Source organism: Streptomyces sp. NPDC002276 (assembly GCF_053891435.1).
Genome location: NZ_JBSFCQ010000003.1, coordinates 173015 through 230685, shown reverse-complemented (window position 1 = coordinate 230685; position 57671 = coordinate 173015). Strand labels below are relative to the sequence as shown.

Genomic DNA, 57671 nt, shown 5'->3' with positions numbered 1-57671 from the left:
CTCAACTACCGCCGCCTGGTGGGCGATCGCCGCTGGGCCCCGACCACACCCTTCGCGGACGTCACCTCCTGCTTCCCGGGCCCGGTCGCCGCCCTGCGCACCCTCAAGTCCGATGTGATCACCGGCCTCGACGCCGACACGGAGGCCGCGCTGATCGCGGCGGAGGAGCAGCGCTGGCGCACGGGCGGCACGCATGCGCTGGTCCAGGTTCGGGTGTAGTCAGGTCGGGCACTGACGTTTCTGTCGGACGTTGTCGTCGCACGAGGGGAGTATGACCGAGATGCGTATCGGAGTGGCACCGCACCGCCTGTGGCCCGACCGGGACGAGGAGGTGGACGCGGTCCTTCAAGTCGCCGTCAGAGCCGAGGAGTTGGGGTTCGACCATGTCTTCGCGAGCGGCCACGCGGTGGCCGGTGCGACAGGCGTGACCCCGGACCCGCTGATCCTGCTGTCGGCCGTGGCCGGGGCGACACGACGGATCGGGCTGGTCACCAGCGTGCTGGTTCTGCCGCTCTACAACCCGCTGATCCTGGCCCACCAGTCCGCCACCCTCGACCGTCTCTCAAAGGGCCGCTTCACGCTCGGCGTCGGCACCGGCTGGGACGCCGAGGAGTACGCGGCCGTCGGCGTCCCGTTCGCGGGGCGGGGCCGCCGGACCGACGAACAGCTCGCCGTCGTACGGCAGTTGTGGCGCGGCGAGGGCCCGGCGCGGCTCGGGGTGCTGCCCCGCACCGAGGGCGGACCCGGGGTGTGGATCGGTGGACAGAGCGACGCGGCACTGCGCCGGGCGCTGCGCTTCGGCGACGCCTGGCACGGCTCCGGGGTCGACGCCGAGGGGCTCACCGAGGTGCGGGCGCGGCTCGACGCGCTCGGCGGGGAAGCGGGACGCGATCCCGGTGAACTCGCCCTGACAGCAGGGCTGTTCCTCGTACCGCCCGGGTTCGCGCCCGCAGTGAAGGTACCGGGACGCCCGCTGGGCGGATCCGACGCGAGCGCCGAGAGTGTCCGGGACGAACTGGGCCGGCTGGCCGACGCCGGGCTGGTCTCCGCGTCCCTGTGGCTGCCGGTGTCCACGGAGGCCCTGCCGGACGCGCTCGCGTGGGTCGGCGAGGAAGTCGTCCCGCACCTGTCCGGACAGTCCTAGCCCAGCCGTACGTCCTGCCACACCATCCGGTGGTCCGAGGTGACGACCGTGGTGCCGTCGCCGACCAGGCGGTACAGCGGGTCGTCGGAGGTCGGCCAGAACACGCCGTTGCGGCCCGGGACCAGGCCCTTGGACGGCAGGACGTGGTCCACCCGCAGATTGCCGGGGGCCGTGTCGCTGAAGTCGCCCGTGTCGTAGGCCGGGTTGCCGATCTGGCCGACGTTCGCGCCGCCCTGGAGCTTCGCCGCCTCGACCCCGCCCGCGCTGGCGGGCGGCTTCGCGGGCAGGTTGATCGCCGGGTGGTCGAGGAACTGCCGTACGGCGTGGTCGTAGCTGTCGCCGTCGTACGGATCCGCGTTCTGGTCGCCCGCGATCACGAACCGCGCGCCGGGCCGCAGCCCGCCCCGGACGCCCTGGTCGTCGTAGAGATAGGCACTGCGCGCGTGACCGCCGATGTAGTCCGCCCACAGCCGGATCTCGTCGTGGTTGCGGCGGCCGTTGCGGTCCTCCGGGCCGTCGAAGGTGGGCGGCGTCGGATGCGAGACCAGGAAGTGCACGGTCTCGTGACCGAGGCGGACCGGCACATCCCAGTGGCTCTTCGAGGAGAGCCGCAAGATCGCGCGGGCCGCGTCGCTGTAGTAGCCCGGCGGGATCACGTTGCCCGGCATGTCCTTCCAGAGGAAATGCTGGAAGGTGCGCACCGCGCGGGTGTCGATCGGGAACTTGGAGAGGACGACCATGCCGTACTGCCCCGGGAAGAAGCCGTAGCCGAACGAGTCCTGCCCGTAGGCGTCCGAACCCGGCGTCGTCACCACGCCGTTCTTGCCGTCGAGGTCGACGCCCGAGGGGACGCCCGTGTTCACCGGGCCGGTGAAGTGGTGCGGGAAGTGGATCGGGCGGGCGCCGTTGTGGCCCCGGGACAGGTAGTTGCCGAGGAACAGCCGGACCGCCGCGCCGCCCTCGACATAGTCGAACTCGTTGATCAGCAGGATGTCCGGGTTCACCCGCTGGATCGTCTCGGCGACATTGCGCGCCTGGGCGTTGTCGGGCGTCGACAGGTCGGTGACCAGCGCACCCTGCGTGGCACGGTTCAGCGAGGCGTTGAACGTGGCGAACCGCACGGTCCGCCCGGACCCGTACCGCCCGGACGCCGACGCGGGGAAAGCGGCGGTACCGGCCAGCGCGGCTCCGGCCAGGGACGCGAGCGCGGTGCGGCGGGAGAAAGGGCTGGAGTGGTTCATCGGGACTCCGGTGAGGGAGGGGACACGTGAACCCCCGTAGTCTGCGCGCGTAGAAGTGAACGCCACAAGATGCGGGCGAAACTCATGGGTTCACCCTCGATTCACGCGATGGTGTGATCATGTCCCCTGCCCGGGATGGCCGTTGAGGGGCGCGGGTAGGGCCCGGCCATGACCCAGCCGTTCGAACTCCCGCACTTCTACATGCCGTATCCCGCGCGCCTCAACCCGCATCTGGACGAGGCCCGCGCCCACTCCTCCGCGTGGGCACGCGAGATGGGCATGCTGGAGGGCTCCGGGATCTGGGAGCAGGCCGACCTCGACGCGCACGACTACGGCCTGCTCTGCGCCTACACCCACCCCGACTGCGACGGGCCCGCCCTGTCGCTGATCACCGACTGGTACGTGTGGGTGTTCTTCTTCGACGACCACTTCCTGGAGATCTTCAAACGCAGCCAGGACCGCGCCGGCGGCAAGGCCTACCTGGACCGGCTCCCGCTCTTCATGCCGCTGGACCTCACAACTCCCGTACCGGAGCCGGAGAATCCGGTCGAGGCGGGGCTCGCCGACCTGTGGGCGCGCACGGTGCCGTCGATGTCCGTCGACTGGCGCCGCCGCTTCGCCGTCGCCACCGAGCACCTCCTCAACGAGTCCCTGTGGGAGCTGTCCAACATCAACGAGGGGCGCATCGCCAACCCCGTCGAGTACATCGAGATGCGCCGCAAGGTGGGTGGCGCGCCCTGGTCGGCGGGGCTCGTGGAGTACGCGACCGCCGAAGTGCCCGTGTCCGTCGCCGGATCGAGGCCGCTGCGGGTGCTGATGGAGACCTTCTCCGACGGCGTCCATCTGCGCAACGACCTCTTCTCCTACCAGCGGGAGGTCGAGGAGGAGGGGGAGAACAGCAACGGCGTGCTCGTCCTGGAGACCTTCTTCGGCTGCACCACCCAGGAGGCCGCCGACACCGTCAACGACGTCCTCACCTCCCGGCTCCACCAGTTCGAGCACACCGCGTTCACCGAAGTGCCCGCCGTGGCCCTGGAGAACGGACTCACCCCGGACGAGGTCCGCGCGGTCGCCGCCTACACCCAGGGGTTGCAGGACTGGCAGTCCGGCGGCCACGAGTGGCATCTGCGCTCCAGCCGCTACATGAACGAAGGCGCCCTCGACAACTCGTCGTTGAACGGGCCGACCGGCCTCGGCACCTCCGCCGCCGACATCGGCGCCCTGCTCGCCTCGGCCGGCGCCGAACGGCTGCGCGCCTACACCCACATCCCCTTCCAGAAGGTCGGGCCCTCCCAACTCCCCGACTTCTACATGCCGTTCCAGGTCGAACTCAGCCCGCACCTCGACGGCGCCCGGCACCGCCTCGTCGACTGGACGCACTCCGTCGGCATGCTGGAGGAGGGCGTCTGGGACGAGGAGAAACTCGCCGCCGCCGACCTCCCGCTCTGCGCGGCCGGCATCGACCCGGACGCCACCGAGGAGGCCCTCGACCTCAGCTCGCGCTGGCTCGCCTGGGGCACCTACGGCGACGACTACTACCCCCTCGTCTACGGCGTCCGCGGCGACCTCGCCGCCGCCCGCGTCACCACCGCCCGCCTCTCCGACTGCATGCCCGTCGAGGGACCGGCGACCCTGATCCCCGTCAACGGCATGGAACGCGGACTCATCGACCTCTGGGCCCTCACCACCGCCGAGATGCCCGTGGACGACCGGCACACCCTGAAGGACTCGATCAACACGATGACCGAGAGCTGGGTCTGGGAGCTGTCCAACCAGATCCAGCACCGCATCCCCGACCCGGTCGACTACCTGGAGATGCGCCGCGCCACCTTCGGCTCCGACCTCACCCTCAGCATGTGCCGCATGGGCCACGGCCCGAAGGTCCCGCCCGAGGTCTACCGCACCGGCCCGGTCCGCGCCCTGGAGAACGCGGCCATCGACTACGGCTGTCTCATCAACGACGTCTTTTCCTACCAGAAGGAGATCGAGTACGAGGGTGAGGTCCACAACGCCATCCTTGTCGTCCAGAACTTCTTCGGCATCGACTACCCGACCGCGCTCGGCGTCGTCCACGACCTGATGACCCAGCGCATGCGCCAGTTCGAGCACGTCGCCGCGAACGAACTGCCCGTCGTCTACGACGACTTCGACCTCTCGGACGAGGCACGCGAGATCATGCGGGGCTATGTGACCGACCTCCAGCACTGGATGGCGGGCATCCTGAACTGGCACCGCGAGGTCGACCGCTACAAGTCCACCTATCTGGCCCGCCGTTCACACGGCTTCCTCCCGGACCGGGTACCGGCGATGCCCTTCAGCTGAGGTCCCGGACCCGCTCGGTCACTTCCTCGGCGAGCTTCCGTACGGCCGTGGCAGCGGCGTCCGAGAGCTCGCCGAGTATCGCGTCGGCGGCGGCCAGGGTCGCGCGGGCCTCTTCCGGGAGGTCCGCGTCGGCCAGAACTCGGGTCAGGGTGTAGTGCTCCCTAGCAATGAACCAGCCGAGGTTGACGCCCTGCCAGTGCCTCAGGGAGCCGTCGGCCGGAGTGGCCAGGATGTCTCGGAGGGCTGCCAACGTCCGCTCCGCCCCGGTGAGTTCACCCGTCTCACGCTCCAGACGTGCCTGTGTCAGCAAGGCCGAGACGCGGTCCCACGCCGTCTGCTGGAAGGCGGCGTAGAGGCGCTGGGCGCGCAGCGCCTGGACGCGGTCGCCCAACTGCTCGAACTCGTAGGCCAGTCCGTGCAGGGGAGACGGGTTCAGCGCCTTAGGCGCGCCCGGTCGCCGCAGCAGGCTCTGGTCCATCTCGATCTCGTCCAGCCGACGGATCAGGGCGACACGGGCCAACTCGGTCAGCCCCTGGTCGGCCGCCAACTCGGTCCAGGTGGACGGGGGTTCGTCCGCGGGATCCGTACCGAAGAGCGACTCGTCCAGCTCCCGGGCCCACTCCTGGAAGGCTGCTCCGTCCGCGCCCGGCCTCGGAATCTCGCTCAGCCCGCACGCGGTGTCGAAGTCCGTCTCCCGCACCTCGTCCAGCAACGGCAGGTCCTCGATGTGCCCGCGCAGCCCCACCAGCACGGCGGCGAGCCGCAGTTCGTCCGTCATCGACGACTCCGTCTCGCGCCGCAGCAGGTGCCGCAGCAGCTCCAGATCGCCGTCCGCGCGGTCGAACTGCGCGGCCCGCAGGGCGAGTCGACGCCGTACGGGATCCTCGGCCACCGTGTCCCACACCGTACGGTCGCCCGCGCGCAGCGCCGCCAGATCCGCCCGCCCCTGGGCGAGCACCGGCTCCCACAGCGGGGGGCGCGGATGCCGGTCGAGGAGCGCGTAGGCGCCGCCCTCCTCCTCGTTCAGGAGCAGGAAGTCGGGCTCCGTGCGCAGCAGGGCCGCGTGCAGCATGCCGATCAGCTCGACCGGGGAACGCTCGGACAGGCCCAGAGCGGCGCGGAGTTCGGGCCGCGCCTCGTCGAGACCGTAGTCCTCGCGGAACTCGTCCTCAGTCTCCGTGACTGCCGCGAGGATCTTCTCCGGGCCGTCGGACGGGGACAGGTCCAGATGGTCGCGCCAGCCCGGCAGACCGATCACGAGCTCCAGCGCCTCGTCGACACTGGAGCCGATGATCCCGGCCGAGCCCTCCGAGTCGGCGTACAGCACGGAACCGTCCGCGCACACGAAGTACGTACCGCCCGCGCCGTCACCGGCCACCGGCCGCAGCGGGGCGCCCGAGGCCAGCCGGACCTCCTCGACGTGGTCCGTCCGGTCCAGGTCGAAGTCGAAGGGGAACGCGGCCAGTTCGGCCAGATGGGCGTGCTGTCGGAGCAGCCGCAGGGCGTGATCGGTCATGTCACAGAACGTAACAGGCGGCACTGACAATGAGCCCGGGCCACGGGGGAGAGGCACCACGCGCGCGCGTGCCGCGCGCAGGACCGGCTTCCCGCCCCTGACCCTCGGTCAGTCTCACTCGTTCGTGGCATGTCGGGCGCCGGTGCGCCGGGTAGAGCATCTGCCGGAGGCGATCCATGGAACAGACCGCGTTGCGTCCCAAACCGATGCCCGGCCAGGAGCCCGGCGACGGCACCAAGCCCGGCACCACCCGGCGCCCGCACGCCGCGCGGCGCCGCGGCCGACGGCTCATCACCCTGCTGTTCAGCGTGTTCGTCGGGACCGTCCTGGTGCTCTCGGGGATCGGGCTCGGCACGGTCGGCGCCACGGTGATCGGCATGAGCAAACTCGCCGACATGCAGCGCCAGGCCGCCCGGCAACCGGCGCGGACGGCCACCCCGGGCACCCCGGCCAGCCGGTCCGCGTCCGCCGGGAGCCCGATGTCGCCGCCCGTGTCGCCCACGTCCGCCGCATCGGCCACCGCGACGCTCGGCGTGGAGGCCGTGGACGCCGAGCAGACCGGCGCCCTGATCGTCGGCGTCCACCTGCCCGGCCCCGGGTACACGGCGGGCCTGGTCCGCGGTGACGTACTGCTCACGTTCGGCGGTGCCCGGATCGACTCGGCGCCCGACCTCGCGCATGCCGTGGCCCGCGCCCACCCGGGGAAGGAGGTCACCGTCACGGTGCGCCACCGCAGCGGCGGCTTCCAGCAGTTCACCGTGGTCCCCGGCTTCGTCGTCTGACGCGCGGCGAGCCACGGAGCGCGCGGACCGGAAGCGCGTCGTTCCCGCCGATCGGCTCGCGTGGGCCTCCGGGTGCGGGCAGGATGCTGCCCGTAGCCACCTTTCGCCCGTTCCCGGAGGCCTGAATGACCGGTAGCACGTCCGCGCCCTTCACCGCCGCCGACTACCGGGCCCGCATGGACCGCGCCGCGCGGGCCGCCGCCGACGCCGGTCTCGGGGGGCTGCTGGTCGCTCCGGGCCCGGACCTGGTGTGGCTCACCGGTTACGCGCCCACCGCGATCACCGAACGGCTCACCGTCCTCGTCCTGGCCCCCGGACGCTCCCCGGTCCTCGTCGTCCCCACCCTGGAGGCCCCCGACGCCGCCAAGGCCCCCGGAGCCGACGCCCTCACCCTGCGTGACTGGACCGACGGCAAGGACCCCTACGCGGCCACCGCCGCGCTGCTCGACGCGACCGGCCGCTTCGGCATCAGCGACAACGCCTGGGCGATGCATCTGCTGGCACTCCAAAGGACGCTGCCCGACACCACCTACGCCTCCCTCACCGACGCGCTGCCGATGCTGCGCGCGGTGAAGGACGCGGCGGAACTGCGGCTCATGGCAGCCGCCGGAGCGGCTGCGGACGCAACGTACGAGGAGATCCGGAAGGTTCCCTTCGCCGGCCGCCGCGAGTCCGACGTCGGTGCCGATCTGGCCGATCTGCTGCGGCAGTTCGGGCACTCCCAGGTCGACTTCACGATCGTCGCCTCGGGCCCCAACGGCGCCAACCCGCACCACGAGGTGGGCGACCGCGTCATCCAGCGGGGCGACATGATCGTCCTCGACTTCGGCGGCCTCAGGGACGGCTACGGCTCCGACACCTCGCGCACGGTCCACGTCGGCGAACCCGACGACGAGGAACAGCGCGTCCACGACCTCGTCCGCGAGGCCCAGGAGGCCGGCTTCCGCGCGGTGCGTCCCGGAGTCGCCTGCCAGGAGGTCGACCGGGCCGCCCGCGCGGTCATCGACGACGCCGGGTACGGCCCGTACTTCATCCACCGCACCGGCCACGGCATCGGCGTCACCACGCACGAGCCGCCGTACATGATCGAGGGCGAGGAACAGCCCCTCGTGCCCGGGATGTGCTTCTCCGTGGAGCCCGGGATCTATCTGCCCGGCCGCTTCGGGGTGCGCATCGAGGACATCGTCACGGTGACCGAGGACGGCGGTCGACGGCTCAACAACACGGCCCGCGAAATGGCCCTGGTGGACTGACGACGACCAGGAGCCCCGACACCCCGAACGGCGACGGCGCGACCATGACCCAGGCACCGACACCCACCGCGGACACCGTCCGACAACTGGTCCGTTCCCTGCTCAAGGACAGTGCGGCCGACAGCACCGGACCCGAGGTACGGCCCGTCGCCGAGGGCGGCGAGCACTCCACGTGGTGGGTCGGCACCCGCCATGTACTGCGCCTCGCCCCCGACCGCGAGGCCACCCTGCGGCAGCGCCGCGAACTGCGTCTGCGCGACCTCGTACGGCCGTACCTGCCCGTCGCCGTTCCGACGAGCGTGGCGCACGGCGAGTGGGCGCCCGGGCTCGGCTACACGCTGGACACGAAGGTGCCCGGCCGGTCCGGGGAGGACCAGGACGTTTCCGCCGTCGGCGAGGCCGACCTGGCCGGGCTGCTCACCGGGCTGCGCGAGGTGCCCGTCCGGCAGGCCGACGCGCTCGGCGTCCCGCGCACAGCCCCGCGCTCCCTGGAGGCCCTGCGCCGCGCCGCCGAGCGGGCGGCCGAACGGCTGGCCGCCGCCGACGAGTTCGACGCCGCACGACTCCACCAGCTCACCCAGCCCGGCGCGGTCCAGCTCGCCGCGCAGTCCGCCACCGCGGTCCTCGTCCACCACGACCTCAAGGGCGAGCACCTCGTGGTGAGCGCCGACGGCCGGGTGCGCGGTGTCCTGGACTGGACCGACGTGGCGCTCGGCGACCCCGCGGAGGACATCGCGGGGCTCGCGCTAGCGGTCGGCGCCCCCGCCGCCGTGCGCGCCGCCACCCTCGCCGGCTACGGCGCCCGCCCCTGCCTGCGCGGCCTCTGGCTCGCCCGCTGCGACACGGTCGTCCGCCTCGCCGACCACCTCAAGAGCCGCGACAGCGGTCCTCTCCCCCTCCTGAGAGCCCAACTGCTGCGCACCTGGGAGGCGATCCTGCTGGAGCGGGTGACGGAACTGCGGGACGGGGACGGGGAGTTGTAGCGCGCAAACGTCTGCGTAAGCGTGTGCGTAAACGCTTGCGCAAGCCTTTGCGTAAACGTATGCGCAAGCGTTTACGCCTGTGCCAGCACCACGCACGACTCCCCGGGCAGCCGCAGCAATCCGTCCGGCCCCGGCACCTCCACCGGGTCCCACGCGGCCAGGATCTCCGCCGGGCGGGTGCCCAGGGGGATCGCGGCCGGTTCCTTGCCGAGGTTCACGGCGACGCGTACGTCCCCGCGTCGGAGGGCGAGCCAGCCGGCGTCCTCGTCGTAGGCCACCTTGGTGTCGGAGAGGTCGGGATCGGTGAGGTCGGGCTGCTCGTGCCGGAGGGCGATGAGGCGGCGGTACCAGGCCAGCACGCGCGCGTGGGGCTCGCGCTCCGGTTCCGACCAGTCCAGGCAGGAGCGGTCGCGGGTCGCCGGGTCCTGCGGGTCGGGCACGTCCTCCTCGGCCCAGCCGTGGGCCGCGAACTCCCGCCGCCTGCCCCGCCGTACGGCGTCCGCGAGGTCCGGGTCGGTGTGGTCGGTGAAGAACTGCCAGGGCGTGCCCGCCGCCCATTCCTCGCCCATGAACAGCATCGGCGTGAAGGGCCCGGTGAGCGTCAGCGCCGCCGCGCAGGCCAGCAGGCCGGGGGAGAGGGAGGCCGAAAGGCGGTCCCCCTGGGCGCGGTTGCCGATCTGGTCGTGGGTCTGGCTGTAGCCGAGCAGCCGGTGGGCGGCCACGCGCGTGCGGTCCAGGGGGCGGCCGTGGTGCCGGTTGCGGAAGCTCGAATAGGTGCCGTCGTGGAAGTAGCCGCCTGTCAGGGTCTTGGCGACCGCCGTGAGCGGGGCCCGCGCGAAGTCCGCGTAGTAGCCCTGCGATTCACCGGTCAGCGCGGTGTGCAGGGAGTGGTGGAAGTCGTCGTTCCACTGCGCGTGCAGCCCGAGACCGCCCTCCGCGCGGGGGGTGACCACACGAGGGTCGTTCAGGTCGGACTCCGCGACCAGGAAGAGCGGCCGGCCCGTCTCGGCGGCCAACGCGTCGACGGCGGCGGACAGTTCCTCCAGGAAGTGGCACGCGCGCGTGTCCCACAGCGCGTGCACCGCGTCCAGCCGCAGCCCGTCGATCCGGTAGTCCCGCAGCCACGCCAGCGCGCTGCCCAGGAGGAAGGCGCGCACCTCGTCCGAGCCGGGCGCGTCCAGGTTCACGGCGCTGCCCCACGGGGTCTGGTGGGTGTCCGTGAAGTACGGGCCGAACGCGGGCAGGTAATTCCCGGACGGGCCAAGGTGGTTGTGCACCACGTCGAGCACCACGCCCAGACCGAGTTCATGGGCCCGGTCGACGAACCGCTTCAGCCCCTCGGGGCCGCCGTAGGGCTCGTGCACGGCCCACAGGGAGACACCCTCGTAACCCCAGCCGTGCCGGCCGGGGAACGGACACAGGGGCATCAACTCGACGTGGGTGACGCCCAGTTCGGCGAGGTGGCCGAGCCGGTCGGCCGCCGCTTCCAGGGTGCCCTCGGGCGTGTACGTGCCGACGTGCAACTCGTAGAGCACCGCACCCGGCAGCGGGCGTCCCGGCCAGTCGGCGGTACGCCACGCGTACCGCTCGTGCTCGACGACGGCGCTCGGGCCGTCCGGGCCGTCCGGCTGGCGGCGCGAGCGCGGGTCGGGCAGCGGCGGGCCGTCGTCGACCGCGAACCCGTACCGGGTGCCGTCACTCGCCTCCGCCTCGCCGCTCCACCACCCCACGCGGTCGGGATCGCGTTCCAACGCGCGCGTGGCGCCCTCCCGATGGAGCGTCACACGGTCTGCCTCTGGTGCCCACACCTCGAACTGCACGGACGGTTCCCCTTCGTCTGCTCACCGGGATGTAGCCCGTCCATCGTGCTTCAAACGAGATCAATCCGCTTTTGAATCCACCCCTTTGGCGCAGGTGTCGTCATCTTCGCGCGCGTGCGGGCCGTTTCCGCGTCTTCTGGACACCCGGGGTTCACTGCCCGACAATCACGAACGTGACGTCGTCCTTCGAGTTCCACACGTACCCCGCGCGGCTGTCCGACGTGGAGCGCGACAAGGCGCTCAAGGTCCTCCATGACGGCGTCGCCATGGGACGGCTCTCGCACGACACGTTCATCCGGCGCATGGAGTTGGCGCTCGCCGCCCGCCGGTCCGAGGAACTCGTCGCGCTCACCGCCGACCTGCCCACCGAAAGCCGCCTGTCGCGCGCCCTGTTCGGCACCGTGGAGGCCGTCTCCGGGTTCACCGTACGGCTGCGCAGGGCCTGGCAGGCCGAACGGCTCCCCAAGCTGCTGCTGCCCCACCCGGGCAACAGCCACCCGCTGCGCATCGGCCGCGACCCCGCCAACGGGCTGCGGCTGACCCACGAGACGGTGTCCCGGGTGCACGCCGAACTCAGCCGCCAGGGTGGCATGTGGGTGCTGCGCGACCTCGGTTCGACCAACGGCACCACGGTCAACGGCCGTCGGGTGATCGGCGCCGCCGTCGTCCGCGAGGGCGATCAGATCGGCTTCGGACGGATGGCGTTCCGGCTCGCCGTGAACTGAGCCGGACCGACTCCGGACCGAGCCCGGATCGACTCGGGACCGACTCCGGACCGAGCCCGAACTCAGCCCCACCTCACCTCTGGCCTGGGCTTTACCCCATGTGGCGATCTCGGGTGCGAGTGAAATCCCTTTGCGTACGGCGGTGTTGACGTACCCCTCAGGCCGTGACTGACTGTGCGTACACCATGCACATCAGGTGAACCGACGGCACCACTCTTGTGGAGGTGTGCCCTGCCACCACTCCTCCGCTACCCGTCCGTGGACGAGCTGGGGGCCCAGGCCGCCGCGCTCGTCGCCCGCCGCCCCCGGGACGCCCGGCTGCGCCGAGTCGGGACCTCCCGCGCCGGTACGCCCCTGTGGCTGCTCTCCGTGGGCCACGGCAGCCGCCAGGCCCTCGTGGTCGCCGGACCGCACGCCAACGAGCCCGTGGGCGGCGCGACGGTGCTGCGCCTGGCCGAACGGGTCCTGGCCGATCCGCGGTTGAGCGAGGGCGCCGACGCCACCTGGAACCTGCTGCTGTCCCTCGACCCCGACGGTTCGCGCCGCAACGAGGGCTGGCTGTCCGGTCCCTACAGCCTCGGCCGGTACTTCCGGAACTTCTTCCGGCCCGGCTTCCTGGAACAGCCCGAGTGGCTGCCGGACGGCGCGGCCGGGGCCCGACTCCCGGAAACCCGCGCCCTGTTGGAGGTCCAGGACGAACTGCGGCCCTTCCTCCAGTGCTCCCTGCACGGCGTCGACGTCGGCGGCGGCTTCGTCGAGCTGACCCGCGACCTCCCGGGCCTCGCCCAACGCGTCGCGCACACCGCGGCCCGTCTCGGCATCCCGCGCGAACTCGGGCCGTACGACACCCTGTACTGGCCCAGCATCGGCCCCGCCGTCTACCGCATCCCGCCACCGCGCCGGGGCGATCTGGCCGCCGCCATCACCGAGGCCGCCGTCGAGTCGACCTGGTTCCACCCGCACCGGCACGGCACGGTCACCGCGGTCGTGGAGGCGCCGATGTGGGGCGTGTCCGGCGTCGAGGACGGCACCCCGCCCGCCGACGCGGACGCGGTCCTGCGCACCGTGAGCCACACCCTGCGCCACGACACCCGCATCCTGGAGCAACTCCTCGCGCGGCTACGGCCGTTCGTACAGGGCGGGGTGGGTGCGACGGACGTGGGGACGCTCTCCCGGGCCGGCGGGCCGGTGCCGCTGACCGTCGTCCGGCCGGGAACCGGCGCGGTGGGACCGCCGACGGCGGACGCGGCCGACAGCCGCCCCCGGCACGACGTCGGTCGTCCCGCTCCCGCGCCGACGGCCACGCCCGGCCTGCTGCCCCGAACCCTTCTCGTGCCCGACGCCGCACGGCTGCTCGCGCCGGTCGACGACTACTTGCTGGTGTGCCCGGGGCTCGCCGACGCGTGGGATCCCGATGTCGACACCAGTGCCGCGCGCCCGCTGCCGCCGCTCAACACCGCGCATCTCGCGGCCCTGCGCATCGCGGGCCGACGCCTCGCCCTGCGCACGGCGGGGCTGCTGTACCAGCTCGTCGTCGCCTCCGGGAGCGACCCGGCCGGTGTGCTGCCGGAGCTGGACCGGCTGATCGACGAGTGGTGCGCCGACTACCGGGACGGCTTCGGGGCGCGCTGGATCTCCGTCGCACGCCAGGTCGAGTACCAGTCGCGCGTGGTGCTCAGCGCGTTCGAACTGGCCCGCCGGTACACGCCCGTTCGCTCCCGTTCGGGTGAGCCGGGCTGGGGTGCGGAGAGCGCGGTGCCGATGCATCGGGAATGACCCACACCTCCACAGCGACCGCCCTCCGGGGCGCCCTGCTGGCCGCGGCCGTACTCCTCGCCGCGGGCCAGGCACCCGCCCAGGCGGCACCCCGGCACGGCCTTCAGGGCGACTGGCTCCACCTCACCGTCACCCGTGGCGACAGCCGCTCCAGTGACACGCGCGGGACCCTGCTCCTGTGCGACCCGCCCCAGGGCCACGCCCACGCGACCGAGGCCTGCGCCGAACTGGCCGCGGCGGACGGTGACATCGACGCCATCCCGGCCAGCAGCGTGTTCTGCCCGATGATCTACGCCCCGGTGACCGCCCACGCGCGCGGGGAGTGGAAAGGGCGTCCGGTCGACTACACGAGGACCTTCTCGAACGGGTGCGTCCTGGCGGCGCGGACCGGAGACGTCTTCGCGCTCGACGGCTGACCGGCGCGGGCGGGGTCAGGCCGAGTGCCGGGCACGCGCGCGTGGCGCCTCGCCGACCCCGTCCGCCTGCTCGCGCGCGTACAGCGCCGCCGCCACAACCGTGCGGGACTGGTGCTCCACCTGGTGCTCCAGGGGCACCCAGCGGGCGCGGAAGCGCTCCGCGAAGGCGTCGCTCCAGTTCGCGACGAGGTGTTCCAGCAGGGGCGCCGCGCGGTCGTCGGTCTCCCGCAGCACCCGCAACAGCATCGCCGCCGCCCGTAGCGGCAGCCGGCGCCCGAACGCGTCCACGCTGCCGATGTACGCCATCGTCGTGTCGGCCGGCGAGGTGTGCGTCCAGTCCGCGGCCAGACCGGGCACCAGTTCCAGCGCCCACTTGGCGGCCCGCAGCAGCGGCCCGTCGACGCCCTGGAGCCGCGGTAGCGCCTCGGCGAGCACCCGCTCCACCTCCCGTCCGTCCCGCAGCAGCCGGCGCGCCAGCCGCCGTAACGCCGCCGCGGGGGCGGGATGCGGTGCCGGGTCGTCCACCAGGTCGCTGGCCCACATCGGGACCTCCACGACCGCCGTCAGGCCGCCGTAGCGGTGCGCGTGGTACCAGGTGCTGTGCCGGGCGTCGTCCGGCATGCTCGGGTAGGCGGCGTCCGAACCGGGCGCCGGCATCACATGCACCCCGGGCCCCGAGGCGGGCCAGCCCGCCGCGTCCGAGGCGCCCGTCTCCACCGGGATGTGCAGCTCCGCCGCCGACTTGGCGAACGGTTCGGCGAGTCCCGGTATGTCCTTCGTCAACTGCACCCAGCTGCCGCCCAGATCGGTGCCGTGCAGGGTCACCTGGAGATAGGGCCGCAGCTCGTCGATCACCCGGGTCAAGGCCCGGGTCTCGGGCGGCAGCCGATCGGGCGGCAGCACGGAGGGCGACCACTCGGGCTGCTCCGGACCCGCCGGGCGGAAGAACCCGAGGTGGTAGTCGAAGAGGCTGCGCGGCGCCGGGGTGACGTGCAGGCTCGCCCCGTCCGGGTCCGCGCAGAGCAGGAAGTGCCAGGAGGTGTCCGACCTCAACTCCCGTTCGCGGATCACCCGTTCGGCGAGCGCGAGGAGGGTGGAGCCGCCGGTCGGCTCGTTGGCGTGGGCGCCCGCGACCACCAGGACGGCGCGCCGGGCGTGCCCCACGGACAGCAGATGAAGCGGTCTGCCCGCGCGGGAGACACCTACTTGGCGCAGGGTGCACAGGGCCGGCCGGTGAGCGGCCAACGCCCGCGCGGACGACACCAGTTCGGCCACACTGGGGTATCGCAACTCCGGCAGGAGACTCACCCCCGACTACTCCGCCCCGGCTTCGCAACCGCAGTACTTCATGGCCTCTGTGAACTGTCAAGAAGACCGCGGGGGAGGCTCCAGGGGGCGCCCAGGGGCATTTACCGGCAGCCGGTAGGCGCGTTGGTGCCAGCAGGGGGCCGGGGATTTCCAGAGGGTTTCCCGGGACCCGCGCTCACCCTCGGTGACGTCGTCGTCGTGCACACGCGCGTGCCCCCGCATCACGAACACCGCCCTCCCGGCCCGCCACCGCACGCCCGCCGCCCGACCCGCGCCCCGGGTCCGTACGCGGGTGCGAGCCGGTGGCCGGGGACCCGCCGCACGCCGCGGGCCCCGGGCGTATCCGCTTCACTCGAACGGTCGTACGGGAGCTGCGGTCCGCGCGGTGCGATGGTCGGCTGGGGGGCAGCCGCGTGCGCGCAGGACGCGGACGACCGGCCGCGCGCCCCCTCGACGGCGCGGGGCGCGACTGCGACCACGGGAGCGGACGGCGGTGCTGTGTCTCACGGACGTGACCGTCCCCCGCACCGCGGGCGCCCCGGCCCGCCCACCGGGCCCGCCGAGCCTGCGGACGGCCGTACAGGACCCGTATCCGCTCTACCGCACCCTCCGCACGCACTATCCGCTGGTGTACGACGAGCCGTTCGGAGCCTGGCTCCTCAGCCGCTACGACGATGTCCGCGCGGCCCTCGCCGACCCCAGGCTCGTCGCCGTGGCCGAGCATCCGGCCGCACCTGAAACGGGACGGCTCCTGGACCGGGCGTTGCGCGGGCCCGCGCTGGCCGCCCTGACCGCCGCCGTCGAACGCAGCGCCCATGTCCTCGCCCGGCGCCTCACCGCGCGCGAGGACGCCGATCTGGTGGCCGAGTTCTGCGACTGGCTGCCCACCGCCACGGCCGTGGCCGCGCTCGGGCTGCCGTACGAGGAGACCGCGCGGGTGCACCGCTGGTGCCGCACGGGACTCGGCCGCTCCGGGGGCGGCCGCCCCGAACTGGGCGCCTTCCTGCGGCCGTTGACGGCCCGGCGCCGCGCCCATCCGGGCGGTGACCTGCTGTCCGTGCTGTGCACCGCGCGGAGCGACGGCGGACCGCTGTCGGACGACACCGTCACCGGGCTCGTGGGCACGCTGCTCGGCGCGTCCGGCGCGAGCACCGCGCGGGCGCTCGCGTCGTTCCTCGCCAACCTCCTCGACCATCCACACCAGTTGGCCGTGCTCCGCGCCCGCCCCGACCTCGTGCCGGGCGCCTGGGCGGAGTCCCTGCGCCGCGATCCGCCGCTGCACATCGTGCTGCGCAGGGCCGTCGCACCCGTCGGCGCGATACCCGCCGGAGCCACCGTCGCCTGTCTGCTCGGCGCCGCGGGCCGCGACCCGGAACGCTTCACCGACCCGGACCGCTACGACGCCTTCCGCACCGACCCCGGACCGCTCGCCCACGGCACCGGCCCCGACGCCCTGCTGGCCGCTCTCACGGCCGAACACGGCCTACGGGCCCTCCTGTCCGCCCTGCCGGGTCTGCGCCGCGCACCGGGCGCCCGGCACCGGCCCGACGACCTGGTCCGCCGCTCACCCCGGACCCTCCGGGTGCACACCTAGTCCGAGACCTCCAGCAGCACCACCGGCGACAGCTCGAAAAGCTCCGCCACGCGCGCGTGCCCCGTGAACCGCCGCTCCGGAGCGAGCACATCGGCCCACCACCCCGGCGGCAGCGGGAGCACCGTGTCACGCCAGCCGCCCGCCTCCGCGAGCCGCGACGACAGCCGGGTCACCGCCGTCACCGCGGCCCCCGAGCGGGCGAACGCCACACAGTGCGCCGCCGCCGGACCCTCCGCCGCCAGCGAGGCGTACGTCGCCGCGTCACCGAAGGCCTCCGGACGACGGGACCGCAGCCGCAGCGCGGCGGCCGTCACCGCCCCCTTGGCGCCCGCCTCCAGGGGCGGGAACGGCACCGGCCGCCGGTTGTCGGGGTCGACCAGGGCCAGGTACTCGGCCTCGGTGCCCTGATACAGGTCCGGCACGCCCGGCATCGTCAGCTGGAGCAGCGCGGCGCCGAGCACGTTCGCCCGGACGTGCGGCTCCAGCGCCGCGCGGAAGGCGGCCACACGCTCACCGGGCGGCCCGCACGGGCCCGCCGCGACGAACGCCGCCACCGCCTCCTCGTACGACGGCTGCTGCTCCGTCCAGCTCGTGTGCAGACCCGCCTCCCGCACATGCTTCAACAGGGCCCCCTGGACCCGCTCCGCGTCCGCCGGGCCGAGACCGAACACCGTCTGCCAGGCCGCCCACGCCAGTTGAGCGTCCGGCACCCCCTCGCCGGTACGGGTCACCTCGGTCAGCACGTCCGCCCAGCGCTCCGGCACCTCGGTGAGCACGGCCAGCGCGGCCCGTACGTCCGCGCTGCGCTTGGTGTCGTGGGTCGACAGCACCGTGCCCGCCACCGGCCAGTCGCGCTGCACGCGCGCGCAGTACGCGTGGAAGTCCTCCGGGGACACCGCCGGGCTGCCCGGGTTCCCGCCCACCTCGGTCGCCGACAGCAGCGGCACATAGCGGTAGAACGCCGTGTCCTCCACGGACTTGGCCCGCAGCGCGGACGCCGTCTGCGCGAACCGGACCCGGAACTCGACCTCCTCGGGCCCGTCCCCGTACCGCCCCAGCAGCAGATCCCGTACGACGTCGACGGCGCCCGCCTCCTCCGCGACGGCGAACGCCTGCCGGGCCTCGGCGGCGGCCTCCTCGGTGACGACGGCCGCGGTTTCCCCCGAGGTGTACGGCCGGTAGACCTCCATGCGCACCAGGAGCTCCACCAGCGCGGTCCGCAGCGCCCAAGGGGCCCGGTCGCGCAGCGCGGGCTCCGGGGACGCGGCGCACAGCCGGCTCACGACCCGGGTCAGCCGGTCCGTCTCGGCGTCCAGCTCGTGCGTGAGCACCTTGTACGCCGCCCGCCGCACCGTCGCCTCCCAGCGCCCGCCACGGTCCGGCTGCGGGGCCGCGAACCTCCGGTACTGGCCCAGGAGTTCCCCCGCCCCCGCCGGGTCCGTGAACAGCCCGTCGACGTGCCTGAGGGCGTCGTAGCCGGTGGTGCCCGCGACGGGCCAGGACGCCGGCAGCCGCTCCCCGTCCGCGAGGATCTTCTCCACGACCGTCCAGCGGCCCCCGGTCGCCTCGTGCAGCCGCCGGAGGTAGCCGTCGGGGTCGGCGAGGCCGTCGGGGTGGTCGACGCGCAGCCCGTCCACGACACCCTCGCGCAGCAGCTGAAGGATCTTGCCGTGCGTGGCGTCGAAAACCTCCGGGTCCTCCACGCGGACCCCGATCAGCTCCGAAATGCTGAAGAAACGCCGGTAGTTGAGCTCGGTGCGGGCCAGCCGCCACCACCCGAGGCGGTACCACTGAGCGTCCAGGAGCCGCGGCAACGGCAGCTCCCCGGTGCCCGCACGCAACGGGAACACATGGTCGTAGTAGCGCAGGACGTCACCGTCGACCTCCAGGTGATCGATCTCCGAGCCGACCGGACCGCCCAGCACCGGCAGCAGCAACCGCCCGCCCTGCGCCTCCCAGTCGATGTCGAACCACCGCGCGTACGGCGACTTGGGGCCCTCCCTGAGCACCTCCCACAGGGCGTGGTTGTGACGCGGGGCCATCGCCATGTGGTTCGGCACGATGTCCATGACCAGACCGAGACCGTGCTCCCGCGCGGTGCGCGCGAGGGCCCGCAGCCCGTCCTCACCGCCGAGTTCGTCCCGCACGCGCGCGTGGTCCACGACGTCGTAGCCGTGCGTCGAGCCCGGGACGGACTCCAGGACGGGGGAGAGGTGCAGGTGCGAGACGCCGAGCGACGCCAGGTACGGCACAGCGGCCGCGGCCGCCGCGAACGGGAACTCGGGCTGTAGTTGCAGCCGGTAGGTGGCCGTGGGCACTGCCGGGTCGGGTCGTTCAGGTGTCATGCAGACCTGTGTACCCGCCCGGCCGCCCTTCGTGTCATCGACCCCGGCATCCGGTCCACCGACCAGGTGCCCTCCTAGGTGGGGCGTTGCAGGACCGTCATGCTGCGGTCCACCAGGGTCAGCCGGTCCCCGGCCTTCACCTTCGCGCCCGTGCCCGCCGGCACGCCCTCCGCGCGGCCCGTGTCCACGATCACCTCCCACTGGCGGCCGTGGTTGACCGGCACCACGAAGTCCAGCGTCTGGGGAGAGGCGTTGAACATCATCAGGAAGGAGTCGTCGCCGATGCGCTCCCCGCGCTGCCCCGGCTCCGAGATGGCGTTGCCGTTCAGGAACACCGACAGCGCGGACGCCTGCGCCGAGTCCCAGTCCCGCTGGGCCATCTCCTTGCCCTCCGGGGTGAACCAGGCGATGTCCGACAGCTCGTCGTGGGTGCCCTCCACGGGCCGCCCGTGGAAGAAGCGCCGGCGCCGGAACACGGGGTGCTCCTTGCGCAGCCACACCAACGCGCGCGTGAAGGCCAGCAACTCGGACGACTCGGCGCCCTCCTCGGGCCAGTTCACCCAGGCCAGCTCGCTGTCCTGGCAGTACGCGTTGTTGTTGCCCCTCTGGGTGCGCGCGAACTCATCCCCGTGGCTGACCATCGGTACACCCTGGGACAGCATCAGCGTGGCGACGAAGTTGCGCATCTGGCGGGCGCGCAGCTCCAGCACGGCCGGGTCGTCGGTGTCGCCCTCGGCACCGCAGTTCCACGACCGGTTGTGGCTCTCGCCGTCGCGGTTGTCCTCGCCGTTGGCCTGGTTGCGCTTGTCGTTGTACGACACCAGGTCGTTGAGCGTGAACCCGTCGTGGCAGGTCACGAAGTTGATGGAGGCCAGGGGGCGACGGCCGTCGTCCTGGTAGAGGTCGGAGGAGCCGGTCAGCCGGGACGCGAACTCCGCTAGCGCGCGCCCCTCGCCCCGCCACAGGTCCCGCACGGTGTCGCGGTACTTGCCGTTCCACTCGGTCCACAGCGGCGGGAAGTTGCCCACCTGGTAGCCGCCCTCGCCGACGTCCCAGGGCTCCGCGATCAGCTTCACCTGGGACACCACCGGGTCCTGCTGCACGAGGTCGAAGAACGACGACAGCCGGTCCACTTCGTGGAACTGCCGTGCCAGGGTGGCCGCGAGGTCGAAGCGGAAGCCGTCGACGTGCATCTCGGTGACCCAGTAGCGCAGCGAGTCCATGATCAGCTGGAGCACGTGCGGGGACCGCATGAGCAGCGAGTTGCCCGTCCCCGTGGTGTCCATGTAGTAGCGGGGATCGTCGGCCAGCCGGTAGTACGAGGGGTTGTCGAGGCCCCTGAAGGACAGCGTCGGCCCCAGGTGGTTGCCCTCGGCGGTGTGGTTGTAGACGACGTCCAGGATGACCTCGATACCGGCCTCGTGCAGCGCCCGTACCGCCGACTTGAACTCCAGGACCTGCTGGCCGCGGTCGCCCCAGGAGGCGTACGCGTTGTGCGGGGCGAAGAAACCGATCGTGTTGTAGCCCCAGTAGTTGTTCAGCCCCATGTCGACCAGCCGGTGGTCGTTCACGAACTGGTGCACCGGCATCAGCTCCAGGGCGGTCACCCCCAGTTCCACCAGGTGCTCGATCACCGCCGGATGCGCGAGCGCCGCGTACGTGCCGCGCAGCTCGTCCGGCAGCCCCGGGTGCAGCATCGTCAGACCCTTGACGTGAGCCTCGTAGAGCACCGTCTCGTGGTAGCCGTGCCGGGGCAGCCGGTCGTCGCCCCAGTCGAAGTACGGGTTGACCACGACCGACGACATCGTGTGCGGGGCCGAGTCCAGGTCGTTGCGCTTGTCGGGGGCGTCGAAGTGGTAGCCGTACACCTCCTCGCCCCAGGCGATCGATCCGCTGACCGCCTTCGCGTACGGGTCGAGCAGCAGCTTCGCGGAGTTGCACCGCTGGCCGCGCTCGGGGGCGTACGGGCCGTGCGCGCGGAAGCCGTAGCGCTGTCCGGGCATGACACCCGGCACGTACGCGTGCCGCACGAACGCGTCGCTCTCCCGCAGTTCCACCGCCGTCTCCGAGCCGTCGTCGTGCAGCAGACACAGCTCTACTCGGTCCGCGGCCTCGGTGAAGACCGCGAAGTTGGTGCCGGCGCCGTCGTACGTGGCACCGAGTGGATACGCCTCTCCAGGCCAGACCTGCATGGTCACGACTCTTTCAGCCGGGCCCCGCCACCGGGGCGCCTTGCCCCTGAGTCTCCCCGAAAGTGAGGGAACCACCTATGACTTACATCCCTCTTACCAAATGACCAGTGCGTACGACGTATGCCGTACGCCGAACCAAGTGGGACAGACACCACTCCCAGAGGTCCGGGGATGGACCCAGGGGGAGTAGGGGGAAATGTGCGAAGGACAGTGCACCGCCACCTGGGCAAAGTGGTGGCGGGTACGGCCATAGCGGTGGCCGGGACCGCCGTGATGGTCGCCGTCACCCTGCCGGGCACGGCGGGGGCCAACGAGTCGGGGGGCACCGGAAAGGCCGCCGGGTCCGCCCAGCAGCAGGCCGGGGACGTGCTGGGCGCGGCACCCGGTGTGGTGCAACAGGCCCCGGCCGAGGGCGAGAAGGGCAAGGGCCGCGACCCGCTCACCGACGACGAGACCAAGCGCGTCGAGCAGCTCGCGGTGAATCAGCAGTTCCTCAACTCCAGTGAGAACGTGGACGGGAAGCGCGGACCGCAGCGCCTCGACGTCCAACTCGCCGACCCGAACCCCGACGAGCTGGACAACCCGAACGCGCCGCGCCGCGCGGACGTGACGTTCTACGACTACAAGGACGACACGGTCGTCACCAAGACCGTCAACCTCGACACCGGCAAGGTCGAACAGACCGGCACCCAGCACGGAGTGCAGCCGCCGGCGAGCCACGCCGAGGACGTCGAGGCGGCCGAACTGCTGCTCGCGGACCCGCTGGGCGCGGGCCTGAAGGCCGACTACAAGGACGCCACAGGCAACGAACTCACCTCGCCCGACCAGCTGTTGCTGACCGCCATGATCTACAAGGCCACTCCTGGACGGCAGTCCGGCGTCCTCGACCAGTGCGGCGACCACCGCTGCGTGCGGCTGTTCCCGAAGGTCAAGAACGGGCCGTGGATCGACGCCCGTGACTTCGTCATCGACCTGAGCGCCCGCAAGGTCGGCAAGCTCACCGGCTGAACCGGTCGCACCGACCCGCGCGGGTCGCGCCCTCTCCTTCGTTCACTGTCCCAACTTGCTTCTCCTGTAAGGGAGTCACTTCTTCATGCGCGTCAACAGAATCAGCCGTGCCCGCAGTCGGGGGGCCGTGGCCCTCACGGTGGCCGCCCTGGCCGCCGGCGCCACCGCGGGCGCGGGCCCGGCCGTCGCCCAGCCGAAGGCCGCCCCGAGCGCCGCCGCACCCGGCTGCAGCGCCGCCTACACCATCGAGCAGAAGCTCTCCACCGGCACCACCTGGCGGATGTGCTGGCACTACGAGCGCGAGGCCGGTCTCGTCCTGGAGAACATCTCCTACCAGCCGCCCGGCGAGGCCGCCCCCATCAAGGTGCTCGCCGACGCGAAGCTCGCGCAGATCCACGTCCCGTACGACGACGGCAAGAACGAGTACAGCGACCTCACGCAGTACGGCTTCGGCACCGGCCTGATGAACATGCAGCCCGGCGAGTGTCCCGGCGGCACCATCAAGACCGTCAAGGTCCCCGACGCCATCGACCCGGACCACCCGAACGTCAAGGGCCTCTGCACGACGACCCGTTCGCGCGGCCACGCCTTCCGCATGCAGGGCGACAGCGCCAACAAGGTCTTCCAGACCCAGGGCAAGGACTTCCTCGTCTACACGGTCAACCAGGTCGGCTGGTACGAGTACATCACCGAGTGGCGCTTCCAGGACGACGGCACCATCAACATGAACGTCGGTGCCACCGGCAGCCTTTCGCCCTACGACTACGACGCGGGCGACGGCCGCGGCTGGCCGCTCGGCAAGGGCGCCACGGCGTACGCGACGAGCCACCAGCACGACGTCTTCTGGAAGTTGGACTTCGCGCTCGACGGTTCCTCCAAGGGCCGCGTCGAGCAGTACGACTCCGCGGTCACCACGCACGGCGCCAACACCCCCACGAACAAGACCACGTTGACCAAGGTCACCAAGGAACTCGCGGGCGACGCCAAGAACATGCGCTGGTGGCGCATCGTCAGCGCGACCGGCAAGAACAAGGACAACCACGCCCGGTCCTACGAGATAGTCCCCGGCCCCACCACCAAGTACCCGGGCCGCAGCTTCACCCAGCACGACGTGTACTTCACCCAGTACAACAAGTGCGAGCAGTTCGCCAGCGACAACCTGCCCAACTGCGGTGCTGGGCACCCGAAGCAGGTCGACAAGTGGGTCAACGGCCAGACGCTCACACAGCCCGTGGTCTGGGTGAACGTCGGCTTCCACCACATCGCCCGCGACGAGGACCAGCAGCCGATGCCGGTCCACTGGCAGGGATTCTCGATCGCCCCGCGCGACGTCACTGCCATGAATCCGCTCACTCCCGCCGCCCTCGCCGACCAGAACGGCAATGTGAACGGCGGAAGTTGAGAAACGACCCTGTCCATCCGGCTGCACCGCCGACCGGTCCCGGAGTACCCTTCCTTGATCGTTGAGACTGGGGAGAGCTCGGGGGAGCGGAAGGCGGTGCACGGGTGGGCTCGGGAGGGCTGGAGTTGCCCCCTGGTGACGAGGGTCACGAGGGGAACTCCGCAGAAGTCCCGCCCGGCGCGGTGTCCCTGGCACGTCCGATGGACGCGGCTGGTTCCATTGGGCCGGAGTTGGACTGGGACGCCGACGCCTGGCGCGAGGTGCGTACGCGCGCCCAGCGAGCCGGCCGCGCCTACATCTGGTTGAACCTGGTCGAACAGCGGCTGCGCGCCGTCGTAGCGGCCGTCCTGCGTCCCATCTACGAACCCGTCCACGGCGACGAATGGGTCGTCGCCGCGGCCGGTCCGGCCGGCCAGGAGTGGGTGCAGCGCGCGGTCGCCGTCCGCGAAGTAAGCCGCCGCAAGGGCTACTTGCTCGACCCGGCCGACGACAACGTCCTCAGCTTCCTGACCCTGCCGCAGCTGCGCGAGCTGATGGTGCAGCACTGGCCGTGCTTCGAGCCGTACTTCGACGAGCGCCGCGACGTCGAACTCGCCCTGGACGAACTGGAGGTGACCCGCAACGTCGTCTCCCGCAACCGCGCCCTGTCCGAGGCCGTCCTCAACCAGGCCGAGCGGGCCTCCGCGAAACTCCTGGAGACCCTCGGCGCCGGCAGCGACGTACCCTCCGCCCGCCGACTGCCCGTCGACGCGGTCGAGGAACTGATCGGCGACCGCTTCGCCGACGTGGTCGCCGTCCACTCCGACCGGGTGCGGCTGATGCGCCAGTTCCCGGCCGAGGACATCTTCGGCGGCGCCCGCCGCGTCGACGCCATCGGCATCGGCCTCAACCTCCTCGTGCAGAACTTCTCCGGCCGACGACTGATCCGCCTCGCCGAGTCGGGCTGCCGGGTACGGCTGCTGTTCCTCAACCCGGCCTCCAGCGCGGTGAAGCGGCGCGAGCGTGAACTCGGCATAAAACGGGGCGAGTTGAGCCGCGCCGTCGAGATGAACATCCTGCACATGCGACGGGTGCGGTCCCGGCTGCGCGACCCGGGCGCCTTCGAGATCCAGGTCTTCGACGAGACGCCCCGCTTCACGGCATACCTCGTCGACGGCGACGGCACGGACGGCATAGCCGTCGTGCAGTCCTATCTGCGCCGCAGCCGCGGCATGGAGGCGCCGGTGCTGGTGCTGCGAAACGGAAGCCGACTCGTCAAGACGGACGAAATAGACGACAGCGGTCTTTTCCCCACCTATCGCGATGAGTTCGAGCAGATGTGGGCGGATTCGCGACCGGTGTCCTGACCTGTCCGAGGCCGGTCCGGCGGTAAGCGGAACGCGGTCCTCGGATTGTCAGTGGCTCATGCGAAGGTGGAGACCACTGGGGGAAAGCACCACCGAGAAGGGGGGCCGTCATGGCCTGGCACCAGGAGCTGCTCATCGGCTTCGACCTGGAGACGACCGGCACGGAGCCGCGCGAGGCGCGCATCGTCACCGGCGCGGTCATAGAGGTCAGGGGCGGACGGCCCGCGGGCCGTCGGGAGTGGCTGGCGGATCCCGGCGTGGAGATCCCGGCCGACGCCGTCGCCGTGCACGGCATCACGAACGAACGGGCCACCGCCGAGGGCCGCCCGGCCGACGAGGTCGCCGAGTCGATCGCCGACGTCCTCACCACATACTGGAAGACGGGCGTCCCCGTCGTCGCCTACAACGCGGCCTTCGACCTCACCCTGCTCTCCGCCGAGCTGCGCCGACACGGACTCCCGTCCCTGCGCGACCGCCTCGGCGGCACCGACCCCGCCCCGGTCATCGACCCGTACACGATCGACCGCTCCGTCGACCGCTACCGCCGCGGCAAGCGCAACCTCGAAGCGGTCTGCCAGGAGTACGGCGTGGTCCTCGACACCGCCCACGACGCCTCGGCCGACGCCCTCGCCGCCGCCCGCCTGGCCGGAGCGATAGCCGACCGCCACCCCAAGGTCGCGGCCCTGGGCCCCGCCGAGCTCCACCGCCGCCAGATCGAGTGGTACGCCGAATGGGCCGCCGACTTCCAGAGCTTCCTACGCCGCAAGGGCGACCAGGACGCGGTGATCGACGGCATGTGGCCGCTGCGGGAGCTGGAGGACGAGACGGTGTAACCCGGGGCGCCCGTAAGGGGCGCGGGGAACTGCGCGACCAGCCACATCGGACCGTCAGTCGCCCGTATACGGATGCCCCCCGCGCCCCCCCCCCGCTCAATAGGCGCTCAAAACGGAAACCACCGCACCGTCTCGTCCCCGTCCCGCAAAGACCCCACCCGCCGCTCGAACTCGACCAACGCCTCGGGATTGCTGGGCGCATGCTGCGCAACCCACGCGCAACTGGCCGTCTCCCGAGCCCCGCGCAGCACCGAGCACCCGTCCCACTCCCGCACGTCCCACCCATACGCCTCGGTGAACGAGTCATACGCCCGGGCCGGAAAGGCATAGCGGTCGCGGGACAGAGCCATCACCACCAGATCGTGCTCACGCAGATCCGCGGAGAAGGTCTCCAGGTCGACCAGGACCGGCCCGTCCGGACCGACATGCACATTGCGCGGCAACGCGTCGCCATGAATCGGCCCCGGCGGCAGATGAGGCGTCAGCGCGGCGGCGGCAGCCGCGAATCCATCCCGCCGCTCCCGCAGATACGCCGCGTCCGCCGGATCGATCGCGTCGCCCGCGAGCCGCAGCCAGCGCTCGACACCGCCCAGCAGCTCGCGGGGCGGGAGTTCGAAGGAGGGGGAGGGGAGCGCGTGGACGAGGCGTAGCAGTTCGGCCAAATCCCGGGGTTCGGCGGGCCGTACGGAATCGGACAGCCGGTGCCACACGGTCACCGGGTGTCCCTCGACGAGGCGCGGCTTCGGGTCGGCGGCCCGCACCGCCGGCACGCCCGCCTCGGCCAGCCACACCGCGACCTCCAGCTCGCGCCGGGCGCGGTCGAGGAGTTCGGCGTCGCGGCCCACCTTGACGACCAGGTCATCGGCGGCGAACACCGCGTTCTCGCCGAGGGCGAGGAGCCGCGCGTCCCGCGCCGCACCGGGCAGTACGTCCGCCGCCGCCAGTACGTCCCGCGCCCGTGCCTCGTCCATCGTCCGCCTCCGTGTCGTCCCTGTGCGTGTCGCCGCGGGGGTCCCTGTGCGTGTGCGTACGGCGTCGGGTTCCCGCCATCCGACGGCCAGTGTCGCATTCGCACAGGTGGGACGGCATGCGAGGTGCCTTGACGAGGCACACGGCGTTCACGACCATGACGGGGCCCGACCGGTCCGCGCAAAGGGGCTGATTCCATGACATCGGTGACGGGGGTATCGGTGACGGAGGTGAGGAGGCCGCCGAACCATGACCGCGCGGCCTGGTTCCTGGTCCTGCCCGCGCTGATCCCGATCCTCGTCCTCAGCGTCGGCCCCCTCCTCTACGGCGTCCTGCTGGCCTTCACCGACTCCCAGTCGGGCCGAACGGTGCCCACGCGGTGGATCGGCGCCCTCAACTTCCGCGACCTGCTGCACGACACACTCTTCTGGGAATCGTTCCGCATCGGGCTGGTGTGGGCGGTCGGAGTCACCGTCCCCCAGTTCCTGCTCGCCCTCGGTCTGGCCCTTCTCCTCAACCAGGACCTGCGGCTGAGATGGCTGGCCCGGGCGCTGGCGATCGTCCCGTGGGCGATGCCCGAGGTCGTCGTCGGCATCATGTGGCGGATCGTCTACAACCCGGACGCCGGTGTCCTCAATGAGACCCTCCACGACCTCGGCCTCGGGAACGGCCGCGACTGGCTCAGCGGTCTGTCGACCGCACTGCCCGCCGTGATCGTCGTCGGCGTGTGGGCGGGCATGCCCCAGACGACGGTCGCCCTGCTCGCCGGACTCCAGAACACCCCGCGCGAACTCCACGAGGCGGCGGCGGTCGACGGCGCCGGAGCCTGGCGCCGCTTCCGCACGGTCACCTGGCCCGCCCTCAGACCGGTGGCACTGTCGATCACGGCGCTCAACCTCATCTGGAACTTCAACTCGTTCGCCCTGGTCTACGTCCTGACCAGCGGCGGACCCGGCGGCCGCACCCGGCTGCCCATGCTCTTCGCCTATGAAGAGGCCTTCCGCTACGGCCAGTTCGGGTACGCGGCGGCGATGGGATGTGTGATGGTCGCGGTGATCTCGGTGCTCCTGGCCGTCTTCCTCGTAGGCCGACTGAGAGGAGGACAGGACCAGTGAAGACCAGTGCCAAGGCTCGCGCCGGACAGTACGCGGCCCTGCTCGCGTATCTCGTATTCCTCGCCTTCCCCTTCCTCTGGCTGATCTCCACCGCCTTCAAGTCCCCGCGAGAGCTGGGCAGTTTGCACCCCACCTGGATCCCCCGGCACCCCACCCTCGCCAACTTCCGCCAGGCCTTCGACGAACAGCCGCTGCTGCACGCCGCGTTGAACTCCCTGCTCGCCGCGCTCGGGGCCGCGCTGATCGCCGTGGTGATCGCGACCCCGATGGCGTGGGCCATGGCCCGGCGCCGCACACTGCTCGCGCGGGCCGCGACCGGGTGGGTGGTGGTCAGCCAGGCGTTCCCGTTCGTGCTGGTGATCATCCCGCTGTTCCTGGTGCTGAAGAACCTGCGGCTGATCGACTCCCTGGCCGGGCTGGTGCTGGTCTACGCGGTGTGGTCGCTGCCGTTCGCGCTGTGGATGCTCGTCGGCTATGTACGAGCGGTACCGGCCGAGTTGGAGGAGGCGGCGGCGGTCGACGGCGCCGGGAAACTCCGCACCCTCGTGTCGGTGACGGCACCGCTGCTCGCGCCGGGGATCGTGGCGACGGCGCTGTTCGCGTTCGTCACCGCGTGGAACGAGTTCTTCTTCGCGCTGGTCCTGCTCAAGACCCCGGAGCACCAGACCCTGCCGGTCGTCCTCACCCACTTCATCGGCGCGGAGGGCGTGGCGGACCTCGGCCCACTCGCCGCAGCCGCGTTCCTCGCGACCCTCCCCTCCCTGCTCGTCTTCGCCCTGATCCAACGCCGGATCACGGGCGGCATGCTCACCGGGGCGGTGAAGAGCTGATGCGCTCCCGATGGATCCTCGCCCTCGCTGCCCTGGCCCTGCTTCTGGCCGGCTGCACGAGCGGAAGCGACCACGGCTCACCGAATGGCAGGATCACCCTCCGCTTCCAGTCCCTCGCCTGGCAGGAGGAGTCCGTCACCGCCAACAAGGAACTGGTGAAGGAGTGGAACGCCACCCATCCGGACGTCAAGGTCGAGTACGTACAGGGCAGTTGGGACAGCGTCCACGACCAGCTCCTGACCTCCTTCGAGGGTGGTGAGGCACCGGACATCATCCACGACGCCTCCGACGACCTCGCGGACTTCGCCTACGGCGGCTACCTCGCCGACCTCAGGGACCTGCTGCCCGCCCGCCTCAAGTCCGACATCCCGCAACGCAGTTGGGAGACGACGACCTTCGGGGACGGGATCTACGGCGTGCCGTTCCTCCAGGAGCCGAGGGTGCTGATCGCCAACGCGACCTGGCTGAAGAAGGCGGGCGTACGCATCCCGACCCCCGAACACCCGTGGACCTGGCCGGAGTTCAGGGCCGTCACCCGGCAGCTGAGCGGCGACGGCAAGTACGGAGTGGCCTGGCCGCTCAAGGAGCCGGTGTCCGCCACCCTCAACCTGTCTCTCTCGGCGGGCGGCGAGCTGTTCCACCGGGACGCGGACGGCAAGGTGACCGTGCGCTTCGACGCGGCCGACGAGGTCGTACCGCGCACGATCCACGACCAGGCCGACCTGGACCACAGTGCCTCGCCCACGACGCTCGGCAGCGGCGGCTCGGACACCCTGCCCGGGTTCTTCGGCGGCAAGTACGCGATGGTCCCGCTCGGCTTCTCCTACCGACAGCAGATCGTGCAGCAGGCGCCGAAGGGCTTCGACTGGCAGGTGCTGCCCGCCCCGGCCGGGGCCGACGGGCTCACGCAGGGCGTCAGCCCGCAGACCCTGTCCATCGCCGAGGACAGCCCGCACAAGAAGGAGGCCGCAGAGTTCATCGACTTCCTGCTCCAGCCCAAGAACATGGTCCGCCTGGCCCTCGGCGACTGGATGCTCCCCACCGCCACCCAGGCCCTCAAGGACCCCGCCCTGCACACCACGAAGGACGACTGGTCCACCGGCACGGCCCTCGCCGACGACCTCACCTCGGCCCCCGCGCAGTCGGTACGCGGCTACCCGGAATGGAAGGACAAGGTGGCGACCCCGGCGTTCCAGGAGTACTACAGCGGCGCGATCGGCCTGGCTGAACTACGCCAACGGCTGGTGAGGGACGGCAATTTGGTGCTGGCCCGCTACCAGCGCTAGGCGCGTCGGCCGCGTCGGTCGCGCGATCCGTCACCGCTGCGCGGGCAGCACCGGTGGACCGTACTGGGAACGCACCACCAGACTGAGCTGCCCGGTGACGACGGGCGGCAGCACCGGGGCGACGAAGGCCGGGTTGGACTCGTCCATCCTGGTCTCCGGATGGTCCCACTCGTCCAGGAGCACGGTCCTCAGCTCCTCCGGGGTGTTGTCCTCCCGAGCGACGCCCCGGTAGAGGGCGAACATCTCACGGGCCCGTTCGAGATTGCCGGCGTGCAGGGCGATGAGAGACGCCAGCCAGGTCTTGCCCTCGTGCGGCTTGGGGCGGGGGCTGTTCGGGATGCCGTCGGGGAAGGAGTCCAGTGCCGCCTGCGCCCGTAGCGGGTCGCCTGCTCCCAGCCAGCCGATCGCCTCGTAGATCGCGAGGTTGATGACCTTCGGGTGGGCCGTCCGGTGCCGCTGTGCGGTGCGGGCCGAGTCCAGCCACAGCCCGCGGCGCTGGAGCAGCAGCACGTCCGCGAGATTGGCCTGGGCGGTGAGAGCCGGGTTCTCCCTGATCCACCGGGCCGTCCGCACCAGCGGGTCCTCGGTCGGTTCGGCGGCCGCGTAGGGGACGGCGTGGTCGGCGAGCCGGTAGGCGTCCTTGCTCTTCACCCGCTCGCACCCCTCGCGGAGCGTCTCCAGCGCCTGTGGCACTCTGCCGAGCTGGACCTGGCACTTGGCGATCTCGTCGTAGATGGCGAACCGCTGCTCTTTGACGTTCTCCAGCGCGATCCGGCCCTCCCGCACGGTGGCTTCCGGGCCCTCCACGTCCCGCACCAGTTTCAGCAGCAGGCTCCACGGATACATCTCGGACCGCCCGTGAGTCGCCTCCCGCGCGTGGACCAGCGCCTTCTCCAGATCGCCGGGCGTGTCGCGGAGCCGTAGCAGCATGGCCTGATGGTGGTGGGTGTACGGCGTGCCGTCGTCGGCGAGATAGGCCTCCATCAGGTCGATCCGGGCCGTCAGTTCCGCCGGGTCCTCGGGCAGGGAGTGGTGGTAGCGCCCCCTGCCGTATTTCCGCTCCAGGTAGCCGCCGATGGCCTGCGCCATGCGGGCCAGCTCGTCGTCCAGTCCCCCCTCGTCGAAGTGGAGCCGGGCCGCGGGCAGGGCGAGCGCCAGCCGGTGGTCGCCGGACCGCGAGGGGTCCTGCGCATAGACGGGACGGGCGTACCAGCGTCCGGCGCGGCGGTGGGCGGCCTTCCAGGCCTTCTCGTCCTCGCGCAGGCGGACGCAGGCGACTTCGCGTACGGCGGGGTGCACCTGGAAACGCGTGGTACGGGAGAACGCTGTTTCGTTCTCGACCGTACGGATCTGGAGCAGGAACCGCTTCTGGAGCTGTTTGCGGAGTTCGGGGAGATCGCCGTGATCGCGGGTCATCGCCTTCACCAGGTCCTGGTCGGCCCAGTCCGTCAGCACCGACAGACTGCGCAGGGCGGCCCTGGCCGACGGCGTCAGCCGCTCGGTCGCCTTGGCGACCAGCTCCCTCTCGATGACCTCCACCAGACTGAGGTCGTACGGCGCCTGGGGCACCTCGCTGGCCGGCAGCAGTTCCTCCAGCGTCCAGTCGTACGGACCCACCAGGCTGTGCAGCAGTTGCAGCACGAACGGGTTGCGGCCCAGCCGCTGCACGACCTCCTCGCGCCGCTCCGGGGGGAACCACTCCTCGGCCTCGCCCTGCTCCTCGGCGCCGACGAGGATCCGCACGGCCTCCTCGACCGGGGGCGGCGGCAGCTCCACGGGGTCGAAGTCCTTGGCCCAGGCCGGGTCGACCTTCTGGTTGGACACCAGCCACAGGCAGCCGTCCCCGTGCCGGCCCGGCGCCACAGCGGCCAGCAGGTCGTCCCCGACCGGCTTCACCGGCCGGCCGCGCTCGTCGAGCAGCCGCTGGAACTCGTCGATGACCACCAGCACCCCGCGGCCCAGCAGGGTCGTCAGGGCCCGGTCGAGCCGCTGTTCCGCCGCGAGGAGTTCCGCCAGGTCGTAGCGGCCGGTGTCCTCCAGCTGCTCACGCAGGCGGGCGATCAGTTCCCTGGGGGTGTCGATGGGATGTTCCGGGGCATCCACGAGCACGGTGGTGCGCTTGTGCTCCAGCCGGGCCTCGTCCATCAGGGGCCGTACCACGCGGTCGGTCTTGCCCACCCCCGAGAAGCCGTACAGCAGGGCCGCGCTCCGGCGCTGCTTCGTCCAGCGGTCCCACAGGTGCAGCGCGGCCTTGCGGCGCTGCTCACCGTCGATGTCGGGCAGCTGGGGCGGTTCGGCGTCGGGGAAGAGCCCGGTCCGGTGGGCCACGCTGAACGGGGTGACACGTGGGGCGGGCCGGGGCGCGGACGCGGGGGCCGACAGGGCCAGGAACGGCGGGATGTCGCCGTTCAGGCCCACCGGATGCCAGTTGATGTGCTGGTGGCCGGGCTTCTCCGGGTCGTCCTTCATGTGCTGCACCACCTTGGGCAGGTCCAGCGTGCCCTGCGGGGCCAGTGCGTCCACGGCTCGGGTCAGCAGGCCGGGGAACGCCCCGGACGCGGCGAACTCGTGCTTCTGCGCGGAGGACAGGACCACGAACCCGGACTCGGCGTCCTCCCGCCCCCAGCCGGTTTCCATCTGCCGCACGGCGGACGCGACGAGCTGATCCCCGCCCCGCCCGGAGAAGCAGGTGTCCAGGAGTAACAGGAACCGCCGCACGGGAGTCCCGAGCAGGGCTGCGCGGGCCAGTTCCCCGGTGGGCAGGGCGGCCCCGAGGTCGCCGCGGTAGTCGTAGGTGAGCAGCACATGTTCGTTGTTGATGTCGTTGACCTCGCCGTGCGAGGCGATGTACATGGCCACCAGGTCGTCGGGCCTGCGGTCCGGGTCCATGCAGAACTCACGCAGGGCGTCCTTGAGCTGGGTGCCGGAGGGGTTGGTCCCGAGCGTGTCGACGAGCCGGTAGCCGAAGCGCTCCGTGAACAGCTTGATGACGTCGTCCCGGGCCTGCTTCAGCTCGGGCCGGTCGAGGTCCGGCGCGTGCGGGTAGCGGGGCACCGCCGTCGCCAGCAGGAAGCGGCGAGGGGCGTTCTCAGTGGGCATCCAGACCTCCCGCGACCGCCTTGCCGGTGAGCCGGTCCGTCAGGTAGGCCGTGGCATCGTGCGCATGAGCCCCGTTGTGCACGAGCACGGAGGTCAGCCGGTGCCCGAACTGCGGCCGGAGATCCTTGACCAGCGCGACGATGTCCCCCTCGTCGGCGATGTTCGTCCAGGTGAGCCGCCCGTCGCCGGGCCAGGTCCCGGTCGGTGCCGGGGCGGGGGAGAGCCGGTCGAAGACCATCCGCATACCGAGCGGCGACCCCAGGGTGACCAGGGCCCGTACCCCGTGCCCGGGCAGCGCGCACAGTGCCTCGTAGGCCACCACCGAGCCCAGGGAGTGGGCCACGACCACCCGGGTGTCGGCGCCGATCGCGTCGGCCACCCGTTGCCGGGCCGCGTCCCGGATCTCCGGCTCCAGCAGATAACGGGTGGTCTGCTTCAGGTCGGACACCAGCATGCGCAGCGTGAGTCCGGCGAAGAACCGGGACGCCGACAGGGCCCGCAGCGCCGTCTGCACCGAACGAGGGGTACGTGCCAGGGTGTTGGCGTCCGGTGCGACGACCCCGTCGTCCACCGCCGCGGCGGCCTCCCACCACGCGTGGAGCAGCTCGGTCTCCGGCCCCTCCGCCACGTCGGCCGCCGTGTACAGCGGATCCCCGACGCCGAGAGTGCGGCCGGGTGGGCGGAACAGGTCGCCGTAGAAGGCCATGGACAGGTCGCCGGGGCCGAGTTCCGGTCCGTCGGCCCGCCGCAGTCCGTCCAGCAGGGCCGGCTGCCAGTCCTTCAGCAGGCCTTCCTCGCCCAGCAGTTGCTTGCCCACCCCGTGCACGGTGACCACTGTCGCCATCCGTGTCCTCCTTCACCACAGAACCACTGAGTCGTCGATCGCACCACACGCTGGGTGAACTTGTCCGACACATCGGGAAGTTCACCAGTGGTCCGTGCGGGCAACGACACGGAGCGAGGGCCCGTTGGTTCCCCCCGGAGACCAACGGACCCTCGAAAGAGTGATGTTCAGACACGCACCGGTTCGGTCTCGCCCCGCGCCGCCGGTGTCCCCGCCTCCGGCGACTCGTCGTGGGTCAGATCCGGCAGCCACCGCAGCCAGCTGGGCAGATACCAGTTGCGCTCGCCCAGCAGTGCCATCACCGCCGGGAGCAGGACGCCCCGGATGACCGTGGCGTCGATGAGGACCGCCGCCGCGAGGCCGACGCCCATCTGCTTCATCGACTGCATGGACAGCGTGCCGAAGATCGCGAAGACGGCGACCATGATGATCGCGGCGCTGGTGACGACGCCCGCCGTGGTGACCACGCCGTGCTGGATCGCGTCCTGGGTCGTACGGCCGCGCAGGCGCGCTTCGCGGATGCGGGAGACCACGAACACGTGGTAGTCCATCGACAGGCCGAACAGGATCACGAAGAGGAACAGCGGCAGCCAGGTGACGATCGCGCCGACGCCCTCCGCGCCCACCAGCGAGGCGCCCCAGCCGTGTTGGAACACGGCGACGAGGATGCCGTAAGCGGCGCCCACCGAAAGGAGGTTGAGGACGATCGAGGTGATCGCGACCGTCAGTGAGCGGAAGGAGAGAAGCATCAGCAGGAAGGCGAAGACCACGACGAACGCGAAGACCGGTACGACCGAGCCGAGGAGCTGGTCGTTGAAGTCGTGTGATCCCGCGACCTGTCCGGTGACCGGCGCCTGGACCCCGTCGACCTTGCCGAGCGTGGCGGGCCGTACCTCGTCGCGCAGTTTCTCCAGGCTCTTGGCCGCCTTGTCCTGGTCGGAGCCGCCGACGAGCGGGACGTAGACGAAGGCGACGTTCTGCGCGTCGTGCAGCTTGATGTCGACCGGGCCGAGCGAGGCGCCCGAACTGACCGCCTGAGCCTTGAAGTTCGAGAGGGCCTGCTTGACCTCCGGCGCGTTGATGTCCTTCGCCTTGACGACCACCTCGGCCGGTTCGGAGCCGCCGGGGAAGGCGTCGTTGACCCGGTTGTAAGTCCCCACGATCGGGAGGGAGTTGCCGAACTCCTGGTCCAGGGTGAGGTTTTCGGTCTTCATGCCGACCGCGGGCGCGGCGATCGCCAGCAGCGCACCGGCCGCGACGAGGACGGAGACCAGCGGCTTGGCGAGGACGCCCTTGAGGACGGCGGTCCAGAACCGGCTCTCGCCGTTGCCCCGGCGGCCGCGCCGACGCAGGAACGGGATACGGCCCTTCTCGACCCGCTCGCCCAACAGCGAGAGCAGCGCGGGCAGTACGGTCACCGAGCCGACCATGGCGACCGCGACGACCATCAGCGAGGCCAGGCCCATCGCCTCGAACTCGGCGAGCCCGGTGAACAGCATGCCCGCCATCGCCACGCACACCGTGACACCGGAGACGATGATGGCGCGGCCACTGGTCGCGGCGGCGATGCGCAGCGCGGCCCCGGCGTCGCGGCCGGCCTCGCGCTCCTCGCGTTCGCGGCGCAGATAGAACAGGCAGTAGTCGACGCCGACGGCCAACCCCACAAGCAGCATCACGGAGTTGGCGGTGTCGCTCATCGGCTGGACGTGGCTGACGATGCCCATCAGGCCCATCGTCGCGATGATCGCGGTCATCGCCAGGGCCACCGGCAGCAGCGCGGCCACCAGCGCGCCGAAGGCGATGAGGAGGATACCGAGGGCCACGGGGACCGCGGAGTACTCGGCCTTCTTGAAGTCGTCGCCGAACGCGTCCTTGTACTGCTTCGCCATGCTGGCGCCGCCGATCTCCTCGATCCGCAGCGAGCCGTGGTCCTTCTGCACCTCGGCGACGGCGTTCAGCACCGGCTCCACCCGGTCGCCCGCGGTGTCCGAGTCGCCCCGCATGTCGAACTGGACGAGCGCGCTCCGGCCGTCCTTCGAGATCGTCTTCGTGTCGTACGGCGAGGTGACGTCGGTTGCCCTGCCGGTCCCCTCGACGGCCTTGACGACGGCGGTGACCGCGGTGCGGAACTCGCTGTCCGTGGAGGTGACCGACGCGTTCTTCGACTGGATCAGGATGGTCTCGCTGGCCGGTTCCTTGATCCCCGCGTCGTCGATGATCTGGGCGGCGGTGTGCGTCTCGCCCTTCAGCTGGTCGTTCTCGTCGACGTCCACCCGGCCCGCCGCCGAACCGATTCCCATCGCCAGCACCACGAACAGCACCCAGATGCCGACCGCGGCCCACCGATGCCGGGCGCTCCAGCCGCCGGCCCGGGCGGCGATGCCCCGCACCCGTGAATCTGCGTTCCCCATGACGGGCTTGCCCCCTTGCGCACGGTGACAGCCCCCTGCCGCCACCTCATGGTTCGAAGGTATGCGCGGAATAAGAACGTCCCCTCGTGCTGACCGGTGAGGTCTCGGTCGCGCGGCTCCTCCGCACGGACCCCGGGCCCTCACCACTGGGGAGGACCGCGGCCCCTTACATCTATCCGGGCGCCTCGGGGGTGGTGATCAGGGGTGTCCGATGCGTCGGCAGGGGTCCGCTTTGTTATTGAGAAACCTTGTTGAACAAGTCACAGGTGCTTGTAGGTGTGCCCTCAGGTGTTGATCCGGAGCCACCTCATCCGCCAGAGTTTCCGCGCACCCACGCATCACCTGAAGCGGCCGTCGTGCCCACCCCCACGGGGCACGAAGGCCGCTTTATGGTGTGCGGATGACGACGACGTATGCGGCGCTGCTGCGCGGGATCAACGTGGGCGGCAACAAGAAGCTCCCGATGGCCGAGCTGCGCACGCTCCTCGAAGGCCTCGGACACGACGACGTCCGCACCTATCTCCAGAGCGGCCAGGCCGTGTTCACGAGCGGCCACGGCGACGAGGAGTCGCTCGCGGCGGAACTCGCCGCCGCCATCGAGGAGCGGTTCGGCTTCCCGGTCGACGTCGTCGTCCGCGACCACGCCTACCTCAAGGCCATCGCCGACAACTGCCCTTTCCCGGCCGCCGAGTTGGAGGCCAAGCAGCTGCACGTCACGTACTACTCGGTGCCGGTCGCGGAGGACCGCTTCGCGGAGTTCGACCAATCCGCCTTCCTGCCCGAGGAGTTCCGCCTCGGCGACCGCGCGCTGTACCTCTACGTCCCCGACGGCCTCGGCCGCTCCAGGCTCGCCGTCGAACTGGCCCGGCCGCGCCTCAACAAGGGCCTGATCGCCACCACCCGCAACTGGAACACCGTGCTCAAACTCGTGGAGCTGACCGGCAGTTGAGATCCTCCTGGAGGGAGAGATCCACACTGTGCGAGGCTCGTCCCCATGCGCTACATCATCATCGGAGCAGGGGCGGTCGGCGGAGCCATCGGTGGCCGGCTGGCCGAGGCGGGGTGCGAGGTCGTCCTCGTCGCGCGCGGTGCGCAACGGGCGGCGCTGGCCGCGCACGGGCTGCGGCTCAAGGTGCCGGACGGCGAGTCGACGTATCGGCTGCCGGTCGTCGAACAGCCTGCGGAACTGGGCGAGTTGAGGCCCGACGACGTACTCCTGCTCGCCGTCAAGACACAGGACAGCGAGGCCGCGCTCGCGGCCTGGGGACCCGCGCCGGTCGCCGGCGGCGGTACGGCGGCCGAGCGGCTGCCCGTCGTCTGCGCGCAGAACGGGGTGGAGAGCCAGCGCCTGGCACTGCGCCGCTTCCGACGGGTGTACGGCGTCTGCGTGTGGCTGCCCGCGACCTTCGTCGCACCGGGCGTGGTCGCCGCCGAGGGCGCGCCCCTCACCGGCATCCTGCACCTCGGCCGCTGGCCGCACGGCACGGACGAGACCGCCCGGCTGATCGCGGCCGACCTGGAGAAGTCGCGGTTCGAGGCGCCGGTCGTGCCCGACGTGGCGCGCTGGCAGTACGCCAAGCTGCTCGGCAACCTCGCCAACGCGATCGAGGCGGTCTCCGGGCCGCTCGGCAGCGAGGAGAGCCTCGCGTTCTACGGGCGGGTGCGGGCCGAGGGCGTGGCCGTGCTCGACGCCGCCGGTGTCGCGTACACGAGCGCCGAGGAGGAGAAGGAGGCGCGCGGCGACAAGATCCAGCTGGTGGAGGTCGAAGGCGCACCGCGCGGCGGCGGCTCCTCCTGGCAGTCGCTGAACCGGGGCACCGGCACCATCGAGGCCGACTACCTCAACGGCGAGATCGCGCTGCTGGGGCGGCTGCACGGCGTACCGACACCGCTCAACGACCTGCTGCAACGGCTGGCGAACGGCTTCGCGCGCGAGCACAGGGCGGCCGGTTCGCTGCCGTTCGACGAGCTGGTCCGCCTCGCCGACGAGGCTGTCGCGTTTGTTCAAGAGTCCTGACGGCGCGCTGCCTAGCGTGGGGTGCATGAGCGACGACGACCTGCACCCGGACCAAACGAACCACGACGACCCGCACCCGGACCGGACGAACCACCACGACCCGCACCCGTACATGATCGAATGTGCCGCCGAGGCGGCCCGTGTCGCGCGCGGTGTGCGTGCGACCCAGCTCGACGACCCGACGCACTGTCCCGACTGGGACGTCCGCGCCATGGTCAACCACTGGGTCCTCTACACCTCGCACGGGCTGGAGCACCGCGCCCTGCGCAAGCAGCTCTCCGAGGAGCTGACCGCCCGCGACTTCACCGCCGACCCGGACTGGGCGGAGGCCTATGCCGCCCAGCTGGACCGGGCCGTCGCCGCCTGGGCCGACCCGGCTGTGTGGGAGGGCGAGATCGACCTCGGCATGGCGAAGATGCCGGCCGCCGAACTCGCCCCGATGATCATCAAGGAGCTGGCGGTGCACGGCTGGGACGTGGCCACGGCCACCGGCCAGGAGTACCGCGTCTCGGACGGCGCCGCGCGTCTCGTCCTCGACGTGGTCGAGAAGCACGGCGAGCTCTACCGCCAGTACGACGGCTTCGCCGACCCGGTGCCGGTACCGGACGACGCCCCGGTCTTCGAGCGGGCCCTCGCGTCCAGCGGACGGGACCCGAGGCAACAGGCCATGAGCGAATTGGACCACTGAGAGAGCGAGTGATTGGGCCGAGTGTTCGGCCCAATCGGCGGCTAGCGTTCTCCGTATGACCACCGACACCGCCGTCCGCGTCGACTTCTACTTCGACCCCGCCTGCCCCTTCGCCTGGATCACCTCCCGCTGGCTGCTGGAGGTCGAGCGCGAGCGCCCGCTCGACCTCCGCTTCCGCACCATGAGCCTCTACCTGCACAACATCGGCAACGAACTCCCCGACTGGTACCGGGAGTTGGTCGACAAGTCGATCGGCCCGGTGCGCGTCGCCGTGGCCGCCGCCGAACAGCACGGCGACAAGGTCCTGCGCGACCTGTACACGGCCTTCGGCGTCCGCATCCACGAGCGGCGCTACGACGACTTCGACGCGGTGATCGCCGAGTCCCTCGCCGAACTCGGTCTCCCCGCCGCACTCGCCGACGCCGCCCACGATCCGTCGTACGACGACGCCGTGCGCCGCGGTCATGAGGCGGGCGTCGAGGCGGAGTCGGGCGGATACGTGGGGACGCCGACCCTGCACGTCGACGGGACGGTGTGGTTCGGTCCGGTGCTGCGGGCCATTCCGCGCGGTGCGAAGGCGGCCGAACTCTTCGACAGTTTCCGGGTGTTGGCCACGCACCCCGACCTCTTCGAGCTGAAGCGGACGCGTACCGGGGGACTGTCCTTCGACTGAACCCGGAGAGTTGCGGTCGCTCAGTGACATAAACGCGACGATCGGCGCAGTACGGAGAGCGACCCCCGCGACACGGCTCACGCGCGCGGGGGCCGTGCTGCGGACGGGCCGTCCGGGGTCCGACATCACAGGGGAGTGCCGGACTTCGGGCGGCGCGTCCCCACCGGTCGCCGGGTTCGGTCACCCGCCGGGATGTTCGGCGCGCCGACCCCGCCCCGACAGCCGTCCCGCGAGGCGCCCCAGCGTGCCCGGCCGGTTCCAGGCACGGAACGCGTCGAGTTTGCCGCGGCCCGAGCGGTCCAGCGCCGCCTCGACCTCGCCCTGCTCCCGCACGGACAGCGCCCGCACGACCGGCCGCAACACCTTGCCCAGCAGCGCGGTACGGGTCTCGTCCCAGCCGGGATACGTCCCCGAGAACGCGCTCCAGTCGCGGAACCGGTCGGCGAGATACGCGGGGTCGGCCCGCAACCGGTCCCCCACCCGCTCCGAGCGGGCCTCCCGCTCGTAGGCCGCGAGCAGCCGCGGCTCGCCCGAACGGGCCAGCGAGTACAGCTCGTTCTCCGGTGCCGCCCCCGCCAACAGCCGTGACGCCAGGGCCTGGAAGGCGCGTTCGGCTACGGTCTCCGGCACCGGATCGGCGACGGCACCGGACGTACCGGACGTACCCGCCGTGAGGTCCAGCACCCGGCCGACCCACTCCTCGCCCTCGCCCCCGGTGCCCAGCCGCCCGGTGAACTCCAGCAGGAGCAGGGCAGTGCGCCGGCCCGGCCCCAGTTCCGTGGTGAAGCAGCGGAGCAGATCGGTGGCGAGCGCCGGTATGCCGGGGTCGTCCGGGGGAGCGGCGAGGGCCGCCTCGATCAGCAACTCCCGGGTGCCCGCGGCACGGTGGGTGTCGGAACCCAGCTCCTTCAGCAGCAGGCTCGCCTCCGCGCCGGTCGGCAGTTCACCGCCGGGCCAGGTGAGGCGGAGGGCGGTGCGCAGCACGGTCGGATCGGCGTGCGGCGAGACCCCGGCCGTCCGGAGCAAACCGTGGAACCGGTCGAGCCGGTCGTCCGATCCGTCAGACCCGTCCGATCCGTTCGGCGAGACGCACATCCGTAGATGCGGGAAACCGGACTGCTGGAGGTCCAGTGGCAGCCCCGAGCCCTTCAACACCCTTGCCGCGGGCGCCGGTTCGGCGGCGGCGAGCGCGTCGAGCGAACCGAACAGCGCCACCCGGAGCCCGGGGTGGGTGTGCACCGCGTCGAGGAGCGCGGGCGGACAGCCCACGCCGGGAGGCTCGCCGTTCGACGAGGACGCGGCGGAGGCGTTCACCGACTCTCGCGCCAACCGCTCGGCCAGCTGCGGAAGTTCGTCCTGACAGTCGACGTCGAGCAGGTCGGCGGCCCGCAGCAGCGCGAGGGGCCGTCCGGCGGCCGGTTCGGCCGTGTCCGCGATACCGGCCCGCAGGGCGGGTGCGAGATCGCGGGCCAGGTCGTCGTGGTCCCGCGCGGTGAGGGACCCGGCGCGCAGCGTCGGTACCGGCCCATGGGCGAGGACCGCCGACGCCAGCACCCGCGCGGCGAGCGGCGCCGACACCGCGGCCGTCACCCGCCCGTCCAACCGGGCCAACAGCGCGGCCAGCGCGATCTGTTCGGCCGCACCGGGCAGGGTCTCCGAGGGGGAGCCCAGGTGCGGCACCGGGCCGCCGCACAACCCGGCGACCAACGCGGTCAGGGTGTCGTCCGGCAGCGTGCCCGCCTGCTCGGCCGCCCAACTCGCCGCCACCGCACGGGCGTCCGTACGCAGGTCGATCCCCGCGACGAGGGCGGCCACCGCCAACGGGCCCAGATCGTCGGGGTCGTTGTGGAACAGGTCGGGGCGACCCGCCCGCCAGACGCGGGCGCACACCTCGGCCCAGGTGTCCGTGACCGGCCCGGACGGCGGACGGCGCGTGCAGTCGTGCACGCGGTAGCGCGGGTCGTCGGCGACGGGCTCGGAGGACGGCAGCGCGCCCACGAGCTGCTGGCGGGCCTGCCGGGGGTCGCGGGTGTACGTCGTGAAGGTGAGCCGGTGCGCCTGTTCGCGGGGCAGGACCGTGCAGCCGAGCGCGATCCACCGGGCCACGTCGGCGCTGTCGTGCTCCACCACCACGAGCTGCCCGGTGCCCGGGTCACCGGCCACCGTCCGCAGATCGGCGAAGAACGCGGCGAGCCGCTCGGCCCGGGACACCGCGAACGGGACCAGCGCCTCCTTGCGCAGCAGCCCGGAGGGCTCGACGCGGTCGACGGGCTCGGGCCTGCCGTCCTGGGGAGCCGACTCGGCCCAACGCGGTGACTCCCAGGTGGAGATGGGCAGAACGCCGTCCGGCAGCCGGGTCCCGGCCGGCAACAGGACGGCATGCGAGTGGAAGGAGACCGGACCCCCGGCCCAGTCCGTGCCGGTGCACACGGAACGGCTCAACAGCCGCCCGCCGTCGGCGAGTTCGCTGAAGCCGAAAACCGTGGGGAACCGCTTGAGCTGCTCGGCGTCGGGCTGCTCGGGGCTGTCGGGCGGTGGCTCGTACCCGAGGAGCCGCTCGGCCTCCCGCAGCACCCCCGGCGGCACCTGTGCGCCGACCGCCGTGAACCGGGGGCCGGAATCCTCGGAGCCGGAGGGCGCCGAGGTGTAGTGCAGCTGGGCCGGCACAGGCCCTTCGCGATGCCCGAACTCCTGACCCGCCACGTGTACTTGCTCCCCAATAGCCTTCAGAGGCACCATCCCAGCAGATCCGGGAGCCGGGGGAGACCCCTTTCCGGGAAACCGGGCAGGTGGGAACCGTGAACGCGCTACGCGCCGACGGCCGCGAGCACCGGTGCCAGGGCCGCCGCGTCGTAGCGCTCCAGCAGCACCCGTGCCACCTCCGGCGCCGGACCCAGCACCTCGGCCAGCACATCCGCGTCCGCCGCGCCCCGCGCGATGCGGTCGGGGAGGAAGCCGGGGGCCAGGACGTAGGGGGCGACGGCGACGCGTTCGCAGCCCAGGGCGCGGAGTTCGCGTACCGCGTCCTCCGTGCGCGGCAGGGCCGCGGAGGCGAACGCGGGCCGCACGGCGCACCAACCCGTGCGCCACCACCCCCGCGCCAGGCCGTCGATCACCGCGATCGCGTCCGGGTCGGTGGACCCCGCCGAGGCCAGCACGACCCCGGTCGACGCCTTGTCGGCGGGCGTCAACCCGGCCTCGTACAAACGCCGTTCGAGAGCGCGCAACAACAACGGAGACGGGCCCAGTACCTCCGCCTGCCGGATCCGCAGCCGTGCCGGCGCCTCCCGCAGGACCGCGGGGATGTCCGCCTTCGCGTGGAACGCGCGGGTCAGGAGCAGGGGGAGGGCCACGACGTCCCGTACGCCCTCCGCCGACAGGGACTCCAACACCCCCTGCACGGAAGGGATGTTGAAGTCCAGGAAGCCGACCTCCACGCGCAGCCCGGGCCGCCGCGACCGTACCCGCCGGACGAGGGCGTGGACGGTCGCGGCGTGCCGCGGATCGCGGCTGCCGTGGGCGATGACGAGGAGGACCGGCCTCTGGTGCACGGGAATCAGCTCAGCTCTTCACCAGCAGACCGCGGCTGCGCAGCACCCACCGCTCCAGCGGGCTGAAGATCAGCAAGTCGATGGCGATACCGACGAACAGGATCAGGATGATGGCCTCGAAGACCATCGCCATGTCGCTGTTGGTACGGCCGTTCTCCAGCAACTGGCCCAGACCCACACCGAGATCGGGGAAGTTCGCGATGATCTCGGCCGCCATCAGCGAGCGCCAGGAGAACGCCCAGCCCTGCTTCAGGCCCGCCACATAGCCGGGGAGCGCGGCGGGCAGGGTGACGTGCCAGATGCCCTTGACGCCGGTCGCGCCCATCGTGCGGCCCGCCCGCAGGAACAGCGGCGGCACCTGATCGACGCCCGACACCAGGCCGTTGGCGATCGAGGGGACCGCGCCGAGCAGGATGACCGCGTACATCATCGAGTTGTTCAGGCCCAGCCAGATCACGGCCGGCGGCACCCACGCCACCGACGGCAGCGACTGGAGGCCGGACAGGATCGGGCCGATCGCCGCGCGGATGAACTTCACCCGCGCGACCACCAGGCCCAGCGGGGTGCCGATCAGCAGCGCGAAGAAGAAGCCCAGCAGACCGCGCGAGACGCTGGTCCAGATGTAGCCGAGGAGATTGCCCTTGAGCCAGGCCTCCTTGAACTCGGTGCCCACCAGACTCGGCGAGGGCAGCTTGCTCGGGTCGTCGACGATCGGGGTCAGGATCAACCAGACCACCATGACCACCGCGAGTGCGACGATCGGCGGGAAGATCTTCTCGACGAAGGTCTGCCGGAAGGTCGGACGGCCGGTGACCGTGGTCTCCAGAGCGTCGAGGCCGGCCTCGACACTGCCGCCGTCCTTGACCGTCGTCGTCTCAGTGCTGGCCATGACGGCGGATCTCCCCACGCAGTACATCGGTGATCTCAAGGGACAGTTCGGCCACGGGCGCGTCCTCGATACGGCGCGGCTGCGGAATGCCGACCGTCCACTCGCGGGCGATCCGGCCGGGCCGGGAGGACAGCAGGATGACCCGCTGGGCGAGCCGTACCGCCTCCCGCACGTTGTGCGTGACGAACAGGACCGACAGGCCCGTCTCGCCCCAGATACGGGTCAGTTCGTCGTGCAGGACGTCCCGCGTGATGGCGTCCAGCGCCGCGAACGGCTCGTCCATCAGCAGGATGCGGCTCTCCTGGGCGAGCGCGCGGGCCATGGCGACGCGCTGCCGCATACCGCCCGACAGTTCGTGCACCCGCTTGCCGTACGCGTCCGGCAGCCGGACCAGTTCGAGCAGTTCCTCGGTCCTGCCGCGCCGCTCCTCCTTCGGAACTCCCCGCAGGCGCAGGGCGAGTTCGATGTTCTTGCCCGCGGTGAGCCAGGGGAAGAGGGCGTGCTCCTGGAACATCAGGGCGGGGCGGCCGTCCGTCGTGATGGACCCGGTGGTGGGCCGGTCGAGGCCCGCCACCAGGTTCAGCAGGGTGGACTTGCCGCAGCCCGAGGCCCCCAGGAGGGTGACGAACTCGCCGGGCGCGACATCGATGGTGATGTCGTCCAGGACGAGTTGCTGCCCGCCCGGCGTCGCGAAGGACTTCGAGACATGCTCAAGGCGTGCCGCGTACTCGACCGACTCGGTGGTCTCCTTGGCGAGGGTCGTGGCCATGGTCGTCACCTCCTGGGAAGTCATCGGGATCCCTCGATCAGCTCGTGCCGAGACCGGCGGCGTCGACGGTGCTCTCACCGTCGGCCTTGAGGACCTTGTTGAGGAGCGTCAGGTCGTAGATCCCGTTCAGGTCGGGCTTCTCCAGCAGACCGGCCTTCACCGCGTGCGCCGCCTCGGTGTTGAGGGTCGAGGCCAGCGGGTCGTTGGTGAACTGGATCGAACTCCACGCCGGGTCAAGGACGTTGGCGGGCAGCGCCTTGCCGGAGTCGGCCTCCAGCTGCTTGTTCGCCGCGGCCTTCGCCTCGGTCGGGTTGGCGTTGATCCACTTGTTGGCCGCGACCGAGCCCTTCAGCACGGCCTCGACGACCTTCGGGTGCGCCGCGAGGAACTTCTGCGACACGATGATGTTCGTGATCACGAACTTCTTGTCGGGCCACAGCGTCGACTCGTCGAGGATCGTCTTGCCGCCCTCGGCGACCAGCTTCGACGCGGTCGGCTCCGGCACCCACGCGCCGTCGATCGAACCGGCCTTGAAGGCGTCCGGCGTGATCTTGTTGTCGGTGCGGACGACGGTGACGTCACCCTTGCCGCTCTGCGCGTCGACCTTCCAGCCCTGGTCCGCGATCCAGTTGAGGAACGCCACGTCCTGCGTGTTGCCCAGCTGAGGCGTCGCGATCTTCTTGCCCTTGACGTCCTTCAGGGACTTGATCTTCTTCGGGTTGACGACCAGCTTCACGCCGCCCGACGCCGAACCGCCGATGATCTTCAGGCTCTTGCCGTCGGACTTGGTGTAGCCGTTGATCGACGGGGAGGGGCCGATCCAACCGATGTCGATGGAGCCCGAGTTGAGCGCCTCGATCTCGGAGGGGCCGGCGTTGAAGGTCGCGTACTCGGCCTTGGTGGCGCCCAACTCCTTCTGGAACAGGCCCTGTTCACGGCCGACCAGTGCGGTGCCGTGGGTCAGGTTGCCGAAGTAGCCGATCTTCACCGAGGCGAGACCGTCGATCTTCGAGGCCCCGGCGGCGACCTTCTCCTTGGTGTTGGTGCCCTTGGAGTCCGACCCGTAACCGCAGGCGGCGAGGGTGAGCAGGGGGAGCGCGGCGACCACGGCTATGCCGCGGCGCAGGTATGTCGAGCGGTTGGCAGGCACGGGAGGTGTTCCTCTCGTTGGCCCGGCGGTCACGGTCTCAGGTCGTGGCCGGGAGGTCGGCAGGTCTTCGTTTACGTCGTGTCCGGGACGGCGGCGGGTGGGGGGACTGGGCGCGCGAGCGGTGCGCGTACGTCAGCCCGCACATCGCGCCACTCCGCCCTGCCCGCTGCCGAGGGCGCCGCTGCCGACGCGGCCGCCCTCCTTCGCGAACGTGGAGTAGAAGTCCCTCGACGTCATGTCAGAAGTCCCAACCGTCGTCGTCCGTACCGTCCTTGACCGGCTCGGGCGCCGCGAACGACTCGCCGACCATGCCGGCGGTGAGCGTGGTGCCGTCCGCCGGGTCGATCAGGATGAACGAGCCCGTGCGCCGCGAGTCCGCGTACGAGTCCACCGGCAGCGGCTCCGCGGTGCGGATCTTCACGCGGCCGATGTCGTTGGCGACGAGCTGTCCCGGATGCGGGTGCAGGGACAGGTCGTCGAGTGTGAGGCGGGACGGGATGTCCTTGACGATCGCCTTGACCGTGCGGGTGCCGTGCTTGAGGAGCACCCGGTGGCCCACGGTCAGCGGCTGGTCGGCGACATGGCAGACGGTCGCCTCGATGTCCTGAGTGGTCGCCGGGGCGTCCTTGCTGGGCACGATCAGGTCGCCGCGCGAGATGTCGATGTCGTCATCGAGGAGGAGGGTCACCGACTGCGTGGTCCACGCCGTGTTGACCGGCTTGCCGAGCAGGTCGATCGCGGAGATCCGCGTGGCCCGCCCCGACGGCAGCACCGTCACGGCCTCGCCGACCCGGAACGTACCGGCCGCGATCTGCCCCGCGTACCCCCGGTAGTCCGGCAGTTCGGCGCTCTGCGGCCGGATCACGTACTGCACGGGCAGCCGCGCGTGGCAGTGGCTCAGGTCGTGGGCGACCGGCACCGACTCCAGGTGCTCCAGGAAGGTCGGCCCGCCGTACCAGTCCATGTTCGCGGAGGGTTCTACGACGTTGTCGCCGGCCAGCGCCGAGATCGGGATCGCGGTGATCTCCGGGACGCCCAACTCGCTGGCGTACGCCGTGAATTCCTCGGCGATCGCGGCGAACACGGACTCCTTGTACTCGACGAGGTCCATCTTGTTGACCGCCAGCACCACGTGCGGCACCCGCAGCAGCGCGGCGATCGCCGCGTGCCGCCGGGTCTGCTCGACGACACCGTTGCGGGCGTCGACCAGGATCACCGTCAGCTCGGCGGTGGAGGCACCCGTCACCATGTTGCGGGTGTACTGCACATGCCCCGGGGTGTCGGCGAGGATGAACCGGCGCTGAGGCGTGGCGAAGTAGCGGTACGCCACGTCGATGGTGATGCCCTGCTCGCGTTCGGCGCGCAGTCCGTCGGTGAGCAGCGCGAGGTCGGGCGCGTCCTGCCCGCGATCGGCCGACACCCGTTGTACGGCTTCGAGTTGGTCGGTGAGGACCGACTTGGAGTCGTGCAACAGCCGTCCTACGAGCGTGGACTTGCCGTCGTCGACCGAACCGGCCGTCGCGAACCGCAGGAGGGTCGTCTCGGTGAGTTCCGTGATGGTGCTCATGGTTAGAAGTACCCCTCGCGCTTGCGGTCTTCCATCGCGGCCTCGGACAGCTTGTCGTCGGCACGCGTGGCGCCCCGCTCGGTCAGCCGGGAGGCGGCGATCTCGGTGATGACCTGCTCCAGCGTCACCGCGTCGGAGTCGACGGCACCGGTGCACGACATGTCACCGACGGTCCGGTACCGGATGAGCCGCTTCTCCACGGTCTCGTCCGCCTTCGGCCCGCCCCACTCACCGGCGGTCAGCCACATGCCACCACGCGCGAACACCTCACGCTCGTGCGCGAAGTAGATGTCGGGCAGCTCGATGCCCTCGCGGGCGATGTACTGCCAGACGTCCAGCTCGGTCCAGTTCGACAGCGGGAACACGCGGACGTGCTCGCCGGGTGCGTGCCGCCCGTTGTAGAGGTTCCACAGCTCGGGCCGCTGCCTGCGCGGGTCCCATTGCGAGAACTCGTCCCGGAGGCTGAACACCCGCTCCTTCGCCCGCGCCTTCTCCTCGTCCCGACGCCCGCCGCCGAAGACCGCGTCGAACTTCTCGGCCTGGATCTTCTCGGTCAACGGCAGCGTCTGGAGCGGATTACGGGTCCCGTCGGGACGTTCGCGCAGCACACCGCGGTCGATGTAGTCCTGTACGGAGGCCACATGGAGCCGCAGCCCGTGCTTTTCGACCGTGTGGTCGCGGTACTCAAGGACCTCGGGGAAGTTGTGTCCGGTGTCCACATGCAGCAGCGAGAAGGGCACCGGTGCGGGCGCGAACGCCTTCAGCGCCAGGTGGAGCATGACGATGGAGTCCTTGCCGCCGGAGAACAGAATCACCGGCCGCTCGAACTCACCCGCCACCTCGCGGAAGATGTGCACGGCCTCGGACTCAAGGGCGTCCAGGTGCGAGAGGGCGTACGGCGTGTCCGTACCCTCGTCGGTCTTGGCGACGGTCGCCGTCATGCCAGTCCCCTCTCGGTGAGCAGCGCGTGGAGTGCCGCCGCCGACTCCTGCACGGTCTGGTGCTGCGACTCGATCCGCAGGTCGGGCGACTCGGGCTCCTCGTACGGGTCGTCGACCCCGGTGAGCCCGGTCAGTTCACCGGCGGCCTGCTTGGCGTAGAGACCCTTCACATCGCGTACGGAGCACACGTCGACCGGGGTCGCCACATGCACCTCGACATAGGCGGCGCCGCTCTCCTGGTGCCGCTTGCGGACGGCCTCGCGGCTGTCGGTGTACGGCGCGATGACCGGGACGAGCGCCAACACACCGTTGCGGGCGAGCAGTTCGGCCAGGAAGCCGATGCGCTGCACGTTGGTGTGCCGGTCCTCGCGGGAGAAGCCGAGGCCCGCCGAGATGAACTCGCGGATCTCGTCGCCGTCGAGCACCTCGACGAGGTGGCCCTCCTCGCGTAGCCGGCCTGCCAGCTCGTACGCGATGGTGGTCTTGCCGGCACTCGGCAGACCCGTGAGCCAGACGGTGGCTCCGGTCGTCACGTGCGACTCCTTCTCGGTGATGGTCATTCGTGCAGCCCGCACTCGGTCTTCCCGCGTCCCGCCCAGCGGCCGGCGCGCGCGTCCTCGCCCGCGAGGACCCGGCGGGTGCAGGGGGCGCAGCCGACGGACGCGTAGCCGTCCATCAGCAACGGGTTGGTGAGGACGCCGTGTTCGGCGACGTACGCGTCCACGTCGTCCTGGGTCCAGCGGGCGATGGGCGAGATCTTGACCTTCCGGCGCTTCTCGTCCCAGCCGACGACCGGGGTGTTCGCCCGGGTCGGGGACTCGTCGCGGCGCAGTCCGGTCGCCCAGGCCGCGTACTTGGTGAGGCCCTGCTCCAGCGGCTGGACCTTGCGCAGCTTGCAGCACAAGTCCGGGTCGCGGTCGTGCAGTTGGGGTCCGTACTCGGCGTCCTGCTCGGCGACCGTCTGACGCGGGGTGAGGGTGATGACGTTGACGTCCATCACGGCCTCGACCGCGTCACGGGTGCCGATGGTCTCGGGGAAGTGGTAGCCGGTGTCGAGGAACACCACGTCGACACCGGGCATCGCGCGGGAGGCGAGGTGGGCGACCACCGCGTCCTCCATCGAGGAGGTCACACAGAACTGCTTGCCGAACGTCTTGACCGCCCACTGGAGGATCTCCAGCGCGGAGGCGTCCTCCAGGTCGAGGCCCGCCTGCTCGGCGAGGGCTTTCAAGTCGTCGGTGGGGCGCGCTTTCTGAGTCGTCGTCATATCTTGCCTTCCCCTGCTTCGGTCTGCTGGAGACCCCGGGCGAGGAGCCCGAGGAACTTCAGCTGAAAGGCCCGATTGCATGCCGCGCATTCCCATGCGCCATGGCCCTGCTCGTTGGGACGCAGGTCCTCGTCACCGCAGTAGGGGCAGTAGAAGGGGGCGGCGCGCTCGCTCACGTCAGTGACTCCTCGCTGGCGCGCGTCGCCCAGGCGGCGAAGCGCTCGCCGTCCTCGCGCTCCTGCTGGAACCGGGTGAGCACCCGCTCGACGTAGTCCGGGAGTTCCTCCGAAGTGACCTTCAGGCCACGGACCTTGCGGCCGAAGCCGGCCTCCAGACCGAGGGCGCCGCCCAGGTGCACCTGGAAGCCCTCGACCTGCTCGCCCTTGTCGTCCAGGACCAACTGGCCCTTGAGACCGATGTCCGCGACCTGGATACGGGCGCAGGCGTTCGGGCAGCCGTTGATGTTGATGGTGATCGGCTCGTCGAACTCCGGGATGCGGCGCTCCAGTTCGTCGATGAGCGTGATGCCGCGCTGCTTGGTCTCGACGATCGCGAGCTTGCAGTACTCGATGCCGGTGCAGGCCATCGTGCCGCGCCGGAAGGGCGAGGGCTTCGCGGTGAGGCCCAGCGCCTCCAGGCCCTCCACCAGCGAGTCGATCCGGTCTTCCGCCACGTCGAGCACGATCATCTTCTGCTCGACCGTCGTGCGCAGTCGGCCCGAACCGTGTGCCTGCGCCAGCTCGGCGATCTTCGTGAGCGTGGTGCCGTCGACGCGGCCGACACGCGGCGCGAAACCGACGTAGAACAGGCCGTCCTGCTGGCGGTGGACGCCGACGTGGTCGCGCCAGCGCTGGACCGGCTGCGCGGGGGCGGGGCCGTCGACGAGCTTGCGCTTGAGGTACTCGTCCTCCAGGACCTGGCGGAACTTCTCCTGGCCCCAGTCGGCGACGAGGAACTTCAGGCGGGCCCTCGTACGAAGGCGCCGATAGCCGTAGTCGCGGAAGATGCCGATCACGCCGGCCCACACGTCCGGGACCTCGTCCAGCGGGACCCAGGCGCCGAGCCGGACGCCGATCTTCGGGTTGGTGGACAGGCCGCCGCCGACCCACAGGTCGAAACCGGGGCCGTGCTCGGGGTGGTTGACGCCGACGAACGCGATGTCGTTGATCTCGTGCGCGACATCGAGGAGCGGGGAGCCGGAGATCGCCGTCTTGAACTTGCGCGGGAGGTTGGAGAATTCCTTGGTGCCGATGTAGAGGCGGTGGATCTCGTCGATGGCCGAGCTGCCGTCGATGATCTCGTCCTCGGCGATGCCCGCGACGGGCGAGCCGAGGATCGTGCGGGGCGTGTCGCCGCAGGCCTCGGTGGTGGAGAGACCGACCGCCTCCAGGCGGTTCCAGATCTCGGGCACGTCCTCGATGCGGATCCAGTGGTACTGCACGTTCTGCCGGTCGGTGAGGTCGGCCGTGCCGCGCGCGAACTCCTGCGAGATCTCGCCGATCACCCGCAGCTGGTCCGTGGTCAGCCGGCCGCCGTCGATCCGGACGCGCAGCATGAAGTACTTGTCGTCCAGCTCCTCCGGCTCCAGGATCGCGGTCTTGCCGCCGTCGATCCCGGGCTTGCGCTGGGTGTACAGCCCCCACCAGCGCATACGGCCGCGCAGGTCGTTCGGGTCGATGGAGTCGAAGCCGCGCTTGGAGTAGATCGTCTCAATGCGTGTCCGCACATTGAGACCGTCGTCGTCCTTCTTGAACTGCTCGTTGCCGTTGAGGGGGGTGAAGTGTCCGGCGGCCCACTGACCCTCACCGCGGTGACGGCTCACCTTGCGGCGGGGCGCTGCGGATGCAGGGTTCTCGGGGGTGGCGGCCATGGTTCTACGTCCTCCGGGACAGGCGGGTGATCGGCTCTGACCTGCGCGTACGGGCGCATGCGGGCATACGTGCGCGTCTTTGCGCAGGGTGGGGCAGATACGGGAATTCCGGGGGCTTGCGGCTCGGCTAGCCCGCCGGACAGATGGCGCTGGACATGCGGCCGAGGTCGACGTGCCGCCGACTCACCAAGGCAATCCCAGTTCCAGACATGACGGAAGCGTGTCACGGCGATCTGGACAGAGTCCAGCTTCGTCCGTCATGCGGACACCCTGGTCCCGCTATGTGAGACGAGGGTGTCATCAGTCACATGACGTGCGCGCGGTCTTGTCGGCGCAGGTCAGACCGGGTAGGCCCCCGGCCACGGGCCCGGCGTGGGCACCAGCGTCACTTCCTCGACCTGCGTGTCGAAGAGCTTGAAGCCCCGGCGCTGGTAGTTGTCCATCGCGTGCACCCCGTCCAGGCTGCACGTATGTACCCAGACCCGCTCGGTGGGCGCCCGCCCCGGCCAGCGGTCCGCGAGGTCCCAGGCGCGGGCGGTGCCGTAGGAGAGGAGGTGGCCGCCGAGGCGTCGGCCGCGGAAGGCGGGGAGCAGTCCGAAGTAGGCGATCTCGACGACGCCGTCGTCCTGCGGGTCCAGTTCCAGGAACCCGGCCGGCGTGCCCCGGTCGTACACGACCCAGGTCTCCGTGCCCGGCCGGTCCAGGTGCTCCTGCCACCGCGCGAACGTCCAGCCGAGCCGGTCGATCCAGAGGATGTCCCCGCCCACGGACGCGTACAGAAAGCGGCTGAACTCGGGGGAGGGCACCTCGGAGCGGACGATCCGCACGTCTCCGTCCGGCGTGATGGCCGGGAGGAGGTCGCGCGGATCGGTCTGCTCCAGGGACCAGGTGGTCACGGGGGTGTTCGTCATGCCCGTCAGGGAATCATCCGGCCGGGTGATCTGTCGATCAGTGGATCAGTGGAGGGAGCGGTCGATCGAGGTCAGCGGCAGCGCGAACAGCATCCGGCCGGAGACCGACCAGACCTCGCCCGTTTCCTGCCAGTAGGAGAGGGAGTCGGTCCCGGCGCTCCAGCACTGGTGCGTCTCGTCGGCCCCGCACTCGGTGGCCCGCGCGTCCTTCGCGTCCTGCCGCCACAGCGAGCCGTGCCCGCTCCGCTCCCCGGCCGCGCCGCCCAGATACCAGGCGGACCCGTACGCGAGCACGCCCCCGACGCCGGGGACCTTCGTCGCGTACGCCTCCTCGGGCACCGCGTGCCTCGCCGAGTCGGTGGCCAGCAGCCCCGGCCGCGCCGGATCCAGGCTGAACGGATAGCGCCACAGCCGCTTCCCGCCACTGGCGACCAGACTGTCCGGCACCGTGCCGCGGTCCAGCGAGAGGCCGACCGGACCCGTGGCGGAGCTGTCACCGGTCAGCCGGTACGACCCGATCGCGGGCAGCACATACCGGTACCCGGCGGCCGACCAGCCCTCGCGCACCCGGCCGACCGCGGAGGCCGTCACCGTGGCGCGCTGGACGCGGTTCATGTCGTACACGTACAGGGCGTCGCGGGTCCCGCTGGTGGTGGTGACCAGCAGCTTGTCCTGGTACCAGACCATGCCGGAGACCTTGGAGACGAGCCCGCGGTAGTCGCGCCCGCCGTCGGTCGGTACGGCGAGGAGGGCCCAGGTGTAGGTGAGCCGGTCGGGGTCGTTCGCGTTCACGAAGGCGACCTTGGCCAGGCCGCCGCTGTTCTCGCTCCAGCCGGAGAGGATCACCCGGTTCGAGCCCCACCAGCCGTCCTCGTCGGCGTCGCCCGAGGTCGTCACCGAGCGCGGGGTCCACGCGGGGTCGGCCGCGTCGCCGCTGTCCCAGCAGTACGCGCGGGTCGCCGCCGGTTCGACGGGCAGCGCAGCCTTCTCGTCCGTCGTGCAGTCGGCGGCGTCACGCAGGGTGTGGTCGGCGCTCTTCAGCACGGTGTCGACGCCCACCGGACGTCCCATCGCGGAGGCCAGCCGGTCCAGTGACCGCTGCGGCTCCAGCGTCTCCCGCAGCTCCAACTTCCCCAGTTCGGAAGCCGAGGTGAGCGGCTTCAGCGCCCCGGGATCGGAACTCACCGTCGCCTGCGAGGCACTGATCATCGTCGCGGCGGCGGTCAGGCCGAGTGCGGCCCCGGCCAGCGCCGCACGCAGCGCCCTGCCCCGCTTGCGCCGGCGATGTCGCCCACGTGCACCCATAAGTGTCCTCCCGAGGCGAGCCAACTGCGCCTGGTGATCCGTGCGTTGACCAGGGAGCAGGTGGGGTGGCCCGTAGAGGGATGCTACGGCAGTCGGAGCCGCCCCATGGGCAAGACCCTGCAATTATGCGGAAGATGCCGCCCGACGTGTCTTTTGCGCCACCTGTCCGCTACGACGTCGGGACCGGCCTCCGCCCCTTGGTCACCGCCGGTGCCGTCGAGTACGGCAGCAACTCCCGCGGGTCCTCCGGCAGCAGCACCTCGACCTCCGCGTCCTCGCAGAAGCGGTACGGCCGGTGCTCAAGGAACGCCCCGAGGTAGCGCCGTACCCGGGACATCTCGGCGCGGACGGTCACCGTGCGGCCCGGGTCGCCGAACATGTCCTCGGCCAGGCCCGCCGCGCTGCGGCCGGTGCGGTGCAGGGCCAGGAGGTAGAGCAACTCGGCGTGCCGGGGGCTGAGTTCATGGGTCCAGGAGCCGGCGCAGCCGGAGACCGTCACCGACCAGCGGCGCGGCAGCGCGAGGTCGAGGACGATCCGGGTGGCGGCGCGCGGCCCGGGTTCGTCGTCGGCCCGCACCAACCAGCCCCCGGCCAGCGGCTCCAGCGAGCACAGCCCGAGCGAGGGCAGCCAACGACGGCCCGCCGAGAGCGACTTGGGCAACGCGATCCGCTTCACGTACGGCATTCCGGTGACCGCGGCGGTCCAGCCGTCCCGGTCCACCACCAGGGCCTGGCCGCCGAGCCGGGGCAGGATCGGCGCCGCCACCGCGCGCAGCCGCTCCAGCGAGGTCATGTGCAGTTCGCGAAGCCTGGCCTCGGCGAGTTTCGCCACCGAGTCGACCCAGGCGAGGGTGGCTGGATGCATGGTCTCCAGCGGACCGCTCACGTCGACGACACCGATCAGCCGGCCGTCCCTGGGGTCGGTGATCGGGGCGCCCGCGCAGGTGAACGCGGCCAGCGCGCGCGAGAGATGCTCGGCGGCGAAGACCTGCACGGGCCGCCGTACGACCGCCGGGGTGCCCACGCCGTTCGGGCCGATGACGTCCTCGCGCCAGTCGGTGCCGACCTCGATGCCGACCTCGTCGGCCTTGCGCAGCACGGCCGTGCTGCCCTCGCGCCACAGCGCCCGGCCCTCGCCGTCCGCGATCACCACGATGTGGTGGGCGGCGTCCGCGACCGACACCAGGCCCTCCCGCAGCACCGGCAGGACGTGCCGCAACGGGCTTGTGCCGCGCCGCCGTTCGACCTCCTCGCGGGAGAGCAGTCCGGTGCGCAGATCGTGGTCGGGGTGGGTCCCGCCGCGTAACGCGCGCTCCCAGGACTCCTCGATCACCGGGCGCGGAGGGGTGCGGGCGCGCTGCCCGGAGAGCGTGGTGTGCCGGGCGTCGCCGAGCATCCGTGCCGTCCGCGCCGCGTCGGCGGTGGCCTGCTGTGTCGGGGCGGCCGGCGGATTCACCATGGGTCCTTCTCTCCGGTCCCGTATCGACTGTTGTTCTCATAGTGCCGCCCCGCGGTGACGGAGGGAGACACTCCGAACACAGTGGCCACCAAGTTGCAACCCTCTGCAACCCTGGTGAACGGCCGTACGGTGTCTGAAACTTGTCCCACGCTGCGAGGGTGGTGCCGTGTCGGCGCAGCACCACCCTCGCGTTGTGCCGGTGCCGTTCAGGCCGTCGGCCGGGCGCGTTCCACGATCGACGCCAGGTCCAGGCTCGGCGGCAGGGTGCCGAAGCCGGCACCCCAGTCGCCGCCCAGCCGGGAGGCGCAGAACGCGTCGGCGACCTCCGGCGGCGCGTGTTGGACGAGCAGCGCCCCCTGGAGTACGAGGGCGATCCGCTCGACCAGGCGCCGGGCGCGGCCCTCGACGCCGTCCAGGTCGGCGAGTTCGACGAGCAGGTTCTTCATGGCGCCGTCCAGCCGGTGATCGGCGCCGCGCACCTTGCCGACCTCGATCAGGAAGGCGTTCAGTGCCCGCGGTTCGCGCCGCAACGCCCGCAGTACATCCAGGGCCTGGATGTTCCCGGCGCCCTCCCAGACCGAGTTGAGCGGTGACTCCCGTACCAGGCGCGGGAGTCCGGACTCCTCCACGTATCCGTTGCCGCCCAGGCACTCGGCCGCCTCGACCGCGACCGTCGAACAGCGTTTGGTCACCCAGTACTTGGCGGCCGGGACCGCCAACCGCAGGAACGCCAGCTCCTGTTCACCGCCGTCGTCGTAGGCGGCGGCGAGTCGGAGCCCGAGCGTGGTGGCGGCCTCCGACTCCAGGGCGAGGTCGGCGAGGACGTTGCGCATCAGCGGCTTGTCGAGGAGCCTGCCGCCGAACGCCTCGCGGTGGGCGGTGTGGTGGACGGCCTGCGCGACGGCCTGCCGCATCAGTCCCGCCGAGCCGAGCACACAGTCGAGCCGGGTCGCCGCGACCATCCCGATGATGGTCCGCACCCCGTCCCCCTCGTCCCCGACCCGGCGCGCCCAGGTCCCGTCGAACTCGACCTCGGCGGAGGCGTTCGACCGGTTGCCCAGCTTGTCCTTGAGGCGCTGGAGGAGGAACACGTTGCGGGTGCCGTCCGCCAGCACGCGTGGCACGAGGAAGCAGGTGAGTCCGCCGGGCGCCTGCGCCAGCACCAGGAAACCGTCGGACATGGGCGCCGAGCAGAACCACTTGTGGCCGGTCAGCTCGTACGTCCCGTCCTCGGAAAGCGGTAGCGCGGCCGTCGTGTTGGCGCGGACGTCGCTGCCGCCCTGCTTCTCCGTCATGCCCATCCCGAAGACCGCCCCGGCCTTGAGATGGGCGGGCCGCAGCTCACGGTCGTAGACCATGGACGTCAGCCGGGGCTCCCACTCGGCGGCGAGCGCGGGGTCGGCGCGCAGGGCGGGCACCGCCGCGTGGGTCATCGACAGCGGGCAGCCGTTCCCGGCCTCGACCTGGGTCCAGACCAGGAAACCGGCGGCCCGCCGCACATGTCCTGCGGGGCGGTTCCAGGCGGCGGTCAGTCCCGCCGCCACGCCCTTGCCGAGCAGCCGGTGCCAGGCCGGATGGAACTCGACCTCGTCGATCCGGTTGCCGAAACGGTCATGGGTGCGCAGGCCCGGGGGGTTGTCGTTGGCCTGCGCACCCCACTCCTGCACCTGGGCCGAACCGGCGGCGCGGCCCAGGGCGGAGAGGTCGTCCCGTACCTCGGTGAGGAGTTCGGGCGGAGTGTGCCGCCCGACCGCCGAGGTCAGGACGTGGTCGGCGGCGAAGACGTCGTACCCGACCAGTGGGGGAGGCTGGTTCGTCACGGAGTGGGTGGTGCGTGCCATGGCTGGAACCTACCCGTGCGGACGGCGGTGGTCCGGATCTCCGCGGTGAAACGGCCACCGCCGCCGCCGTCAGGCCGACTGGGACATGGCCGCCAGTATCTCGGTCCCGGCCGCCTCCTCCTCCAGCCAGCCCGTGCGGTACACGGTGTCCAGATAGCGCTCGCCCAGGTCGGGGGCGATCGCCACGGCGGTCGGGCCGTGCCGTCGGTCGGG

General features: G+C 71.3%; 48 protein-coding genes (2 of these 48 running past the window's edge). 21 read left to right on the top strand and 27 right to left on the bottom strand.

Annotation, left to right across the window (positions count from 1 at the left end):
• Positions 1 to 219 carry the 3' portion of a damage-control phosphatase ARMT1 family protein gene (locus tag ACWIHT_RS10125; RefSeq protein ID WP_456166400.1) on the top strand. Its footprint begins 954 nt before the window's first position, so the window shows 219 of its 1173 coding nt (coding positions 955-1173); the start codon falls outside the window, past its left edge; its stop codon occupies positions 217 to 219.
• A gap of 52 nt (positions 220 to 271) precedes the next feature.
• Complete coding sequence (locus ACWIHT_RS10120; protein WP_456166398.1) at positions 272 to 1144, top strand: TIGR03619 family F420-dependent LLM class oxidoreductase; 873 nt, start codon at positions 272 to 274, stop codon at positions 1142 to 1144.
• Here ACWIHT_RS10120 and ACWIHT_RS10115 read toward each other — a convergent pair.
• Positions 1141 to 2385 (bottom strand): endonuclease/exonuclease/phosphatase family protein, encoded by a 1245-nt coding sequence (locus ACWIHT_RS10115; protein WP_456166396.1) that lies wholly within the window; start codon positions 2383 to 2385, stop codon positions 1141 to 1143. The two genes, ACWIHT_RS10120 and ACWIHT_RS10115, sit on opposite strands and share 4 nt — an antisense overlap.
• A 168-nt stretch (positions 2386 to 2553) precedes the next feature.
• Here ACWIHT_RS10115 and cyc2 point away from each other — a divergent pair, with 168 nt between their 5' ends.
• Positions 2554 to 4707: a germacradienol/geosmin synthase Cyc2 gene (cyc2, locus tag ACWIHT_RS10110; RefSeq protein ID WP_456166394.1), complete on the top strand. Its 2154-nt coding sequence runs from the start codon at positions 2554 to 2556 to the stop codon at positions 4705 to 4707.
• Here cyc2 and ACWIHT_RS10105 read toward each other — a convergent pair.
• Complete coding sequence (locus ACWIHT_RS10105) at positions 4700 to 6223, bottom strand: hypothetical protein (protein WP_456166392.1); 1524 nt, start codon at positions 6221 to 6223, stop codon at positions 4700 to 4702. The genes cyc2 and ACWIHT_RS10105 overlap by 8 nt on opposite strands.
• Positions 6224 to 6399: 176 nt before the next feature.
• On the opposite strand from ACWIHT_RS10105, the gene ACWIHT_RS10100 reads away from it, so the two are divergent.
• The 3 genes from ACWIHT_RS10100 (at position 6400) to ACWIHT_RS10090 (ending at position 9241) form a co-directional block, all read left to right on the top strand.
• Positions 6400 to 7005 carry a PDZ domain-containing protein gene (locus tag ACWIHT_RS10100; protein WP_456166390.1) on the top strand — a complete coding sequence of 202 codons (606 nt, stop codon included), beginning with the start codon at positions 6400 to 6402 and terminating at the stop codon, positions 7003 to 7005.
• A 125-nt stretch (positions 7006 to 7130) separates the two neighbouring features.
• On the top strand, positions 7131 to 8258 hold the full coding sequence (locus tag ACWIHT_RS10095; RefSeq protein ID WP_456166388.1) for an aminopeptidase P family protein: 1128 nt from the start codon (positions 7131 to 7133) through the stop codon (positions 8256 to 8258).
• A 44-nt stretch (positions 8259 to 8302) separates the two neighbouring features.
• On the top strand, positions 8303 to 9241 hold the full coding sequence (locus tag ACWIHT_RS10090; RefSeq protein ID WP_456166386.1) for a phosphotransferase family protein: 939 nt from the start codon (positions 8303 to 8305) through the stop codon (positions 9239 to 9241).
• Between the two features lie 71 nt (positions 9242 to 9312).
• Here ACWIHT_RS10090 and treZ read toward each other — a convergent pair whose 3' ends face one another.
• Positions 9313 to 11061: a malto-oligosyltrehalose trehalohydrolase gene (gene treZ / locus ACWIHT_RS10085; RefSeq protein ID WP_456166384.1), complete on the bottom strand. Its 1749-nt coding sequence runs from the start codon at positions 11059 to 11061 to the stop codon at positions 9313 to 9315.
• 173 nt (positions 11062 to 11234) lie between these two features.
• Here treZ and ACWIHT_RS10080 point away from each other — a divergent pair, with 173 nt between their 5' ends.
• From ACWIHT_RS10080 to ACWIHT_RS10070, 3 genes are all read left to right on the top strand, one after another.
• Entirely contained in the window at positions 11235 to 11786 is a 552-nt protein-coding gene (locus ACWIHT_RS10080; protein ID WP_456166382.1) for an FHA domain-containing protein, read from the top strand.
• Between the two features lie 258 nt (positions 11787 to 12044).
• On the top strand, positions 12045 to 13562 hold the full coding sequence (locus ACWIHT_RS10075; protein ID WP_456166380.1) for a M14 family zinc carboxypeptidase: 1518 nt from the start codon (positions 12045 to 12047) through the stop codon (positions 13560 to 13562).
• Positions 13559 to 13978, top strand: coding sequence for an SSI family serine proteinase inhibitor (locus ACWIHT_RS10070; protein WP_456166378.1), 420 nt, complete (start codon positions 13559 to 13561; stop codon positions 13976 to 13978). The genes ACWIHT_RS10075 and ACWIHT_RS10070 overlap by 4 nt, the downstream gene beginning before the upstream one ends.
• 15 nt (positions 13979 to 13993) lie before the next feature.
• Here ACWIHT_RS10070 and ACWIHT_RS10065 read toward each other — a convergent pair whose 3' ends face one another.
• Entirely contained in the window at positions 13994 to 15286 is a 1293-nt protein-coding gene (locus tag ACWIHT_RS10065) for a M14 family zinc carboxypeptidase (protein ID WP_456166376.1), read from the bottom strand.
• Positions 15287 to 15779: 493 nt separating this feature from the next.
• Between ACWIHT_RS10065 and ACWIHT_RS10060 the strand changes: the two genes are divergently transcribed.
• Positions 15780 to 16880, top strand: a complete 1101-nt coding sequence (locus ACWIHT_RS10060) for a cytochrome P450 (RefSeq protein ID WP_456166374.1) — start codon at positions 15780 to 15782, stop codon at positions 16878 to 16880.
• Here the strand turns inward: ACWIHT_RS10060 and treY are convergent.
• Entirely contained in the window at positions 16877 to 19225 is a 2349-nt protein-coding gene (treY, locus tag ACWIHT_RS10055) for a malto-oligosyltrehalose synthase (RefSeq protein WP_456166372.1), read from the bottom strand. The genes ACWIHT_RS10060 and treY overlap by 4 nt on opposite strands.
• Positions 19226 to 19299: 74 nt before the next feature.
• Positions 19300 to 21417: a glycogen debranching protein GlgX gene (gene glgX, locus ACWIHT_RS10050; protein ID WP_456166370.1), complete on the bottom strand. Its 2118-nt coding sequence runs from the start codon at positions 21415 to 21417 to the stop codon at positions 19300 to 19302.
• 198 nt (positions 21418 to 21615) lie between these two features.
• Here glgX and ACWIHT_RS10045 point away from each other — a divergent pair, with 198 nt between their 5' ends.
• The 4 genes from ACWIHT_RS10045 (at position 21616) to ACWIHT_RS10030 (ending at position 26006) form a co-directional block, all read left to right on the top strand.
• Entirely contained in the window at positions 21616 to 22425 is an 810-nt protein-coding gene (locus tag ACWIHT_RS10045; RefSeq protein WP_456166368.1) for a Tat pathway signal sequence domain protein, read from the top strand.
• 85 nt (positions 22426 to 22510) lie between these two features.
• Positions 22511 to 23827: a copper amine oxidase gene (locus tag ACWIHT_RS10040; RefSeq protein ID WP_019071463.1), complete on the top strand. Its 1317-nt coding sequence runs from the start codon at positions 22511 to 22513 to the stop codon at positions 23825 to 23827.
• 104 nt (positions 23828 to 23931) lie between these two features.
• Entirely contained in the window at positions 23932 to 25173 is a 1242-nt protein-coding gene (locus tag ACWIHT_RS10035) for an SAV2148 family HEPN domain-containing protein (RefSeq protein ID WP_456166366.1), read from the top strand.
• Positions 25174 to 25283: 110 nt separating this feature from the next.
• The gene (locus ACWIHT_RS10030; RefSeq protein ID WP_456166364.1) at positions 25284 to 26006 is read left to right on the top strand and encodes an exonuclease domain-containing protein; all 723 of its coding nucleotides are present in this window, start codon (positions 25284 to 25286) and stop codon (positions 26004 to 26006) included.
• 107 nt (positions 26007 to 26113) lie between these two features.
• On the opposite strand, the gene ACWIHT_RS10025 is transcribed toward ACWIHT_RS10030, so the two are convergent.
• On the bottom strand, positions 26114 to 26977 hold the full coding sequence (locus tag ACWIHT_RS10025; RefSeq protein WP_456166362.1) for a phosphotransferase enzyme family protein: 864 nt from the start codon (positions 26975 to 26977) through the stop codon (positions 26114 to 26116).
• A gap of 195 nt (positions 26978 to 27172) precedes the next feature.
• Between ACWIHT_RS10025 and ACWIHT_RS10020 the strand changes: the two genes are divergently transcribed.
• The 3 genes from ACWIHT_RS10020 to ACWIHT_RS10010 are packed head-to-tail and all read left to right on the top strand — an operon-like array spanning position 27173 to position 30206.
• Positions 27173 to 28090 (top strand): carbohydrate ABC transporter permease, encoded by a 918-nt coding sequence (locus ACWIHT_RS10020; RefSeq protein WP_456166360.1) that lies wholly within the window; start codon positions 27173 to 27175, stop codon positions 28088 to 28090.
• Complete coding sequence (locus ACWIHT_RS10015; protein ID WP_456166358.1) at positions 28087 to 28920, top strand: carbohydrate ABC transporter permease; 834 nt, start codon at positions 28087 to 28089, stop codon at positions 28918 to 28920. Before ACWIHT_RS10020 ends, ACWIHT_RS10015 begins: the two co-directional genes overlap by 4 nt.
• A complete protein-coding gene (locus ACWIHT_RS10010) occupies positions 28920 to 30206 on the top strand; it encodes an ABC transporter substrate-binding protein (RefSeq protein ID WP_456166356.1) in 1287 nt (428 codons plus the stop codon). The genes ACWIHT_RS10015 and ACWIHT_RS10010 overlap by 1 nt, the downstream gene beginning before the upstream one ends.
• 30 nt (positions 30207 to 30236) lie before the next feature.
• On the opposite strand, the gene ACWIHT_RS10005 is transcribed toward ACWIHT_RS10010, so the two are convergent.
• From ACWIHT_RS10005 to ACWIHT_RS09995, 3 genes are all read right to left on the bottom strand, one after another.
• On the bottom strand, positions 30237 to 33305 hold the full coding sequence (locus ACWIHT_RS10005; protein ID WP_456166354.1) for an AAA family ATPase: 3069 nt from the start codon (positions 33303 to 33305) through the stop codon (positions 30237 to 30239).
• Positions 33295 to 34149 (bottom strand): hypothetical protein, encoded by an 855-nt coding sequence (locus ACWIHT_RS10000; RefSeq protein ID WP_456166352.1) that lies wholly within the window; start codon positions 34147 to 34149, stop codon positions 33295 to 33297. The genes ACWIHT_RS10005 and ACWIHT_RS10000 overlap by 11 nt, the downstream gene beginning before the upstream one ends.
• A 167-nt stretch (positions 34150 to 34316) precedes the next feature.
• Positions 34317 to 36560 carry an MMPL family transporter gene (locus tag ACWIHT_RS09995; protein ID WP_456166350.1) on the bottom strand — a complete coding sequence of 748 codons (2244 nt, stop codon included), beginning with the start codon at positions 36558 to 36560 and terminating at the stop codon, positions 34317 to 34319.
• 400 nt (positions 36561 to 36960) lie between these two features.
• Between ACWIHT_RS09995 and ACWIHT_RS09990 the strand changes: the two genes are divergently transcribed.
• From ACWIHT_RS09990 to ACWIHT_RS09975, 4 genes are all read left to right on the top strand, one after another.
• Positions 36961 to 37509 (top strand): DUF1697 domain-containing protein, encoded by a 549-nt coding sequence (locus ACWIHT_RS09990; protein WP_456166348.1) that lies wholly within the window; start codon positions 36961 to 36963, stop codon positions 37507 to 37509.
• Between the two features lie 45 nt (positions 37510 to 37554).
• On the top strand, positions 37555 to 38577 hold the full coding sequence (locus tag ACWIHT_RS09985) for a ketopantoate reductase family protein (protein WP_456166346.1): 1023 nt from the start codon (positions 37555 to 37557) through the stop codon (positions 38575 to 38577).
• Between the two features lie 112 nt (positions 38578 to 38689).
• A complete protein-coding gene (locus ACWIHT_RS09980) occupies positions 38690 to 39265 on the top strand; it encodes a TIGR03086 family metal-binding protein (protein ID WP_456167101.1) in 576 nt (191 codons plus the stop codon).
• Between the two features lie 55 nt (positions 39266 to 39320).
• On the top strand, positions 39321 to 39938 hold the full coding sequence (locus ACWIHT_RS09975; RefSeq protein WP_456166344.1) for a mycothiol-dependent nitroreductase Rv2466c family protein: 618 nt from the start codon (positions 39321 to 39323) through the stop codon (positions 39936 to 39938).
• A 180-nt stretch (positions 39939 to 40118) separates the two neighbouring features.
• On the opposite strand, the gene ACWIHT_RS09970 is transcribed toward ACWIHT_RS09975, so the two are convergent.
• The 17 genes from ACWIHT_RS09970 to sbnA form a co-directional block, all read right to left on the bottom strand.
• Positions 40119 to 42641 carry a GTPase-associated protein 1-related protein gene (locus tag ACWIHT_RS09970; protein ID WP_456166342.1) on the bottom strand — a complete coding sequence of 841 codons (2523 nt, stop codon included), beginning with the start codon at positions 42639 to 42641 and terminating at the stop codon, positions 40119 to 40121.
• Positions 42642 to 42745: 104 nt separating this feature from the next.
• On the bottom strand, positions 42746 to 43489 hold the full coding sequence (locus tag ACWIHT_RS09965; protein WP_456166340.1) for a sirohydrochlorin chelatase: 744 nt from the start codon (positions 43487 to 43489) through the stop codon (positions 42746 to 42748).
• 10 nt (positions 43490 to 43499) lie between these two features.
• The gene (locus ACWIHT_RS09960) at positions 43500 to 44378 is read right to left on the bottom strand and encodes an ABC transporter permease (protein WP_456166338.1); all 879 of its coding nucleotides are present in this window, start codon (positions 44376 to 44378) and stop codon (positions 43500 to 43502) included.
• Positions 44365 to 45171: an ABC transporter ATP-binding protein gene (locus ACWIHT_RS09955; RefSeq protein ID WP_456166336.1), complete on the bottom strand. Its 807-nt coding sequence runs from the start codon at positions 45169 to 45171 to the stop codon at positions 44365 to 44367. The genes ACWIHT_RS09960 and ACWIHT_RS09955 overlap by 14 nt, the downstream gene beginning before the upstream one ends.
• A gap of 13 nt (positions 45172 to 45184) precedes the next feature.
• Positions 45185 to 46297, bottom strand: coding sequence for an aliphatic sulfonate ABC transporter substrate-binding protein (locus tag ACWIHT_RS09950; RefSeq protein ID WP_456166334.1), 1113 nt, complete (start codon positions 46295 to 46297; stop codon positions 45185 to 45187).
• 238 nt (positions 46298 to 46535) lie between these two features.
• A complete protein-coding gene (locus ACWIHT_RS09945; protein WP_456166332.1) occupies positions 46536 to 47864 on the bottom strand; it encodes a sulfate adenylyltransferase subunit 1 in 1329 nt (442 codons plus the stop codon).
• 2 nt (positions 47865 to 47866) lie between these two features.
• On the bottom strand, positions 47867 to 48805 hold the full coding sequence (gene cysD / locus ACWIHT_RS09940; RefSeq protein ID WP_456166330.1) for a sulfate adenylyltransferase subunit CysD: 939 nt from the start codon (positions 48803 to 48805) through the stop codon (positions 47867 to 47869).
• Positions 48802 to 49365, bottom strand: a complete 564-nt coding sequence (cysC, locus tag ACWIHT_RS09935) for an adenylyl-sulfate kinase (RefSeq protein WP_366493065.1) — start codon at positions 49363 to 49365, stop codon at positions 48802 to 48804. Before cysC ends, cysD begins: the two co-directional genes overlap by 4 nt.
• Entirely contained in the window at positions 49362 to 50072 is a 711-nt protein-coding gene (locus ACWIHT_RS09930; RefSeq protein WP_456166328.1) for a phosphoadenylyl-sulfate reductase, read from the bottom strand. The genes cysC and ACWIHT_RS09930 overlap by 4 nt, the downstream gene beginning before the upstream one ends.
• Positions 50069 to 50248: a hypothetical protein gene (locus ACWIHT_RS09925; protein WP_456166326.1), complete on the bottom strand. Its 180-nt coding sequence runs from the start codon at positions 50246 to 50248 to the stop codon at positions 50069 to 50071. The genes ACWIHT_RS09930 and ACWIHT_RS09925 overlap by 4 nt, the downstream gene beginning before the upstream one ends.
• Positions 50245 to 51942: a nitrite/sulfite reductase gene (locus tag ACWIHT_RS09920; protein ID WP_456166324.1), complete on the bottom strand. Its 1698-nt coding sequence runs from the start codon at positions 51940 to 51942 to the stop codon at positions 50245 to 50247. The genes ACWIHT_RS09925 and ACWIHT_RS09920 overlap by 4 nt, the downstream gene beginning before the upstream one ends.
• Positions 51943 to 52069: 127 nt before the next feature.
• Complete coding sequence (locus ACWIHT_RS09915; RefSeq protein WP_309500612.1) at positions 52070 to 52153, bottom strand: putative leader peptide; 84 nt, start codon at positions 52151 to 52153, stop codon at positions 52070 to 52072.
• Between the two features lie 127 nt (positions 52154 to 52280).
• Complete coding sequence (locus ACWIHT_RS09910; RefSeq protein WP_456166322.1) at positions 52281 to 52853, bottom strand: GNAT family N-acetyltransferase; 573 nt, start codon at positions 52851 to 52853, stop codon at positions 52281 to 52283.
• Between the two features lie 45 nt (positions 52854 to 52898).
• On the bottom strand, positions 52899 to 54158 hold the full coding sequence (locus tag ACWIHT_RS09905; RefSeq protein ID WP_456166320.1) for a hypothetical protein: 1260 nt from the start codon (positions 54156 to 54158) through the stop codon (positions 52899 to 52901).
• 169 nt (positions 54159 to 54327) lie between these two features.
• A complete protein-coding gene (locus tag ACWIHT_RS09900) occupies positions 54328 to 55617 on the bottom strand; it encodes a GAF domain-containing protein (RefSeq protein WP_456166318.1) in 1290 nt (429 codons plus the stop codon).
• A gap of 206 nt (positions 55618 to 55823) precedes the next feature.
• On the bottom strand, positions 55824 to 57458 hold the full coding sequence (locus ACWIHT_RS09895; RefSeq protein WP_456166316.1) for an acyl-CoA dehydrogenase family protein: 1635 nt from the start codon (positions 57456 to 57458) through the stop codon (positions 55824 to 55826).
• Positions 57459 to 57527: 69 nt separating this feature from the next.
• Positions 57528 to 57671, bottom strand: the 3' portion of a protein-coding gene (gene sbnA, locus ACWIHT_RS09890) for a 2,3-diaminopropionate biosynthesis protein SbnA (RefSeq protein WP_456166314.1). 843 nt of this gene lie beyond the right edge of the window; only the last 144 of its 987 coding nucleotides appear in the window; its start codon lies beyond the right edge, outside the window; the stop codon is at positions 57528 to 57530.

Excerpts from the sequence above, each read along its gene's own strand:
- ACWIHT_RS10120 (WP_456166398.1), top strand. The coding sequence starts at position 272 with ATGACCGAGATGCGTATCGGAGTGGCACCGCACCGCCTGTGGCCCGAC.
- ACWIHT_RS10115 (WP_456166396.1), bottom strand. The coding sequence starts at position 2,385 with ATGAACCACTCCAGCCCTTTCTCCCGCCGCACCGCGCTCGCGTCCCTG.
- cyc2 (WP_456166394.1), top strand. The coding sequence starts at position 2,554 with ATGACCCAGCCGTTCGAACTCCCGCACTTCTACATGCCGTATCCCGCG.
- ACWIHT_RS10105 (WP_456166392.1), bottom strand. The coding sequence starts at position 6,223 with ATGACCGATCACGCCCTGCGGCTGCTCCGACAGCACGCCCATCTGGCC.
- ACWIHT_RS10100 (WP_456166390.1), top strand. The coding sequence starts at position 6,400 with ATGGAACAGACCGCGTTGCGTCCCAAACCGATGCCCGGCCAGGAGCCC.
- ACWIHT_RS10095 (WP_456166388.1), top strand. The coding sequence starts at position 7,131 with ATGACCGGTAGCACGTCCGCGCCCTTCACCGCCGCCGACTACCGGGCC.
- ACWIHT_RS10090 (WP_456166386.1), top strand. The coding sequence starts at position 8,303 with ATGACCCAGGCACCGACACCCACCGCGGACACCGTCCGACAACTGGTC.
- ACWIHT_RS10070 (WP_456166378.1), top strand. The coding sequence starts at position 13,559 with ATGACCCACACCTCCACAGCGACCGCCCTCCGGGGCGCCCTGCTGGCC.
- treY (WP_456166372.1), bottom strand. The coding sequence starts at position 19,225 with ATGACACCTGAACGACCCGACCCGGCAGTGCCCACGGCCACCTACCGG.
- glgX (WP_456166370.1), bottom strand. The coding sequence starts at position 21,417 with ATGCAGGTCTGGCCTGGAGAGGCGTATCCACTCGGTGCCACGTACGAC.
- ACWIHT_RS10040 (WP_019071463.1), top strand. The coding sequence starts at position 22,511 with ATGCGCGTCAACAGAATCAGCCGTGCCCGCAGTCGGGGGGCCGTGGCC.
- ACWIHT_RS10030 (WP_456166364.1), top strand. The coding sequence starts at position 25,284 with ATGGCCTGGCACCAGGAGCTGCTCATCGGCTTCGACCTGGAGACGACC.
- ACWIHT_RS10025 (WP_456166362.1), bottom strand. The coding sequence starts at position 26,977 with ATGGACGAGGCACGGGCGCGGGACGTACTGGCGGCGGCGGACGTACTG.
- ACWIHT_RS10020 (WP_456166360.1), top strand. The coding sequence starts at position 27,173 with ATGACATCGGTGACGGGGGTATCGGTGACGGAGGTGAGGAGGCCGCCG.
- ACWIHT_RS10010 (WP_456166356.1), top strand. The coding sequence starts at position 28,920 with ATGCGCTCCCGATGGATCCTCGCCCTCGCTGCCCTGGCCCTGCTTCTG.
- ACWIHT_RS10005 (WP_456166354.1), bottom strand. The coding sequence starts at position 33,305 with ATGCCCACTGAGAACGCCCCTCGCCGCTTCCTGCTGGCGACGGCGGTG.
- ACWIHT_RS10000 (WP_456166352.1), bottom strand. The coding sequence starts at position 34,149 with ATGGCGACAGTGGTCACCGTGCACGGGGTGGGCAAGCAACTGCTGGGC.
- ACWIHT_RS09995 (WP_456166350.1), bottom strand. The coding sequence starts at position 36,560 with ATGGGGAACGCAGATTCACGGGTGCGGGGCATCGCCGCCCGGGCCGGC.
- ACWIHT_RS09990 (WP_456166348.1), top strand. The coding sequence starts at position 36,961 with ATGACGACGACGTATGCGGCGCTGCTGCGCGGGATCAACGTGGGCGGC.
- ACWIHT_RS09985 (WP_456166346.1), top strand. The coding sequence starts at position 37,555 with ATGCGCTACATCATCATCGGAGCAGGGGCGGTCGGCGGAGCCATCGGT.
- ACWIHT_RS09980 (WP_456167101.1), top strand. The coding sequence starts at position 38,690 with ATGATCGAATGTGCCGCCGAGGCGGCCCGTGTCGCGCGCGGTGTGCGT.
- ACWIHT_RS09975 (WP_456166344.1), top strand. The coding sequence starts at position 39,321 with ATGACCACCGACACCGCCGTCCGCGTCGACTTCTACTTCGACCCCGCC.
- ACWIHT_RS09960 (WP_456166338.1), bottom strand. The coding sequence starts at position 44,378 with ATGGCCAGCACTGAGACGACGACGGTCAAGGACGGCGGCAGTGTCGAG.
- ACWIHT_RS09955 (WP_456166336.1), bottom strand. The coding sequence starts at position 45,171 with ATGACTTCCCAGGAGGTGACGACCATGGCCACGACCCTCGCCAAGGAG.
- ACWIHT_RS09945 (WP_456166332.1), bottom strand. The coding sequence starts at position 47,864 with ATGAGCACCATCACGGAACTCACCGAGACGACCCTCCTGCGGTTCGCG.
- cysD (WP_456166330.1), bottom strand. The coding sequence starts at position 48,805 with ATGACGGCGACCGTCGCCAAGACCGACGAGGGTACGGACACGCCGTAC.
- cysC (WP_366493065.1), bottom strand. The coding sequence starts at position 49,365 with ATGACCATCACCGAGAAGGAGTCGCACGTGACGACCGGAGCCACCGTC.
- ACWIHT_RS09930 (WP_456166328.1), bottom strand. The coding sequence starts at position 50,072 with ATGACGACGACTCAGAAAGCGCGCCCCACCGACGACTTGAAAGCCCTC.
- ACWIHT_RS09920 (WP_456166324.1), bottom strand. The coding sequence starts at position 51,942 with ATGGCCGCCACCCCCGAGAACCCTGCATCCGCAGCGCCCCGCCGCAAG.
- ACWIHT_RS09915 (WP_309500612.1), bottom strand. The coding sequence starts at position 52,153 with ATGTCTGGAACTGGGATTGCCTTGGTGAGTCGGCGGCACGTCGACCTC.
- ACWIHT_RS09910 (WP_456166322.1), bottom strand. The coding sequence starts at position 52,853 with ATGACGAACACCCCCGTGACCACCTGGTCCCTGGAGCAGACCGATCCG.
- ACWIHT_RS09905 (WP_456166320.1), bottom strand. The coding sequence starts at position 54,158 with ATGGGTGCACGTGGGCGACATCGCCGGCGCAAGCGGGGCAGGGCGCTG.
- ACWIHT_RS09900 (WP_456166318.1), bottom strand. The coding sequence starts at position 55,617 with ATGGTGAATCCGCCGGCCGCCCCGACACAGCAGGCCACCGCCGACGCG.
- ACWIHT_RS09895 (WP_456166316.1), bottom strand. The coding sequence starts at position 57,458 with ATGGCACGCACCACCCACTCCGTGACGAACCAGCCTCCCCCACTGGTC.